Origin of the sequence: Paenibacillus sp. OAS669, assembly GCF_014873645.1 — a bacterium.
In the GTDB taxonomy this organism is placed as follows: Bacteria; Bacillota; Bacilli; order Paenibacillales; family NBRC-103111; genus Paenibacillus_S; species Paenibacillus_S vulneris.
The window spans coordinates 57,672-115,342 of the sequence record NZ_JADBDR010000004.1 but is presented as its reverse complement, the minus strand read 5'-3'; the positions used below and the strand labels follow the sequence as shown (position 1 = coordinate 115,342).

At 46.8% G+C, this 57,671-nt stretch carries 50 protein-coding genes and 2 riboswitches (2 of these 52 cut by a window edge); of the genes, 40 read left to right on the top strand and 10 right to left on the bottom strand.

The window, feature by feature from the left end; all coding sequences use genetic code 11:
* Positions 1-819, bottom strand: the 5' portion of a protein-coding gene (gene cyoE / locus GGC63_RS10990) for a heme o synthase (RefSeq protein ID WP_192702368.1). Its footprint begins 99 nt before the window's first position; only the first 819 of its 918 coding nucleotides appear in the window; it begins with the start codon at positions 817-819; its stop codon lies beyond the left edge, outside the window.
* Between the two features lie 102 nt (positions 820-921).
* Here cyoE and GGC63_RS10985 point away from each other — a divergent pair, with 102 nt between their 5' ends.
* Complete coding sequence (locus GGC63_RS10985; RefSeq protein ID WP_192702367.1) at positions 922-1,548, top strand: TetR/AcrR family transcriptional regulator; 627 nt, start codon at positions 922-924, stop codon at positions 1,546-1,548.
* A 232-nt stretch (positions 1,549-1,780) separates the two neighbouring features.
* On the opposite strand, the gene GGC63_RS10980 is transcribed toward GGC63_RS10985, so the two are convergent.
* Both GGC63_RS10980 and GGC63_RS10975 read right to left on the bottom strand, forming a co-directional pair.
* Positions 1,781-2,827 (bottom strand): DUF5643 domain-containing protein, encoded by a 1,047-nt coding sequence (locus tag GGC63_RS10980; RefSeq protein ID WP_192702366.1) that lies wholly within the window; start codon positions 2,825-2,827, stop codon positions 1,781-1,783.
* Complete coding sequence (locus GGC63_RS10975) at positions 2,820-3,368, bottom strand: sigma-70 family RNA polymerase sigma factor (protein WP_225948144.1); 549 nt, start codon at positions 3,366-3,368, stop codon at positions 2,820-2,822. The genes GGC63_RS10980 and GGC63_RS10975 overlap by 8 nt, the downstream gene beginning before the upstream one ends.
* A gap of 344 nt (positions 3,369-3,712) precedes the next feature.
* Here GGC63_RS10975 and GGC63_RS10970 point away from each other — a divergent pair, with 344 nt between their 5' ends.
* The 12 genes from GGC63_RS10970 (at position 3,713) to GGC63_RS10915 (ending at position 19,253) form a co-directional block, all read left to right on the top strand.
* Positions 3,713-4,822, top strand: a complete 1,110-nt coding sequence (locus GGC63_RS10970) for an alpha/beta hydrolase (RefSeq protein WP_192702364.1) — start codon at positions 3,713-3,715, stop codon at positions 4,820-4,822.
* 188 nt (positions 4,823-5,010) lie between these two features.
* Positions 5,011-6,252 (top strand): hypothetical protein, encoded by a 1,242-nt coding sequence (locus GGC63_RS10965; protein ID WP_192702363.1) that lies wholly within the window; start codon positions 5,011-5,013, stop codon positions 6,250-6,252.
* Positions 6,253-6,507: 255 nt separating this feature from the next.
* Positions 6,508-8,799, top strand: a complete 2,292-nt coding sequence (gene metE / locus GGC63_RS10960) for a 5-methyltetrahydropteroyltriglutamate--homocysteine S-methyltransferase (RefSeq protein ID WP_192702362.1) — start codon at positions 6,508-6,510, stop codon at positions 8,797-8,799.
* Between the two features lie 367 nt (positions 8,800-9,166).
* A riboswitch (cobalamin riboswitch) is annotated at positions 9,167-9,374 on the top strand.
* A 139-nt stretch (positions 9,375-9,513) separates the two neighbouring features.
* The gene (gene nrdI / locus GGC63_RS10955; protein WP_079911539.1) at positions 9,514-9,873 is read left to right on the top strand and encodes a class Ib ribonucleoside-diphosphate reductase assembly flavoprotein NrdI; all 360 of its coding nucleotides are present in this window, start codon (positions 9,514-9,516) and stop codon (positions 9,871-9,873) included.
* Positions 9,860-11,944, top strand: coding sequence for a class 1b ribonucleoside-diphosphate reductase subunit alpha (gene nrdE / locus GGC63_RS10950; protein WP_192702361.1), 2,085 nt, complete (start codon positions 9,860-9,862; stop codon positions 11,942-11,944). The genes nrdI and nrdE overlap by 14 nt, the downstream gene beginning before the upstream one ends.
* Positions 11,945-11,970: 26 nt before the next feature.
* Positions 11,971-12,936: a class 1b ribonucleoside-diphosphate reductase subunit beta gene (nrdF, locus tag GGC63_RS10945; RefSeq protein ID WP_192702360.1), complete on the top strand. Its 966-nt coding sequence runs from the start codon at positions 11,971-11,973 to the stop codon at positions 12,934-12,936.
* A 73-nt stretch (positions 12,937-13,009) separates the two neighbouring features.
* A riboswitch (cobalamin riboswitch) is annotated at positions 13,010-13,203 on the top strand.
* Between the two features lie 145 nt (positions 13,204-13,348).
* Complete coding sequence (locus tag GGC63_RS10940; protein WP_225948120.1) at positions 13,349-14,944, top strand: ABC transporter substrate-binding protein; 1,596 nt, start codon at positions 13,349-13,351, stop codon at positions 14,942-14,944.
* 1 nt (position 14,945) lies between these two features.
* Entirely contained in the window at positions 14,946-15,887 is a 942-nt protein-coding gene (nikB, locus tag GGC63_RS10935; RefSeq protein ID WP_192702359.1) for a nickel ABC transporter permease, read from the top strand.
* Positions 15,884-16,750, top strand: a complete 867-nt coding sequence (locus GGC63_RS10930; RefSeq protein WP_225948119.1) for an ABC transporter permease — start codon at positions 15,884-15,886, stop codon at positions 16,748-16,750. Before nikB ends, GGC63_RS10930 begins: the two co-directional genes overlap by 4 nt.
* Before the next feature lie 20 nt (positions 16,751-16,770).
* Positions 16,771-17,805: an ABC transporter ATP-binding protein gene (locus GGC63_RS10925; protein WP_192702358.1), complete on the top strand. Its 1,035-nt coding sequence runs from the start codon at positions 16,771-16,773 to the stop codon at positions 17,803-17,805.
* A complete protein-coding gene (locus tag GGC63_RS10920; RefSeq protein ID WP_192702357.1) occupies positions 17,753-18,538 on the top strand; it encodes an ABC transporter ATP-binding protein in 786 nt (261 codons plus the stop codon). Before GGC63_RS10925 ends, GGC63_RS10920 begins: the two co-directional genes overlap by 53 nt.
* Positions 18,539-18,551: 13 nt before the next feature.
* The gene (locus GGC63_RS10915) at positions 18,552-19,253 is read left to right on the top strand and encodes a class I SAM-dependent methyltransferase (RefSeq protein WP_192702356.1); all 702 of its coding nucleotides are present in this window, start codon (positions 18,552-18,554) and stop codon (positions 19,251-19,253) included.
* Between the two features lie 86 nt (positions 19,254-19,339).
* Here the strand turns inward: GGC63_RS10915 and GGC63_RS10910 are convergent, their stop codons facing one another.
* Positions 19,340-20,722: an MFS transporter gene (locus GGC63_RS10910; protein ID WP_192702355.1), complete on the bottom strand. Its 1,383-nt coding sequence runs from the start codon at positions 20,720-20,722 to the stop codon at positions 19,340-19,342.
* Positions 20,723-20,837: 115 nt separating this feature from the next.
* Between GGC63_RS10910 and GGC63_RS10905 the strand changes: the two genes are divergently transcribed.
* A complete protein-coding gene (locus GGC63_RS10905; protein ID WP_192702354.1) occupies positions 20,838-21,758 on the top strand; it encodes a LysR family transcriptional regulator in 921 nt (306 codons plus the stop codon).
* 206 nt (positions 21,759-21,964) lie between these two features.
* Here GGC63_RS10905 and GGC63_RS10900 read toward each other — a convergent pair whose 3' ends face one another.
* Positions 21,965-23,137 carry an MFS transporter gene (locus GGC63_RS10900; RefSeq protein ID WP_318781026.1) on the bottom strand — a complete coding sequence of 391 codons (1,173 nt, stop codon included), beginning with the start codon at positions 23,135-23,137 and terminating at the stop codon, positions 21,965-21,967.
* Positions 23,138-23,241: 104 nt separating this feature from the next.
* On the opposite strand from GGC63_RS10900, the gene GGC63_RS10895 reads away from it, so the two are divergent.
* Positions 23,242-24,183, top strand: coding sequence for a helix-turn-helix transcriptional regulator (locus GGC63_RS10895; RefSeq protein ID WP_192702353.1), 942 nt, complete (start codon positions 23,242-23,244; stop codon positions 24,181-24,183).
* Between the two features lie 425 nt (positions 24,184-24,608).
* On the opposite strand, the gene GGC63_RS10890 is transcribed toward GGC63_RS10895, so the two are convergent.
* From GGC63_RS10890 to GGC63_RS10880, 3 genes are read right to left on the bottom strand one after another with little or no spacing between them, the layout of a single operon-like run.
* Complete coding sequence (locus GGC63_RS10890) at positions 24,609-25,226, bottom strand: TetR/AcrR family transcriptional regulator (RefSeq protein WP_192702352.1); 618 nt, start codon at positions 25,224-25,226, stop codon at positions 24,609-24,611.
* Positions 25,216-25,944 carry a DUF308 domain-containing protein gene (locus GGC63_RS10885; protein WP_192702351.1) on the bottom strand — a complete coding sequence of 243 codons (729 nt, stop codon included), beginning with the start codon at positions 25,942-25,944 and terminating at the stop codon, positions 25,216-25,218. The genes GGC63_RS10890 and GGC63_RS10885 overlap by 11 nt, the downstream gene beginning before the upstream one ends.
* Positions 25,945-25,983: 39 nt before the next feature.
* A complete protein-coding gene (locus GGC63_RS10880; protein WP_192702350.1) occupies positions 25,984-26,946 on the bottom strand; it encodes a hypothetical protein in 963 nt (320 codons plus the stop codon).
* Between the two features lie 186 nt (positions 26,947-27,132).
* Between GGC63_RS10880 and GGC63_RS10875 the strand changes: the two genes are divergently transcribed.
* The 11 genes from GGC63_RS10875 to dhaK all read left to right on the top strand — a co-directional run bounded on the left by GGC63_RS10875 (position 27,133) and on the right by dhaK (position 38,901).
* Positions 27,133-28,797 (top strand): thiamine pyrophosphate-binding protein, encoded by a 1,665-nt coding sequence (locus GGC63_RS10875; protein WP_192702349.1) that lies wholly within the window; start codon positions 27,133-27,135, stop codon positions 28,795-28,797.
* A 122-nt stretch (positions 28,798-28,919) separates the two neighbouring features.
* Positions 28,920-29,324, top strand: a complete 405-nt coding sequence (locus GGC63_RS10870) for a hypothetical protein (RefSeq protein WP_192702348.1) — start codon at positions 28,920-28,922, stop codon at positions 29,322-29,324.
* Between the two features lie 110 nt (positions 29,325-29,434).
* Positions 29,435-29,908 carry a GyrI-like domain-containing protein gene (locus tag GGC63_RS10865; protein WP_225948118.1) on the top strand — a complete coding sequence of 158 codons (474 nt, stop codon included), beginning with the start codon at positions 29,435-29,437 and terminating at the stop codon, positions 29,906-29,908.
* Between the two features lie 104 nt (positions 29,909-30,012).
* Positions 30,013-30,375 carry a (2Fe-2S) ferredoxin domain-containing protein gene (locus GGC63_RS10860; RefSeq protein ID WP_192702347.1) on the top strand — a complete coding sequence of 121 codons (363 nt, stop codon included), beginning with the start codon at positions 30,013-30,015 and terminating at the stop codon, positions 30,373-30,375.
* Between the two features lie 369 nt (positions 30,376-30,744).
* Positions 30,745-32,355 (top strand): staphylopine-dependent metal ABC transporter substrate-binding lipoprotein, encoded by a 1,611-nt coding sequence (gene cntA, locus GGC63_RS10855; RefSeq protein WP_192702346.1) that lies wholly within the window; start codon positions 30,745-30,747, stop codon positions 32,353-32,355.
* A 51-nt stretch (positions 32,356-32,406) separates the two neighbouring features.
* The gene (gene opp1B / locus GGC63_RS10850) at positions 32,407-33,339 is read left to right on the top strand and encodes a nickel/cobalt ABC transporter permease (protein ID WP_192702345.1); all 933 of its coding nucleotides are present in this window, start codon (positions 32,407-32,409) and stop codon (positions 33,337-33,339) included.
* Positions 33,340-34,254, top strand: a complete 915-nt coding sequence (cntC, locus tag GGC63_RS10845) for a staphylopine uptake ABC transporter permease subunit CntC (RefSeq protein ID WP_192702344.1) — start codon at positions 33,340-33,342, stop codon at positions 34,252-34,254.
* The gene (gene cntD, locus GGC63_RS10840) at positions 34,241-35,062 is read left to right on the top strand and encodes a staphylopine uptake ABC transporter ATP-binding protein CntD (protein WP_192702343.1); all 822 of its coding nucleotides are present in this window, start codon (positions 34,241-34,243) and stop codon (positions 35,060-35,062) included. The genes cntC and cntD overlap by 14 nt, the downstream gene beginning before the upstream one ends.
* Positions 35,049-35,792, top strand: coding sequence for an ABC transporter ATP-binding protein (locus tag GGC63_RS10835; protein ID WP_192702342.1), 744 nt, complete (start codon positions 35,049-35,051; stop codon positions 35,790-35,792). The genes cntD and GGC63_RS10835 overlap by 14 nt, the downstream gene beginning before the upstream one ends.
* Positions 35,793-35,820: 28 nt before the next feature.
* The gene (gene cntE / locus GGC63_RS10830; protein WP_192702341.1) at positions 35,821-37,011 is read left to right on the top strand and encodes a staphylopine family metallophore export MFS transporter CntE; all 1,191 of its coding nucleotides are present in this window, start codon (positions 35,821-35,823) and stop codon (positions 37,009-37,011) included.
* 129 nt (positions 37,012-37,140) lie between these two features.
* Positions 37,141-38,901, top strand: coding sequence for a dihydroxyacetone kinase subunit DhaK (gene dhaK, locus GGC63_RS10825; protein ID WP_192702340.1), 1,761 nt, complete (start codon positions 37,141-37,143; stop codon positions 38,899-38,901).
* A gap of 182 nt (positions 38,902-39,083) precedes the next feature.
* Here dhaK and GGC63_RS10820 read toward each other — a convergent pair whose 3' ends face one another.
* Together GGC63_RS10820 and GGC63_RS10815 are read right to left on the bottom strand one after the other, a co-directional pair.
* Positions 39,084-40,160 (bottom strand): permease, encoded by a 1,077-nt coding sequence (locus tag GGC63_RS10820; RefSeq protein ID WP_192702339.1) that lies wholly within the window; start codon positions 40,158-40,160, stop codon positions 39,084-39,086.
* 150 nt (positions 40,161-40,310) lie between these two features.
* Positions 40,311-42,392, bottom strand: a complete 2,082-nt coding sequence (locus GGC63_RS10815) for a helix-turn-helix domain-containing protein (RefSeq protein ID WP_192702338.1) — start codon at positions 42,390-42,392, stop codon at positions 40,311-40,313.
* Between the two features lie 260 nt (positions 42,393-42,652).
* On the opposite strand from GGC63_RS10815, the gene GGC63_RS10810 reads away from it, so the two are divergent.
* The 14 genes from GGC63_RS10810 to GGC63_RS10745 all read left to right on the top strand — a co-directional run.
* Positions 42,653-43,891: an MFS transporter gene (locus GGC63_RS10810; RefSeq protein ID WP_192702337.1), complete on the top strand. Its 1,239-nt coding sequence runs from the start codon at positions 42,653-42,655 to the stop codon at positions 43,889-43,891.
* The gene (gene aspA, locus GGC63_RS10805; RefSeq protein ID WP_192702336.1) at positions 43,884-45,308 is read left to right on the top strand and encodes an aspartate ammonia-lyase; all 1,425 of its coding nucleotides are present in this window, start codon (positions 43,884-43,886) and stop codon (positions 45,306-45,308) included. The genes GGC63_RS10810 and aspA overlap by 8 nt, the downstream gene beginning before the upstream one ends.
* Positions 45,309-45,313: 5 nt before the next feature.
* A complete protein-coding gene (locus tag GGC63_RS10800) occupies positions 45,314-46,714 on the top strand; it encodes a M20 family metallopeptidase (RefSeq protein ID WP_192702335.1) in 1,401 nt (466 codons plus the stop codon).
* A 29-nt stretch (positions 46,715-46,743) separates the two neighbouring features.
* Entirely contained in the window at positions 46,744-47,664 is a 921-nt protein-coding gene (locus tag GGC63_RS10795) for a DMT family transporter (protein WP_192702334.1), read from the top strand.
* Positions 47,665-47,687: 23 nt separating this feature from the next.
* On the top strand, positions 47,688-49,085 hold the full coding sequence (locus GGC63_RS10790; RefSeq protein ID WP_192702333.1) for an NAD-dependent malic enzyme: 1,398 nt from the start codon (positions 47,688-47,690) through the stop codon (positions 49,083-49,085).
* Between the two features lie 294 nt (positions 49,086-49,379).
* Positions 49,380-50,765: an amidase gene (locus GGC63_RS10785; protein ID WP_192702332.1), complete on the top strand. Its 1,386-nt coding sequence runs from the start codon at positions 49,380-49,382 to the stop codon at positions 50,763-50,765.
* Between the two features lie 241 nt (positions 50,766-51,006).
* Complete coding sequence (locus GGC63_RS10780) at positions 51,007-51,444, top strand: DUF5946 family protein (RefSeq protein WP_192702331.1); 438 nt, start codon at positions 51,007-51,009, stop codon at positions 51,442-51,444.
* Between the two features lie 36 nt (positions 51,445-51,480).
* Positions 51,481-52,332 carry a MerR family transcriptional regulator gene (locus GGC63_RS10775; RefSeq protein ID WP_192702330.1) on the top strand — a complete coding sequence of 284 codons (852 nt, stop codon included), beginning with the start codon at positions 51,481-51,483 and terminating at the stop codon, positions 52,330-52,332.
* A gap of 112 nt (positions 52,333-52,444) precedes the next feature.
* A complete protein-coding gene (locus GGC63_RS10770) occupies positions 52,445-53,209 on the top strand; it encodes an SDR family oxidoreductase (protein ID WP_192702605.1) in 765 nt (254 codons plus the stop codon).
* Positions 53,210-53,831: 622 nt separating this feature from the next.
* A complete protein-coding gene (locus GGC63_RS10765; RefSeq protein WP_192702329.1) occupies positions 53,832-54,230 on the top strand; it encodes a GyrI-like domain-containing protein in 399 nt (132 codons plus the stop codon).
* A gap of 871 nt (positions 54,231-55,101) precedes the next feature.
* Positions 55,102-55,524 carry a DoxX family protein gene (locus tag GGC63_RS10760; RefSeq protein ID WP_192702328.1) on the top strand — a complete coding sequence of 141 codons (423 nt, stop codon included), beginning with the start codon at positions 55,102-55,104 and terminating at the stop codon, positions 55,522-55,524.
* Between the two features lie 80 nt (positions 55,525-55,604).
* Positions 55,605-55,934 (top strand): ArsR/SmtB family transcription factor, encoded by a 330-nt coding sequence (locus GGC63_RS10755; protein ID WP_192702327.1) that lies wholly within the window; start codon positions 55,605-55,607, stop codon positions 55,932-55,934.
* Positions 55,931-56,353, top strand: coding sequence for an SRPBCC family protein (locus GGC63_RS10750; protein WP_192702326.1), 423 nt, complete (start codon positions 55,931-55,933; stop codon positions 56,351-56,353). The genes GGC63_RS10755 and GGC63_RS10750 overlap by 4 nt, the downstream gene beginning before the upstream one ends.
* A 230-nt stretch (positions 56,354-56,583) precedes the next feature.
* A protein-coding gene (locus GGC63_RS10745) for an ATP-binding cassette domain-containing protein (RefSeq protein WP_192702325.1) crosses the window boundary here: on the top strand, positions 56,584-57,671 show its 5' portion. It continues 1,168 nt past the right edge of the window; 1,088 of the gene's 2,256 nt are visible here — the first part of the coding sequence; the start codon lies at positions 56,584-56,586; the stop codon falls past the right edge of the window.

Genomic DNA, 57,671 nt, shown 5'->3' with positions numbered 1-57,671 from the left:
CTTCTCCGAATCCATCCTCTGGTAACCGAAAATACTTAAACCAAGCCATATAAGACTTAAAAGGAGTGCCACTAACATAAGTCCAATGCTTAAAGAACTAAAAAGAAAACTTATTATAATTAATACAATTAAATAAATGTTAGTTTGCAAATATGTCCTCTTGATTCCTTTTACAACTGGCAACATAGGAACCTTTGCAGCCTTATATTCATTGTGTTTCCTAATAGCTATTGAATAGAAATGTGGCATTTGCCAAATAACTGTGATGACAAACAGTCCGAGGATCGCGGGATGTGTGATGTCTGGATGAATAGCAGCCCATCCAATGAGAGGCGGCATCGCTCCAGATATACCTCCAATTTCTGTATTGTAAACAGTTCTTCTCTTACTCCACATCGTATAGGGGAAAATATAAAAAAATAAACCTGCGAAGCCTAGGATTGCAGCTAAATGAGTTGTTAATGCTAAAGAAATAATTCCGAAAATAGACATGAAGATACCAAGCCATAATACTGTATTAGGATTTATTTCTCCCGTCACGGTTGGTCTGTTTTTGGTTCTCTGCATAATGGAATCAATGTCTCGGTCATACAAATTATTAAAGGCTCCTGCTGCTCCTATTACTAAAATAGAACCTATAAAAGCAAATAGTATCTCAGGCAATTTTTCAATTATACTGATTTTATATGTATACAATGACAATGTTAATCCAGCAAACATTGGAATCAGATTTGATTTTATAATCCCTGTTTTAACTGTTTGAGCCAAAATATTGGTTAAAGACTTACTTTGGCTTATAAGGTTTTCCTTCTCTCCCATTGTTTTCTTCTCCTTTATTTGCGGATACTTAACAGAATTTATATACTAAATGGTATATTAATTCCATATGGTATGGTTGTCAAGAAAAGGAGGAAGAGGAGCTTGCTTAGACGAAGACTATCGCAAAAGGAGCGAAAAGAGGAAACACGGAAATTGCTTTTAGAGTCTGCTGTTCAAATTTTCGCCGAGTTTGGCTTTCATGGGGCTTCTGTTGACAAAATTGCAGAGCATGCTGGATTTAGTAAAGGGGCTTTTTATGCTAATTTTAATTCCAAGGAAGAGCTCTTTCTGGCTCTATTGGAAAAACAAATGCAATTACATGTAGACAAGATCCATCAAGTAATAGACCAACAGCATCCACTTTCACACTTTATAGAAAAATTGGACCAATACCCCATTTATATTAGGGAAGAAAATCGAACGTGGAGTATGCTTAATATGGAATTTCTTCTTTTTGCGATGAGAGATGAGTCAGTCCGATATAAATGGTCGAATATGATAACCCAATCAGTGGAACAAATATCCCAATCTATTGAAAAGTTGATGAAGAAAGAGAATTATGAGTTTGGTCTTTCGTCAGAAGAAATTGCATGGACTATTCTTTCATTAGAAAACGGCATGGCTATATTTAGTTATATTAGTCAAGATAATGTTCCACCTAATTTATTCGGAAAAGCATTAAAAAATATGTTCATGCCCCACAAAAAGGATTGTAGCTATATGGATTAAATAAATCAATCAAATAACTTTTAAGGATCAGTGGAATTGTTCAATTAGACTATACTCAGTTATTAAAAAACTTCAAATGGTAAAAAAGAACAATTCCACACCATGAATTAATCCGAATACCCCAGTACTAGATTAATTGAAGGAAGTCTTGAATATGAAGACTGGGGCACGTAGCCCCAGCGGGGAGCGTATTTATGAATTCGTTTATTAATCACCACAGTCTTTGTGTGGGCTATTTTTGCAATGGAACCTTGAACACATAAGGTTCAAGTGCTTCTCCGCGAGCATAGGTAACTGATTCATCCTTCTTATAAATAACTTCACGCTGCGGGATTATAACGAGTTCCTTTGGTATATCCTTTGGCGTACGCAAGTATTCAATCGAAAATCTGTATTTCCTCCGGTTGTCTTCAACCTCCTCATCTTCATTACCAACAAAGACCATTCCCCTCCCCATCATAAAGCCCTTGTCATCTTCCACTTGTATGATTCTAATTGCAAACGGATCAGTAAACGAGTAATTCACAGGCGCAATAAATTCAAAATCGATTGTGGTGCTTAGGGGTGTCATCAATACCCGTGCTACTTTAATAGAAATTCCGTCTACCTCATGAGAAATCCCAGGTTTAAAGTCTTGGGTCACTTGATCTGTAATTTGACGTGAAACCGGTAATTCAATTGACCAATTTCCTTGGATGTCTCCGATCCGATCTACCTTAATCGTTAATAAAAATTGCTCAGGCAAAGGGACGGCAGAGCCCTCTTCATATCCATAATTGCTGTGATAATAAATAATCCCTCCATACCGACCATCCTTTAGATCGTGAAAATCGCCCCCAGAGTGAAATGACAATCTTTTCCCATCGATAAACAATTGGATGTCGTTTGTGTTCAGCATTGTTCTTGATTCCGCTTCTTTCGTAAACGATTGCACCATGTCGAAAGTAAGTGTACTTTGGTCCACATATAAGTTTTCAACATTAAGTTTTATGCCTTGATGAAGAGACTCTTTAGCAACATGGGTAACTAAACCTTTATCCACGACCTGCTCAAACATTTCTGTCCGTAAAAGGTTAAATACATAAGCAAATACTTTGGATGATAGAGGAGTCATGAAGGTTACACTACAAATTAATAGAATTATACAGCTCACGACAATCCGTTTTTTATAACGCTTCACTACAAGTTCATGGGGCCTCACATCTATCTCCAATATAAGTCTGTGTTGTTTCAATCTGTTCGCACTTTGTTTTAAGAGCTCATCAAACTGGTCACTCATTTCGATCCTCTCCTTCCAGCATAACCTTTAGTTGTTCCTTTGCCCTTCGGAGACGAGATTTGGCCGCTTCATGGCTTATTTTAAGCACAGCGGAAATTTCCTGCAGAGTCATATTCTGATAGTAATGAAGCACAATCATCTCGCGATATTTAACAGATAGCCTCATCACCTTGTCCAGAATTCCAGTGTCGTCCAATGTGGAATACCCATCTCTTGTAGCCTCAGATACTGTGTTTATCCGATCATGCTCCCAAAACACGATTCTTTTCCAAAAGGCTGACCTAAGCACACTTTTACAGCGATTGATTGTACATACTTTAAGCCATTTGCGTAGAGTAGCCTGATCATTTTCGGGATTAATTTTATTATAGGCAATCATAAAAATTTCCTGAACGCAGTCTTGCGCAAGTTGGTAATCATTTAAATATGACATTGCCAAATGAAGCAGTTCGCTTTGATATTCTAATATCAACTGCTCTATTAATATTTCCCTTGCGCAATCTGCGTTTTTTGTATTAACGTTTAGTTTGGAATTAAACATACGACTCACCTACACCTCCTCCGTCATATAATACGTTTTAAGCATGGGAAAAAGGGTCATTAATGGTAATATTTTTCTAGGTCTCCCTCTTTCTTTTATTCTTAGGTATCAGAATAGTATTGAAGGGGTCAAACGCATTGCAAATTCATTAGTAATAAATCTTGAAACTTTACGTATGTGGTGGATTAAGTAATCCGCGGAGGAGAAGAAGAATGGGATAGAATCCCCTAAATAAGTAAAAATAAGCACATTTTCTGGGAATAATAGTAAATATTTTTTCGTCCATAAATAGGAAAAAATATCATAATGGATATGTGTGTAATTTCTTTTTCGGAGGCGAGAATGTGCATATCCATTTAAGAAGTTTCGTTTTGAGAATATTTATAATTTTTTCATTGATTTTCGGAATCTTAGGACTATCATGTTTTGCTATTACTCATACCTTAGCGATGTGGATTAAACAGTTTAAACAGATAAGGCTTGGATACTTAGACTTACTCGTCAAGTATTCTTTGGAAATTGAGTTAGCATCAATTCTGTTTGTTTTACTATCCTTAGTAGGCATTATGGTTATATCAAGTCGGTACAAAGTTCTAAAAATAAATTTAGCCCTTGCTATAGGATCAATTTCAATTATCTTGTTAGGAACATACGCCGTACTCTGTCTATTTATATATTTGAATCTAGACGAAGTATTAAATAGGAATAATGTCATTTTTCAACCTCATAAAGCTGAGAGAGTATTATCAGAGGCCATTCTTCAATCGACTTTATATGGTAATGTGGAGGAATTAAATATAACAACTCCAGATAACGTTATATTAAATGGCTGGCTTCTTAAAAATTCAGTCTCAGAAAAATCACCTTTAATTATTTACTTTGGAGGATCAGCAGAAGAAGTTTCCGATATTTTATTACAAGCTAAGCAATTACGTGGGTGGTCAGTTGCATTAATCAACTATAGGGGATTTGGATTAAGCGAAGGGTCTCCAAATCAAGAAAATGTATTTAATGATTCTACTTATATTTATGATTATTTAATGAAACGGTCAGATATTGATAGTGAAAGAATAGTTTCAATGGGCTATAGTCTTGGGACAGGTGTTGCAATTAATTTATCAAGCAAACGTGCAACAAAAGGAACGGTACTTGTCGCACCATACCACAATCGTTCAGATAAAATTAGGGATTTATTTCATTTGCCATATTTCCCGATGTCAATGATTCTAAAGCAACCCTTTAATTCTATATCGGTTGCTCCTAAGATAATGACTCCCTTACTTTGTCTTGTTGGAGATGAAGACAAGAATATCCCTAACGAAAGCTCAATGAAGCTTGTTAAGAAATGGGGAGGCAAAACGACAACAAAAACATTTAAAGCAGCAGATCATTTCTTTTTGTTTACGAATAATGATGCATGGGTCGAAATAAATAGTTTCTTATTGGACATATAGCGCCAAAATGGAACTTGATTAATAGCTCAATATTAAGACAGTCAAGTATTTAAACTTACTCGACTGTCTTTTTGTTTGTGGTCAATTTTGACTGTTACAATACTTTTATTTTCTACGGTTTAAGGACATGCCCCAATATGTAACTTTATGGTTAGCGGTGCGTCTATAGATTGAAGGAGATGGTCACCGTGAAAAAAAGACTTACGTTGTTATTGGCCGCATGTCTTACCGTTTGGGCTGGCACATTTCATACATCCCACGCGGAGGAGCAGCAGCGGCTTGCTGATTCTACCGATATGCCTTACGTTACGTTGCTTGACGATTTTAAGATCTATCCCACTGAGGAGACAAGGCCAGATGAAGCCATCGGTTCTATCAGTGCTATGCAGTCTGTCCATATGGCGCCTATACCTATTGACCGTTTGCTATACATAATGAACATGGAGAAAATTCCGGTCGAAACCTGGCTCGGCATCGCATGGATCAATCTGAAGGAAGGTTCTTATAAGTATGGTCATTTAACCCACAAGGAACAGACATTGAACCTGCTTGAAGCGAATACGCCCATCTATGACTTGCAAATGAAATCGACGGACATTACGCTCTCCCCTCAAAAGGTGGAAGCCATAGCCTCCATAGATGCGTGCGAACCCTATACCCCCTGTCGGACTAACGGGGATTGGTACAAATGGTATTTGATCCGTACCTCCTGGTCAGGCCAGAAATGGATTCGGCCGGACCATTATGCCGAGAAATACATCGGCAATCCGATTGAGGGCATGGTTCCTATAGCTGAAGAGAACACAGTATATTTATACCCCTTCGAGAGACCACTTAACGACGAGCCAAAGCTTGCACCCCAAGTGTTGAAACCAAAAGCAAAGTATACGGAATACTCACGGATGGCCCCACCATCGGTATGGTACCAGATAGAAACGGCCCAAGGACTCCGTTGGATTCAAGCGGATAAAAGCTATGGACTAGGGGTTGAAGTGACTCCGGTTGACCTTCAGCAGAGTATCCCAGTCCCATTCCATTACTACCAGACACCGTCATTTTATTATGCCAAGTCAATTGAACAATCTCCGCAAACCGTACATGCCATTGGGAAGATCGATCATTGGTACTTTGTCATTGACAATGATGGAAAAGGACAATGGGTCAATCCATCCAAAGAAATTGCCTCACGGATTACGGGTGATTATGACGAGGATGCCAAGCTTGGCGTGAAGCTTAGCGGCGAAAGTCTGGAGCTTAATGAATCATCCATTGCGTTCGATATTCCTTATGCGGATGAGGAGACCATGAACGGTGTCATGAACTTTGCTCCTCAGACGGTTATTGCCTCGAGATCGTGGTTGTCTCCGAACGGGGAGACATGGTACTACATCCATACATGGCAAGGAGCCAAATGGGTACTGCCCAAATGAACTGGGAAAAACAAGCGGTAGATGCAAAGGAACGCTATTGTATAGGCATCGTTCATCTGACGAGTATAAAGAACAAATCCGTTGCTCGTCATCAACTGGGAGCCGCTTATATATATCGAAGCCTTGAAGCAAACGATAGCCCAACTTATGCGGTATAGCCTGCGGCTATAACTAGATATAGTATAATCCAATTACTTTATAGCAACCAATCTGTGGTAAATTTCTTTATAACCAAATTGTAGAGGAGTTTTTCACATGGTAAAAAGCAGCGTATTAGGCTATCCGCGTATTGGTGCTGATAGGGAATGGAAGAAGGCTCTGGAAGCGTTCTGGTCAGGCTGTTTGGAAGAACAAGATTTTCGCAGTCAGCTGCAGAATATTCGTTTGGGTCATTTGCGCAAGCAGCAGGAGAAAGGAATTGACCTCATTCCTGTCAATGACTTCAGCTATTACGATCATATTCTGGACACGGCAGCGATGTTCGGCATTATTCCGAGCCGGTTCTCGTATACAGGCGGAGCCGTTCCTTTGTCCGTATATTACGGGGTAGCCCGCGGGACTGAGGGTGCCGCCGCAAGTGAAATGACCAAATGGTTCAATACGAATTATCATTATATTGTACCTGAGCTTTCAGGAGCGTCACCGGTGCTTACGGAGAATAAGCCTCTTGAAGCTTATCGTGAAGCAAAGGAGAAGCTTGGTATTGAAGGAAAACCGGTTATTGTTGGGCCGTTGACCTTCTTGAAGCTTTCCAAAGGTTACGCCGCATCGGAAACGGAGGCCTGGCTGGATAAGCTGCTGCCGCTCTATGTGCAGTTGCTTCAGGAGCTTGCGGCGGAAGGCGTTCAATGGGTGCAGGTGGATGAACCGATTCTTGTAACCAAGCTATCCGATGAGGACGTACAGCGATTGAAGCATATTTATGAAACTTTTGCCGCAGCAGTACCCGGCTTGAATCTTATGCTGCAAACGTACTTTGAATCAGTAGAACGGTACAGTGATATCGTCAAGCTGCCAGTTAAAGGAATAGGCCTTGATTTCGTTCATGGATACGACGGAAATCTGAAGTCCATTCAAACAATTGGCTTCCCGCAGGACAAGGTTTTGGGTGCGGGAGTCATTGATGGCCGCGGTATTTGGAAGGCCTCGTTAACCGGAAAGCTGGAGTTGTTGAAAGAGCTTGCGAGGGCAGTACCTGCTGACTGCTTGATTGTTCAATCTTCGTGCAGCCTGCTTCACGTACCGGTAACCGTAGAGCGGGAAACGAAGCTCACCTCCGAATTGAAAGGTGCTCTCGCGTTTGCCGATGAAAAATTGAATGAGCTCGTCCTATTGACCAAAGCTTTCTCCTCAAAGGAAGCAGTTCAAGGAGAATTGGAGCAATATGATCGTACGATTCAAGCGCTTCAGCAATCCGCTGATCGAAACCGCAGCGAGATTCAGACCGTCGTTGCAGCTGTCAGCTCTCAAGAACCAGTACGTTCCGCTCCGTTTGCAGAACGCTATGCAGCTCAGCAGGCGAAATGGCAATTGCCGCTATTTCCGACGACAACCATCGGCAGCTTCCCGCAGTCCGCTGAGGTGCGTAAAGCCCGTCAATTATGGCGTAAAGGGGAATGGAACGACAAGCAGTATGCTGAATTTATCCGGGAGCAAATCGATACCTGGATCAAGATCCAGGAAGAAATCGGCATCGACGTGCTTGTACACGGTGAGTTTGAGAGAACCGACATGGTGGAGTTTTTTGGTGAAAAGCTCGCGGGATTTGCATTTACCCAAAATGGATGGGTACAATCCTACGGTTCCCGCTGCGTCAAGCCGCCGGTGATCTACGGAGATGTAGCGTTCATTGGTGAAATGACCGTTGAAGAAACCAAGTACGCCCAGTCCAAGACGAGCCATCCTGTAAAAGGAATGCTGACAGGACCTATCACCATCATGAACTGGTCGTTTGTCCGTGAGGATATCCCGCGCGAGCAGATTGCCTACCAATTGGCTTATGCTCTCAGACAAGAAGTAGAAGCGTTGGAGAAGGCAGGCATTGGCATGATTCAGGTGGATGAGCCGGCAGTACGCGAGGGTTTACCGCTTAAAGAGTCGGAGCAGGCAGATTATCTTGCATGGGCTGTCAAAGCTTTTCGCATTGCCACCTGCACAGTTCAAAAAACAACGCAGATCCATACCCATATGTGCTACTGTGAGTTCCATGACATGATAGATTCCATTGAAGCGATGGACGCGGACGTTATTTCCATCGAGACATCCCGCAGCCACGGCGAATTAATCCACAGCTTCGAGTTGAACACTTACAAGCTGGGAATCGGCTTGGGTGTGTATGACATTCATAGTCCGCGTATTCCGAGCGTAGAGGAAATGACAGGAATGATAGAACGTGCATTGCGTGTGTTAGATCCCAAATTGTTCTGGATCAATCCGGATTGCGGTCTGAAGACACGCGGTCTTGAAGAAACGGTTGCTTCTCTGCGCAATATGGTGGAGGCGACTAAGACGGCTCGTGCCAAATACGAGCAGTCCGTGACAAACTAAGTGGCAGGGTATACTCCATAATAAGACAGAGACAGACGTTACGGTGAATAGAAAGGCAATTCTATTGGATCTGTTCAAGCCGATGGTGAAAAGCGGTATTCGTTTCGCGGAATGTGAAAGATATAGCAGTTCAATTTTCTTTGTACCCAGGACTAAATAACTAATTTTTCGGATGATTAGGACCTGCGCAGCATGCGCCGGGTCTTTTTTGTCATCGACAAAAGGCTTGCTGCAGCAAGTCTCAGCGGCATTTTATATGCATGAAAATGACTGTCAGCTATAGGCTGAAGTCTATAAAAATACTAAAACAAGGGCCATCCTATCCATTGACAAATACCATATATTGATATAGATTATTTATTGCCAACTATATATTGTTGTGACAGGTGCTTTTCGTTCAATAGAACGAGAAAGCTTAATAGGGAAGTCCGGTGAGAAGCCGGCGCGGTCCCGCCACTGTAAGAGAGGAGGATCGGTCTTGTATGCCACTGGCTTAGGAACCAAACAAGCTGGGAAGGCGGATCGATCATGATGATTCTCTAGCCAGGAGACCTGCCTGATCATTGACACGGCCTGCGGAGAACAGGAAGGTGTCCGTTACGTCTTTAATGAAGTATGTACATTTGCATGCTCGTTTCAGCGCATTCGGCCCTGTTAGCCGAACGCGCTTTTTTATGCCTGCTCCGCGAGGGACTAAGGAAGGGGAAGAAATGCATGTTGATCGCTTATGACTCCAAGACGGGAAATGTTCGCCGTTTTGTCGAAAAGCTGAATATGCGAGTGGTTCAAATAGAGGAAATGATGACGGTGAACGAACCGTTCGTTCTAATCACCTATACTACGGGCTTCGGTCAAGTGCCTCAGAAAGTGATGTCCTTTCTTCAAAAGAATCATGCGAATCTCATGGGAGTTTCAGCTAGCGGTAATCGGAATTGGGGAGAAGGCTTTGCCCGAAGCGCCGATCTTATCGCGAAATTATATAAAGTACCGGTAGTAAGCAAGTTTGAGCTTTCAGGAACGAAGCAGGATGTAGAGCGGTTTAAACAGGAGGTGCGTTTGGTTGCTGCATATTGAATTGAACAATTTGTTGCTGCAAAGAGATACGGACGGCTTTTTTCAATTGGAAAAGGATAAGGAAGCCGTAAAGGCGTTTATGGAGGAAGTACATAGCAAAAGCGTACAATTCGCGGATACGAGTGCGAAAGTGCGCTATATGATCGATAACGACTATTACGAGGATGTATATCAGCAGTATTCACCGGCTGACGTTGAGGAAATTTACGAAATCGCACATAACTATCGCTTCGAATTTCCTTCCTACATGGCGGCATCCAAGTTTTATACGGATTACGCAGTGAAGAGCAATGACCGCACGATGTACTTGGAGCATTACCCGGATAGAGTGGCGATTGTAGCGCTGCATCTGGCTCGTGGAGATATGAATACGGCTAGAACGCTGACTACGGCCATGATGGACCAACGAGTGCAGCCGGCGACTCCGACATTTCTGAATGCAGGCAAGAGCCGTCGTGGGGAAATGGTTTCGTGCTTTTTGCTGGAAATGGACGATTCCCTGAATTCGATTAACTATGTTCTCGGCACTTGCATGCAGCTTTCCAAAATCGGCGGAGGAGTGGCGGTCAATTTATCCAAATTACGCGGCCGCGGAGAACCGATTAAGGATGTAGAAGGTGCGGCAAAAGGCATTATGCCGGTGCTCAAATTGATGGAGGATGCCTTCTCCTATGCCGATCAAATGGGGCAGCGCAGAGGGTCGGGAGCTGCTTATTACAACATTTTCGGATGGGATATTATGGAACTGCTGGACAGCAAGAAGATCAATGCCGATGAAAAAACACGCCTCAAGACTTTATCGATCGGTTTGATCATCCCTAACAAGTTCTATCAGCTGGCGGAAGAAAACAAGCCTCTGCACGTGTTTGCTCCTTATTCCGTTTATAAAGCGTATGGAACCCATTTGGATGATATGGATCTTGATGCTATGTATGATGAATTACTGGCTAATGATCGTGTGCGTAAGAAAGTCGTGATGAGCGCACGCGATATGATGATCAAGATCTCCATGATTCAGCTGGAATCAGGCTATCCTTACATTATGAACAAAACCAATGCCAATCGCGTACACCCACTGAAGCAGCTGGGCGCGATAAAAATGTCGAACCTCTGCACGGAAATTTTCCAGCTGCAGGAGACATCGGAAATCAACGATTACGGCCAGCCGGATAGAATCCGCCGCGATATCAGCTGCAACCTTGCTTCCTTGAACATTGCCAACGTGATGGAGCTGAATAAAGTGAAGGAATCCGTTAAGGAAGGGATTACCGCACTGACAGCGGTCAGCGATATGACGACCGTCGCCAATGCCCCTGGCGTTGCCAAAGCGAATCAAGAGATGCATTCGGTCGGACTTGGAGCAATGAACCTTCACGGCTACTTGGCCAAAAATAAAATTGCTTATGAAAGCGAAGAAGCCAAAGATTTCGTTCGTGCTTTCTTTATGATGATGAACTATTACTCGTTGGAAAGAAGCATGGAGATTGCCAAAGAGCGCGGCGTTACGTTTGCAGGCTTCGAGCAATCCGACTATGCGAACGGCACTTACTTCGACCGCTATTTGGAAACGGACTACAGACCCGTTACAAGTAAGGTACAAGAGCTGTTCAAGGATATGCCAATCCCGTCTCCCGAAGATTGGGCGAGCCTGAAGTCCGCTGTACAAGCTTACGGATTATATCATGCTTACCGGCTTGCGATTGCGCCGACACAGAGCATTTCCTATATCCAGAATGCAACGTCAAGCGTAATGCCGATTGTCGAGCAAATCGAAACGCGCACTTATGCCAACTCGACTACCTACTATCCGATGCCGTATTTGAGCAGAGATAACTACTTCTTCTATAAATCGGCTTATCAGATGGATCAGTTCAAGGTATTGGATTTGATTGCCGAAATTCAAACGCATGTGGACCAGGGAATATCCACGGTCCTGCACGTCAACAGCGATGTGACTACGAGACAGCTGGCTCGATACTATATTTACGCAGCTAAAAAAGGACTGAAATCTCTTTATTACACTCGGACGAACCATCTTTCCGTTGAAGAGTGCATCAGTTGTTCCGTATAAGATAAGCTGGAAAGGGAGTTGCAGCAATGAGTGTTTGGAAAGCCGTGAATTGGAACCGTCCAGATGACGATTTTACGGATACATTCTGGAAGCAAAATATTATGCAATTTTGGACGGATGAGGAGATTCCGCTATCCGATGATAAAATGTCCTGGCTGACATTAAACGATGCGGAGCGGGACCTGTACATGAAGGTACTTGGCGGTTTAACGCTGCTCGATACGGTACAAGGCGGCGTCGGAATGCCCAAAATTCTCGAGCTCGTCGAAGGGCTGCAGCGTAAAGCGGTCCTCGGCTTTATGGGGATGATGGAGCAAATCCATGCCAAATCGTATAGCAGTATTTTTACCACATTGGCATCGACGGAAGAGATCGATAGCATTTTTCAATGGATTGAAAACAACCGTTTCCTGCAAGTCAAGGCGGAGACGATATCCCAATATTATAACAACATTCATTCACGCAAAGATTTGTACTTGGCGATGGCAGCCTCCGTACTGCTCGAGAGTTATTTGTTCTATAGCGGCTTCTTTTATCCGCTGTACCTGGCCGGACAAGGGAAAATGACGAGCAGCGGGGAGATCATTAACCTGATTCTGCGTGATGAGAGCATCCATGGGTTGTATGTCGGCATGCTGGCTCAAGAGGTGTATGCCCAATTGGATCAGGACGAGCAGCAAGCCGCTTATGAGACATTGCAAGGACTTCTTCGCTACTTGCACAGCAACGAAGAGCAATATACAGAGGAACTGTATACCGCAGTAGGGCTGACGGGCGAAGTGAAAGCCTTCTTGTGTTATAACGCAAACAAAGCCATGATGAACCTGGGGCTGGAGCCTTTGTTCCCGGAAGAGGATATCAATCCTATTGTCCTTAACGGGATTAATACTCGTACGAAGCAGCATGATTTCTTTTCCAAGAAAGGTAACGGCTATATTCGGACGGTTAACGTGGAAACTTTGACGGACGATGATTTTCTGTTTGGCGACTGATGCTTTATGATGGATGCTTTATGCTTGCCCAAAATGGAATTTTCCTATATGATCAGATAGGTTTCATACAAATTGCATATAAGGGGAACAAGGTGCTTTAGCAGATGCTAAAGCTTAATAGGGAAGTTCGGTGCAACACCGACGCGGTCCCGCCACTGTAATGGAGGAGTCACAGCAACGGTGCCACTGGTCTAGCCATAGACCGGGAAGGCTGCTGATGATGAGGAATCCAGAGCCAGGAGACCTGCCTGTTCTGACAGCACTGCTTTTACCTACGGCTGATAGGGAAGTGTTAAAGACGGCTTGTCGTTTGTTCCTCAACAACCGGGGCATCTTTACCTTTCTAGCTTCACGTCTGGGTAAAGATGTCTTTTTTGTATTTCATTTTAGAAAGAGAGAGGAATTTATAATCATGCATCCTTCATTTTTACGGAGCAAAATGGCACTTCAGCTTGTCCTGTTGACGCTTTGCGTACTACTTGTGATGGCCGGGTGTAGTCCGGCTGCACAGCGTCAGGCTAATTCATCTGCTTCCTCCGGCAGCGTACATCCGGAAGAGGTCGTGCTGGCCGCTCCCCGCGATCTGGCTCCGGGTCCTCAGGATTCCTATTACACAAGTACAATTCTTTATGTTTGGGAGCCGTTAATTACAGCCTCCGAGGATGGACAGCCTGCCCCCAAGCTGGCAAAGTCTTGGAAGATGTCCGAGGACGGCAAGGAATGGACCTTTCAGCTGCGGGAGAATGTTCAATTTCATGATGGGGAGAAGCTGAATGCCGATGCGGTCATCGCTAACTTTAACCGCTACAAGCAAGTAAGTCCCAAGAGCTCGCCGTTCTATACTCTGGATATCAAAAGCTCTTATCCGGGGTTAAAGGATGTCGTCAAGATCGACGATATGTCCTTCAAGCTCGTCTTCGAGAATCCGCAACCGACTTTACTGTATTCGATGGTGAATTTCTCAAGCCCGATCTACAGCCCTGAAAATTTCAATGAAAAAGGCGATTTTAACGGCCTTCCTCAAGGAACAGGCCCTTTCAAGCTGATCGAACATAAGAAGGACCAATTTGCATTGTTGGAAGCTTTCGACGGCTATTATGGTCAGAAGGCTGCCAGCCAACGGATACGTGTTCGCGTCATACCGGATCCTGATACCAGACTTGCCGCTTTGAAATCAGGAGAGATTATGGGGGTTATGGACCTCGGTGCTATTCCTCCGACTCTAGCCAAAGAACTGTTGAAGGATTCGCAATTCGAGCTTTCGGCTACAAAATCAACCATCTCTCATTATCTTCATCCGAATGGAAAAAAAGCGCCTTTTGACAACCCCAAAATGCGTCAAGCCGTTAGCATGATGATAGACCGTCAGCAATTAGTGAAGGAGCTTTACTTGGGTTATCCTGCGGCAACGGTTAATTTTCTGAACAATACCTCGCCGTTTTATAAGGATATCCCATTGGACTATCGGCCAGAAGAGGCCAAGAAATTGGCAGCTGAAGTACTGGGCAATCAAAGAAGAAGCATCGAGTTGATCGTGCCAACTTACGGCTTGGACCGTTATCCTTATAAGGCGCAAGCAGAGCTATTCCAATCCGTGCTGAAGGAATTGCAGCTGGATGTGAATATCCGCATTCTGGATGGGGCCGCCTTTAAAGATGCCCAGGCCAAAGGAGATTATGACCTGGCATTGGCTACGCAAGGTCTTCCGAACGGAGACCCGTATACGTTATTCACCAACTATTTATCCAGCACAGGCTCCAGCAATAAAAGCTACAGCCTTGGCTACAAAAACGACAGAGTGGACCAACTGCTGAATCAAGCAAAAGCCACCCTGAGCATGGACGAGCGCAAAGGCATTTATAATGAGCTTCAAACGATAGCGGCATCCGATTTGCCGACAATTCCTTTGTTCAACGATGCGAGCTTGATTGCTTACAACAAGAAAATTACCGGTTATAAGGCAACGATTTACGGAACTACGCTTCCCGAGCTCAAATGGGCATCGTAACATGATGTATTTCATTAGACGGATAGCAGCAGCCATTCCGGTCATTATGGGTATTTCTTTTATAGCTTTTGCACTAAGTGTGGCTTCGCCCGGAGATCCTGCGGTCGAAGCTTTAAGCATGAATGGGATTAAGGAGCCGACAGAGCAAGAAATTGAGGCGAAAAGGGCAGAGCTTGGATTGAATGATCCCATGTTCGTCCAATATGCACATTGGCTGTGGAAAGCGAGTCACGGGGATCTTGGAACTTCTTATATGACGAAAGAATCCGTAAGCGGGGAGCTACTGCGCCGGCTTCCTGTAACATTGAGTGTTTCAGGGATGGCCTTGGTCATTGCAGTTGGCACAGGAATTCCACTGGGAATGCTCATGGCCATGAAGAAAAACACATCTTTTGACCACACGGCGCGAATATTGGCTTTATCCCTGGTTTCAATCCCCGGCTTCTGGCTGGCCATTTTGATGATCACCGTATTCTCCGAAAAGCTTCACTGGCTGCCTACCAGCGGCTATGGAACCTTTAAACATCTTATTATGCCCGCCATCGTATTGGCAGCCGGAACGAGTGCAGTACTTATGCGCTTAACCAGAGCGGCACTGCTTGAGGTATGGAATCAGGCATATATGGTAACAGCGAAAGCCAAAGGTCTGCACGACACACGCATATTGATCATTCATGCTTTGCGAAATGCCATGATTCCGCTTATTACCGTCATCGGATCCTACTTCGGAGCTATTCTTGGCGGATCGGTCATAGTGGAAGTGATTTTTGCCATACCGGGTATTGGAAGGTTTGCTATGGATGGAATATTTCGCAGGGACTATCCCGTTATTCAAGGGTATGTTGTATTTACAGGCCTTGTCTATGTAGCTTTTAATCTGTTAGTCGATATGTCTTACCTTGTCATTCATCCGCAAATGAGATTGGGAGGGAAGCTTCAATGAAGCTGAAGTTTACCTCTATCAGGCTACCAGGCCACAGGGTGATGCTGAAGGGGGCTGCCGGATTCGCTTGCTTAGTGCTTTTATTGATCCTCTTATGCAGCTTCCTGGCGCCGTGGATCGCACCGTATGACCCCAATCAGGTGAATATGTCAGAACGGCTGGCACCACTTTCTCCCGAGCATATCCTCGGGACGGACACATTGGGCAGAGATGTGTTCAGCAGACTCCTTTATGGAGGAAGGGTATCCATACTGCTTGCCATCGCGGTAACGGCTGTCACCATGGCGTTGGGACTTATCATTGGAACGATAGGGGGCTATTGGGGAGGATGGATCGATGATCTCATCCAAGGCATCGTGAGTATTTTTCAAGGCTTGCCGGGGCTTGCTTTCATGCTGGCTATAGCAGGGACCCTAGGGCCGGGGATTAAGAGCCTGTTTATTGCCCTTATCGTAACCTCGTGGCCGGATTTCTCCCGGGTGGTCCGTGGGGAAGTCATGAAGATTCGCGAGGAGTCTTATGTCGAAGGCATTCGTGCCTTAGGAGCTGGACATCATTATATCATCGTCCGTCACATCATTCCTAATATGATAGGACCGTTACTCGTATTATTTACGATTCGGATTGGCCGGGTTATCTTATCCATCGCTTCGCTAAGCTTTCTCGGTCTGGGGCTCCAGCCTCCCGCAGCCGATTGGGGCGTTATGGTGAATGATGCAAGGCCGTACTTTCGAAGCTATGCCCACCTCATGCTGGCACCAGGACTCTGTATTGCAGTTGTCTCATTATGCATCAATTGGATAGGGGATCATCTTAGAGACAGGCTCGATACCAAATCGTCTCAGGAAAGATCGTTACTTTAAATGGAAGGAAGTGGTGAATCATGGCCCCGCTACTTCAAATTCAGAATGTGACAGCATCCTTTCGGACGAAAGAAGGGATGGTTCATGCCGTGAAGGGGGTTTCCCTTGATCTGCATCAAGGACAAATCTGGGGATTGATCGGTGAAACCGGCAGCGGGAAATCGGTTATGGGCCTTAGCATTCCCGGTCTTCTTCCCGATACCGCACAAGTAACAGGATCCATTATGTTTAAAGGACAGGATGTACTGAAGCTGGAGCCAAAAAGCTTGCGCAAATGGAGAGGCAGTGAGATCGCGCTGATCCCGCAAAATCCGGCAACCTCCTTGAATCCCGTTCTGACGATCGGGTATCAGCTGAAAGAATCCATGGTCAGATACCGGACAGATAAAAGACGAAAACAGCTCCATACAGATGCTGTACAGCTCTTGTCGCGTTTGCAAATGCCGGAACCGGAGCGTAAAATGGGAAGCTACCCTTTTCAGCTTAGCGGCGGAATGAAGCAGCGGGTTCTTGCCGCCATCGGCATGTGCGGTCATCCATCGCTTATTATTGCGGATGAACCTACCAAAGGCTTGGACGCCATGGTCAGATATCAGACAGTGGAAGTGATGAGGACAGTCGCTCAACAAACGGGTGCGGGAATGCTCGTCATCACGCATGATCTGCATGTAGCGGAATCGTTATGCGATAGGATCGGCGTCATGTATGCAGGCCAAATAGTAGAGCAGGGCGACGCTAAGGAGCTATTCCGCAATCCGAAGCACCCCTATACCCAAGGGCTCCTCGGATCGATTCCCGGCCGGGGGATGGTGCCTATTCCAGGTACAAGCATGGGAGTCTCTGAGACGAGCACTGGCTGTTCGTTTTATAGCCGATGCAAGCATAGACAACAAGAGTGCAGCATGGAAATGCCTGAATTGTATTCGTTGTCCACAGTCACAACCCCGGGCAGCTGTACGGGCACTGAACAAGCAGAAGCAAGTAAAGCGAGGTGTTTTCTCTATGATCCGAGTCGCCAACCTGAACAAAACCTTTCAAACCGGCTGGCTACATAAATTCAGTTATAGGGCGGTTCAAAATATCTCGTTGAACATAGAGTCTGGCGAGACCTTGGGCTTAATAGGAGAGAGCGGCTGCGGCAAATCAACGTTATCCCGACTCATACTAAAGCTTCTTCCTTGCGATCCTGGGGGAAGCATTGTTTTTAATGGCGTCGATATTACGTATTACACGATGAAGCAAATGCAGCCGCTTCGCAGGCAAATGCAGATCTTATTCCAGCATCCGGACTCCGCATTAAATCCGCGTCAAACGATAATTCAAAGCATGCTGGAGCCGATTACGTTGCATCGCTTGATGGATAAAGAAGAGGGCTTGGCTAAGGTCCTTGAGCTGATGGAGTTAGTTGGACTTCATCGTGATCTTCTGTACAGGTATCCCCATCAAATCAGCGGAGGACAGATCCAGCGGGTCGTTATTGCCAGAGCCCTGACCCTGGAGCCCAAGCTCTTAGTCCTGGATGAGCCCACTTCGATGCTGGATGTCTCCGTTCAAGCGCAGGTCGTAGAACTGCTGCAGCATATTCAAAAGCAGTATCAAATGTCTTACCTGTTTATCTCCCATGACTTGGACCTCGTTCGCCATACTTGCAGTCGAATTGCGGTGATGCATCAGGGATGCATAGTAGAGCTCGGGGATAGCGCCGCTATATGGGAGCAGCCCGAGCATCCTTACACTCAACAGTTAACAGAGGCGTTTAGAGCCTTTTCTTCCTATTCCATCATGTAAAGGAGATCAGCGAATGAATCATATTAATACGACTATTTCAGCAATGCCATCTGAATATTGGATTCAAGCCTGGGAGCAGGCGGCAGCCAAAGACTGCAGGGTGGGAATTGACGCGGAGGAAGAGAGCTATTGGGTCGAAAACGCACCCGCCTATGATGAGCGGAATCCGTTAGCTCCCTATACGCAGCCGATCATGAATACCATTTATGAGTACCTTGCGCCGGATGACCATCTCCTTGAGATCGGGCCGGGAACAGGCGGGTTCACGCAATTGCTTGCTCCTAATGTCGGTGAGATCACCCTGATTGAACCGTCGAAGGCAATGTACAAGGAGCTATGCAGCAGCTGGCCGACGAGAATCGGTTCCTTTCCAGAAGCGATTATCAGCAAATGGGAGGAGGCACCTGAGCATAAGGCAGACATCGTATTTGGTGCGAATGCCTTTTACCGGATTCGGGACATGAAGGCAAGTCTGTTGAAAATGCACGAAACTGCACGCCGGCACGTCTTTCTTATCCAGTCTATCGGCAGGCCCTTTGCAGGTCCGCTTCAAGTCAAGGAGATGGAAAAGGAACGCGCGGATGCATTATCTGATATTTTGCATGAGTTGAATATTTCACATTCATATGAACGTTTTCCGATAAAGCGAAAGAATGGAATGATCCACGACGTTGCTTTAATCCATTGGAGATCTGATCAAAACCGCCAGAAATAAGGCGGTTTTTGTTTTTTAGCATAATATATTGACATCCGCGGTCGCTGAATGCGAAAAATTCGATTTGTCGATGCGGGGTTATCTCACTAATCTGCTGCTTGCTCAGATCCCCGGCGGCGCAGGCTCATGAATACCAACGACAACGCAACTATCGTGAGGATGATCCCCAGCAATCGAAATCCCTCGAAGCTGAACTTCCCTCCCATCACGATACCTATCAACAATGAGGAGAGAATGGTTCCGAAATATCTCGAAGTATTAAACAATCCTGAGGCTACACCGATGATTGGTTTTGGCGAGCTTTGAAACAAGGCTGCTTGCATGCCGACATTGTTCAACCCGTTACTAATTCCGAAAGCAGCTAATGCCAGACATACGCTAATAACCGGCGAAGCTTGATTCAAGGTCACAATCCATATGGACCCCAAAGTCATTAATATAGCGGACACTAGTAAGGCCGGTCGAGGACCTGATTTATCGATCCATCGTCCTGCCAACGGTGAAACAACGAGCGAGCATAAGCCTAAACTTAGCATCAGAATCCCGGTATGGAATTCGCTGACATGCCGAACCAGCTGCAAGTAGGAGGGAAGCCCGAAGAAGATCGAGTAAAACAGAACGTTAACGAGCATGAATTCGACGTTGACCCAAGTTATCGCTGGATACTTGGCGAATGTGCGCAAAGGAATGAAAGGCGATGACGTTGTTAACTCATGTCGCACAAAAACTAAAAGCAGCACAAGACCTATCAATCCGACAGCGACATTGAATAACGAAACATGTCCTGTGGAATTTGCTGATAATAATCCAACGAGCAGGGCAACCAGACCCGCTGCGAAAAGCAAGATACCCGGTACATCCATCATACTCATCCATTTCCGAAAGGACATGCTGCTTTCAACCTGTGCCGAAGCTCTGTCCTCGGGAATCGTCCTCCATGCCAAAAAAAAGCTCGCCGCCGCAAACGGAATATTGACGAAAAAGATTGCATGCCAATCCCACCAGTGAATCAAGACCCCTCCAATAAACGGTCCAATGGCTGCTGCTCCGGAGAGGAATATGGACAATACGGATAGCGCAGTCGCTTGCTTCTCCGTAATATGAATTCGTACAATAGCCATTCCCACGGCTACCATCATGCTGGTTCCGACGGATTGCACAATACGGAATACGATGATCCACCCAAAATTCGGAGATATGGGAGCTGCTAAGGAGGCGGCGAAGGCAATCAGTAGCCCGGTAAGAAATATCTTCTTGCGCCCGAATAAGTCACTAGCTTTTCCCATGACGGGTTGGGCAATGGCACTCGCAATGTAGAAAGAAAATATGATCCAGGAAACCGTAGTAAAGTCGAGCTGAAACACATTTTGCAGCCTTGGAATAGCAACCGAAACCATGGAAGAATTTAAGGGGTTCATCAGGATCCCAAGTCCTACAGAAATCATTAACCACCAACTGCGGGCATTCATTATTAAGCTCCCCCTAAAATGTTTTAATGCTATCGTACATGAAATCAGTTATTTACTCCAACGCATTTTATGTTATGATTTCATTGACTTGAGGGAATGAATGGAGGGCAAGAAAATGGAACTCCTTCAATTGCAATATTTTATTACAGTAGCCCGATTGGAGCATGTGACCGAGGCTGCACGAAGTCTGCACGTTACGCAATCATCACTGAGTAAAACGATTCAACGCCTGGAGGAGCATCTTGGAGCTCCGCTATTTGATCGAACAGGAAGGAATCTGCGTCTCAATGAATTCGGAAGCCGCTTCCTTCGCCGTGCGGAAAGGGCTTTGTTTGAATTGGAGCAGGGGAGACAGGAGATTGGCGATTTGTCCAGCCCGGAGCACGGCACGCTCAAATTGGCGGTAACCACTGCGGGCACGCTGCCCCAGATCCTGCGAGAGTTTCGGAAAAGGCGGCCTCATATCCAATTTCATGTTCAAATGCTGACCACACAGGAAATGGTTACCCTTCTTCATCGAGGAGAGGTTGATTTATGTCTATCCTCTCCTCCAATACAAGAAGATGATATTGAATGTCAAATGGTGTACAACGATCCCATACTCATTGCTGTTCCAAAGGGGCATCGGCTGGCAGAACGAAGCAGCGTTTCTTTGAAAGAGTTAAAGGATGAATGGTTTGTCGGTGTAAAGGAGGGCCACGGTACTCGCGATTTAGTGGACTCTGTATGCCAATCGGTTGGATTCGAACCCAAATATGTATATGAAGGGAATGAGCCTGCGAGGCTGAGCACTCTTGTGGAAGCCGGAATTGGTATTGCCTTCATGCCAAGCACAGTAAGGAATTCGCGGGAGGACATCCACTATCTCCAAGTGGAGGATTGCGGATTGGTAAGGGAAATTGCTTTATTATGGCACAAGGGGCGGTATATTTCACGTGCCGCTCAGGAATTTCGTGAGGTCGTTGTAGAGTATTTCGATGCGATATCCAAACAGACTACAGGAACACCTATAGAGGCGAAACCAACTCAGGGATAGAGAAAGGTGCCTCTTTAAGTCTCCTACAAAGTGGGGTCATGGGTTAAATTTGGTGTTAAACTTCAAGTTGAAGATGGTCGCAAGGGCATTTCGTGGACTTGAACTTTACGATATTTAAAATTATAGCGACAGGAGGGATAAAGTTGCTGCCATGTAAGACTACCGACAACAACTTTATCCCGCCCCCGATTTTTAAACAATTACGGTTACTGTACAGCCCTCTCCGCATTCCTCCAAAATAAACCGCCGATCATGAACGTTCCAAGGGATAGAATAAGGCATACGGCTGCGAAGATACCGATAGACGAATATCCGCCATACTGGACGTAGAGGATGCCGGCCACCCAAGACCCGAGCGTGTTCGCTCCATTCATGGTCGAGTTGGCGAGGCTCGAGATCGTACCCCGAATCGAGGCGTTAAGTGAGGTGAGAGCCTCCATCACAATTGGGAAAATAACTCCAAGCGTCGCAAAGATGACTAGAAATACGCTTGCTACTACCGGCACGTTTGTTAAATGGGGTGCCGCCGTGTACAGGATCACGAGCAAGAGCATGCCCGTGATAACGGTCCTTACATGGCCCAGCTTTCGAGTTACCGCCGAACTAACCAAGCTGCCCGCCAACGTGCCGAGGCCAAGAAACATCATTACGGTCCCGATCTGTCCTACTGGCAGTGAGAACCGATCGGCCATCCATTTTCCAACGAAGGCGAATGCAGTCCCGCTGCCCAAATGAAGGAGCAGGTAGGCGAGGAAGCCGCTTCTCGCCTTACTGCTTGTGATTAGAGGGACATATCGGGCGAGAATGGAGGTACTGCCATGGCGCGCACTTGGCTTCATAGCAGGCAGCAAGAAGAAAGCGGCAGCAGCCAGCAGCAGTGAAGCGATCCCAATCGTCCAAAACGGCACCGACCAGTGGGTCATCGCCAGCCAGCTTCCGATCGGTACTCCTAGAGCCTGAGAAGCGGCCAGCCCCGAGAATGCTACCCCCATCGTTTTCGATATGCTGGACGCCGGCATCAACACAGGGATGGAAGCCCACACTTGCGGGGCTGTGAAGGCTGCACTGACGCCTGCCAGGAAGCGAAACAGGCACATCATCCAGAAGCTGTCAGCAAAGCCGCACAGAATCGTTGTGAGGGAGAATCCAAGCAGGCCGCTTAACAAGACGGTTCGACGGTTCCAGCCGTCGGACAAGGGTCCGGCGATCAAGGCAAATATGGCCGAGCCTAGAGTATAAGAGCCAATCATCCAGCCGGCGACTACCGTAGAGACGGAGAATTCCTTCTGCAGCGTCGGAAGCAAGGGAGAGATCAGGAACGTGTCGGTTCCGATCATGAACATAATTAAAAAGAATAACAATGTAAACTTGCGCATCATCTATCACTCCTAAAGATTTATGTTGTATGCTGTGTTCATCTTAAGGCATAATAGTGACAATACATGTCATAAACTTTTTTGATTTGAAAAAAAGGATGGTTAGGATGCCCAAATCCAAAAGATTGATGGAATTGATGCTAACCGTGAACCGAAAGCGGAGATTCAAGGTTCAGGAGCTGGCCGACGAATTCGGCGTGTCGAAGCGTACGATTTTGAGGGATTTGCAGGAGTTGAGCGAGCTTGGAGTCCCGCTCTATTCGGAAGTAGGGCCGCATGGAGGTTATCAAGTGGTAAGGGAGAGGGTACTGCCGCCGATCGCCTTTACGGAAGGGGAGGCGGTAGCCATGTTTTTTGCCGTATACGCCCTGCGCCATTATTCCTCGCTTCCATTCGAAGCGGAATCGGCTTCGGCATTAAGTAAGTTCTACCACTATATGCCAGGGGATGTCAGAGACCGTATCGACAGCATGAAGGACCGTGTAGACTTCATTACGCCGACAAGGCGAGGTGAGGCTCCTTGCTTGGCAAGTCTTCTAGACGCTGCGATTCATCGGAAGGTGCTGCTTGTTGTGTACAAGTCGAAGGAAGAGGGCGAGAGCAGCCGCCGGATCCAACCGGTTTGTATTTATGCAAACAACGGCTTTTGGTACTGTACGGCATACTGCTTTCTCCGGCAAGGCTTCCGTGTATTTCGATGTGATCGGATCAGCGAAGCAGTCCACGACGAAACCACGGAGCCGCTCGATCTAGGTGAAGTCCGGTTAAGCCGGAGGGAGTATGCCCAGCCTAGAGAGCCGATCCGCTTGTATGCGGAGTTAAGCCGTGCAGGTGTCCAGCGCTGCGAAGGTGAGCTTTGGGCCGCTCCCATGCTTCGTGTGCTGGAGGATGGAAGCGGGGTGCTCGATTCGCAGGTATCCCGCGGCGATATTGGCTTTTACACAGAATTCTTCATTGCGCTTGGGAATGAGGCTGTTCTGAAGGAGCCTGCAGAATTAAAGGATGCTATAAGGGCGAAGCTTACAGAACTGCTTGCCCGATACCAATGAACGAATAGGCCCTCAGATAATGAATGAAACTTAAAAAATAAACCAATGGAATGTATAACTAGCAAATATAAATAAAATGATCCACCCCCACAAAAACAATAAACGGACCGCTCGGGGGATTAGTAAATATTCAGAGTACAATTTTATAAAAAAAGCTTTCAATTCTACTCTCCACCTTTCGAGCTAGATTCAAAGTATTCGAAATTCACATGTATCCTTCAATATATCGTTGACCATTTATAGTAACTGCAAGCTACGTCTGAGCCTCGATGCGGCCGCCATAGTCTAAGATGCTGCCGTTTTGCCAAACGGCGAAGTCACTTTTATTGTATATGGCAGCCGCGGCCTGTTCGGGGGTTCCCACGCTAAACGCTATTGGCCTCATGTGGAGTTTGAAAGTGATGTTGGTTTAAGACTATCTGTCTTCATCTCATGACCGCACGGTTGAACAGATTCACGAGCTCGGTACTGTAGGATTGCGGATCGATAGTGCCGATCAGCTTCTTATTAAATATATATTCGTCAATGGAGCCACGAATTGCGCTTGCCGTCACCATAACATTGAACTCGCCAAAATCCTTTGTCTCCTGACCATCAAGTAGTATCTGTTGCAGTTCTCTATCCAAAGGATTCTCTTCATCGTCGTCCAGCTTATAATAGGGTATGTTATCGAGCGTCCGGGCATGGAATATAATCTCAATCAGAGCAATATTGTATTTTGGCTTTTCTATATGATAAGCAATACTTGCTTCGATATAGGCGCGGAGCTTATCGCTAGGAGTCGATAATGCTTGCGTACGTTCCAGAACATAGGAAGACATATCGGAGAGAAGCTTCATCAGAGTGTAGTCCATCAAATCGTTTTTGTCTCGAAAATGGTAAGAAATTAATGCGGTGCTAATCCCAGCTTTTTTTGCTATCTGGGCCATGCTGGCGTGGATATAACCGATCTCATCCAGCGTCATAATGACCGCATCAAAGATTTGCTCGCGCCTGGCCTCGGAAATGAAAGATTTTTTTTCGTCCTTTTTTTTATTGGTCATCGTACCTCACCTCGTGGGTCTTGCCTAGGTTTCTCCAGTATTGAAACTTCCCTCTATCTTTTACCATTATACCAAGTTTACTAGCTTCGCATTGCATTTCTTTAGCAGATTCCATGTCTTTCTTTTGCAATGCTTGATTACGAGCCCTTAGTAGAGCGTTCAAGGCTGGCGATAAATCTGGCGTATGATCCACCCAAAGACGATATTCTGCCTCATATGGGTCCCCATCAAACGACCATGAATAACGGTGCTTGACGAATGCATCTGCTATTTTGGCAGGCGTCGATTCATAACGTTCTCGTGCTAGTTCTTGACCGGCATTTCCAAGAAGGACAAGCTCCTTGCCGTCAATAAACATCGAAGCGATATCAGATCTGGAATAGCGGTGAGTCGAATCCGCAATGTTCAAAATTACTTCTTCATCAGAAACAGTGATGATAAGGCTGTCTTTTAACGCCTCAGCAGAAAGCCACATACCTGCAATAAAACCTAAAATAGTTGTTATTGCGGTAAGCCAGATCTCTTGAATTGAAGCGAGCAGCTTCAAAGGACCCTGAAAGGGAAACCAAGGCAATCCCGCAGCCCAATCAGCGATTGATGGTAAGAAATATCCCACAATAAGGCCTGCAGCAGGTGGAGCAATCAGCAGAAAAATGCGTTCAAACGGCGTTAATCCAATAACCGTAATACGCTTGTTGCTCTGTTGAGATTTGAACAAGAGTTTCTTACCCCCTTTTTTTAAGAAGCATTTTTGAATTTAGTGGATTGGATTGTGTATTCTTTTTACCATTACAGTCAGTAGTGCAATGGCCATCAGAGCAAAGATCACATTACCGATCCAGGCCCAAGTGTTATCCGGCCATAAAAGTAAAGTCATGGCAAAGCCGCCCCATGCATAGGTGAGCAAAGCACCCGTAATTATTGCGAAGTGGTGTTGAATGCTCCAATCCCGATGACTTGACCAACGGCTTATGAGTATCCACGAAAGTAATAGAATGCAAACACCCCATATTACACCGCCCCAATTTTCCGGTTTGGAGAAAAATAGGCTGGAAGCCGCAAATGACCCAATTCCCAGGTGAAGTGGCTTTATTAAAGCTTTCGACTCATAAGCTGTTCTTTTGTTTTTCTTGAGAAAAACACCGATCAAGATAATTAGGAATGCACCCATGGCAGCACCTGCCAGCTGTAACACTGAAGCGATAAACCTCTGCTCCATGTAGGTAAAGGAAAATACAATTGCACAACCAAACAAATACAAAATACCGATGCTGAACAGACCTTTATTTCCTAACCAAGGTGTTACTCTTCTTGAAGGAGTCAACATCTCTATAATTGCGATAGGCACGCCCATGCTCCAAATTACATGGCCTCCGACATAAGATAGTAAGTCATAGGCGCTGATCCCAACTAAGGGAATAGGGGCAGCAATTCTGTTCAATTGAGTATCGAAATATGTGATGTTAAAAAGGGATTGATCAATTAGACAAGCTTGAATAATAGCATATGCTGCGCCAAAAAAGAGCATTGTAGGCCAGCCGCGGCCTAATCGGCGAGCCGTTTCCCGAATTAGTAATGCGCCTCCGCCATACATTGGCAAAAGCAGTACCAAAGCGGCTGCCATGTTTTGAATTGGACTGGTCCCAAGTAAAAATTCTCCTACCCATGGAGCTAACAAAAGTAAACCAAGCACAGGAGCAAATCGCCGAATTCTGGACAAAACCAATCCTCCTTCAAATAAATACTGATTAATCGTACAAAATATTGATCAATTGATCAAATTATAGCTTTTTGAACGAATTCTGTAAATACTCCGTTGTCTTGTCCATCTAAGCATTGAATGGGGGTGTGCAGGTTGGGAAAACCTACAAAGCGATTGCAATTACAATCGTGAAGGGGTGATTCCATGTCTCTATCCGTCTTGGATCCTGCAAATCAAAATAAGACCCTGTCTGCCAACGTGCTGACAGTTGCTCAATATATACTAGAGCAGCTTGCCGTATGGGGCGTAAAACGAATCTTCGGGGTTATCGGTGATGCAAATTTGTATTTATTGGATGCTCTGGCCAAGCAGAGCAAGATCCAATACATTGCTTGCAAGCACGAGGGAAGTGCGGCTCTGATGGCATCCGCAGAAGCCAAGCTGACGGGAAGAGTGGCTGTGTGTCTGGCCACCAGCGGCCCCGGCATAGCCAACCTGATCAATGGTCTTGCAGACGCCGCAATGGATCATGCAGGTGTACTGGTGCTGACAGGACAGGTCGATGAACCGCACATAGGTACGCATACCAAGCAATACATCAATCAACAGCAGCTCATAAGTCCAATTGCTGAGAAATCCGAGCTGCTTGCCCATCCCGATGCACTGCCGGAAATTTTGCAGGAATGTTTGGTAAGAGCGAAGATGTTTGGAGCAGTAACCCATCTATCTATTCCTAAGGATCTGTATACCTTGAAGGTTCAAGGGAAGGTAAAGGGCTATCCCGAACACCTGCATCAAGAGCTTCTGACACCTGAAGGGAAGATCAAGGAAGCTGCTGACATGCTACAAGGGGCTCAGCGTCCTCTTTTCCTGCTTGGCCGTGGTGCACAGGACTCCGCGGCTCAAATCCAACAGCTTGCCGAGACAGTTCAAGCGGCCGTTGTCACCACCTACACAGCGCGCTCCTTTTTTCCAAATAATCATGAGCTCTACTCCGGAGGGCTGGGACAGGCAGGCAGTGAAGCATCGACTATACTTCTGGATGAAAGTGATTTGATCGTCATATTAGGCGGAACCTGGTGGCCGGAGGGCTATACTCCCATGCAGCCGCGTATTCTGCAGATTGACAAGTCACCTGTCCAGATGGGAATCGGTCATGAAATAGCGATGGGGCTTGTAGGAGATCTAAAACAAATCGTGCCCAAACTGCTGCAGATGGCTTTACCAACCGGCGCTGCGCGTGACGCATGGAAGCTGCGGATAAAGGAAGTAACGGAAAGCTGGAAAGCAACAATCGTTCGAGAGACGCAGCAAGAGACTGCTCCGATGGCTCCGCAGCGTGTGATTCATACCCTTTCCAACCTGGCAGCTCCAAATGCGATCATTGCTGTAGATACCGGCGATCATACGCTCTGGTTGAACCGGGTGTTTCAAGCGAAGCAGCAAGAGTTCCTCATTTCCGGTCGATGGCGTACATTAGGCTTCGGACTTCCCGCGGCCATTGCAGCTCAGTTAGAGTATCCGGACCGGCAGGTTATTGCGGTTGTGGGGGATGGCGGAGTCGTACAGACGTTAATGGAGTTCCAAACCGCGGTTCAGCTGGGGCTGCCAATCGTTGTTTTGATCATGAATAATGGTTCCTATGCGATGGAAAAGAACAGGATGGAGACAGCGGGACTCCAGACGCTGGGCAGCGTGCTGGTTAACCCTGATTTTGCGAAGATTGCCGAGGCATGCGGCGGTATGGGACGGCGAGTGCAGTCTCCTCAGCAGTTAGAGCAGGAGCTGCGTTCCGCATTGGAGCAGCGTAAGCCTTGCATTCTCGATGTTCAGATTCAAGCAGCGGTAGTCCCTCATACAAAGCTTTGATATAGAAAACCAGGAGAGGAATGTACTCATCTTCTACTGGTTTTTTATTTTATCCCGTAGCCGAAAGATTCGAAACGAATTTTACCTTTTGAACGTCCTTATATGTAAAGGGGTGGCGTACTATGAAGAGAATAGGTTTAATAACCGTAATGATCCTTCTTTCATTTTCTGTTATCGCTGCAGGATGCGGAAAAAAGGAACATCTATCGGTCAAAAAGCTATCTGAATTTTATAACGGTGACATTTCCAAAGTGGATTCCATTGAGATCACAGACGGATCAAACGGTAAACGCAAATCCTTTACGGACAGGGAACAAGTACAGGCATGGATAGATAGCGTTCGTCATATAGAGTTGATTCCTGACCCGAATCAAGAAGATCGCAGCGGCTTCCTATATGCGGTGTCATTATTTGAAAATAAAGAACTGAAGCTTGGATTTACGCCCAATAGCATTGGCGGTCATTATTATATTCACAACGATGAAATGAAAGCACAAATAGAGCAGCTGTTCAGATCAAAGAATTAACCTGACTCGAAAGGGATCAGTTTCCCAATGAAGCATGATGCTTGTGGCAGGGAGCTAGCCGTTTATGGTCTGATTCCATTTTGATAGATGATTAGAGGAGATGATTTGCATTGATCCTTGCACCGAGATTGGTTGAATTTCCGGAACGAAAGATTATCGGCATAGGTACCATCGGGCAGCCTGCCGACCCTAAAGAGGTCTGGCCCGCCTTATTCAACAGGTTAGACGAGATAGATGAAAGGATGAATCCATCTGAAACCATTGGGGTAATCAAGCGTAATGAACATGGCTATCTTGCCGGAGTTGAAGCTGCAACAGCAAGTAGGGTGCCTGCAGGAATGTCTTCGTATATAATTCCTGCCGGTCAATATGCAGCGGCAACTCACCAAGGACCTTTAAGTAAAATAAACGAAACGTTTGAAAAACTCATGAATTGGCTCGGTAAAAATCATTATGAACAATTTGATATTGTTTGTTACGAGGTATACGACGACCGATTTAAGGGTGAAGATAGCGGAAGTGAAATCAAGATGTTTATTCAAATTAAAACGGTAAGCGGATATAAAGGGCCGCTGGAAAAATAAGATTGAAGACATCACGGCTTGTGACTATAATAGTAATAATTACATTTATAGCGTGCGATGTCATCCGCCATGGCTGTAAATGGTCACTGGAAAGGAGCCAGTCCATGACGACATGGAATTTGCAAGAAACCCGATGCCATCTGCTCATTTGCAATGGAGGCAGCTGTATGAGGCGGCAGGCCGATGAAGTAACACAAGCCATCCGGGATGAAATTAAAGTGCTCGGGGCGGTTAAACAGATACATACAACACGTACCCGCTGTAATGGCCGATGCGAGGACGCCTGTGTCGTGATTGCCTATCCAGACGGAGTCTGGTATAAGGACATTACTCCGGAGCTTGGAAGGCTACTTGTTCGTATGCACCTTTCGGGAGAACGGCTGGAGGAGAATATCGTGTACTCGTACGACCAAAGCTTCATCGCTTCCGGCCGTTCCGTTACAGGAACCGATAAGCTATCGTGCTAGTATATGGAATGGCCCCTCATTTCGACAACGAAGCATTTATATCACCAATCTTACGTATCAATACAGCAACATTAGGATTAACTTTCAAGATAATGGATAGAATGGAAACAGCGGCAGCCTAGGAGATTATTTCAGGGCTGTCGTTTTTTTATAAGCAAAAGCGTTTACGTTTACCAAGCTGCAAACCGTAAGAAACGCATTTCACGTATATGCTCCTTTTAGTGCCGCCGTTTTTTTTGTAGCCGTACTAATCGGAAAGTGGAACGACAGAAAACAAAAAAAGATTGACATCAATTATAGTAATAATTACTATTAATCAGTAGTTATATATAGTAATAATTACTATTTAAGGGAAGGTGTCAAAAAAACATGAACAGAACAATTACAACCGGACTGTTAGCAGCGGTATTAGCCATCGTATTGCTGATAACCGGATGCAGTGGCAGCAAGAACGATGCTGCAAGTAAAACGAATGGAGCCAGGGAGCTCATATATGCGACGGCGAAAGACATTAACGATATGAATCCTCATTTGTATCCCGGTTCAATGGCGGCACAGGGAATGGTGTACGAATCGTTAGTTGAAAACACCAAAGACGGCATTAAGCCGCTGTTGGCGGAATCCTGGGACATCTCCGACGAAGGGAAGGTTTACACCTTTCATTTGCGGAAAAACGTTTCCTTCCACGACGGAGCACCATTTAACGCTGAAGCGGTCAAACAAAATATCGATGCGGTACAGCGCAATGCGAGCAAGCACGCATGGATCAATCTATCCTCAAAGATAAAGGATGTTAACGTAATTGATGAATATACGGTTAGACTAACGCTGACGGAGCCGTACTACCCAACCTTATTGGAGCTGTCGATGACCCGCCCCTATGTATTCGTGTCGCCTAATGATTTTCTCAATGGGGAAACGAAGAACGGGGTCAGGGGATACAGCGGGACCGGGCCCTATAAAATGGTAGAACATGTGACCGATCAATATGCCCGATTTGAAGCAAACGAAAGTTACTGGGGCGGTGCACCCGAGGTGAAACGGATTACAGCTAAAGTGTTGCCGGCCGGCGAGACGACCCTGCTGGCACTGCAAAAAGGCGAGGTTAATTTTGTCTTCACCGATGATCGCGGCGCTGACAGCATCGATGTAGAAATGATAAATCGGCTGACAAAATCAGGTACATACCAGGTTGTTCGCAGCGAGCCGATGAATACGAAGATGATCGCAGCCAACAGCAGCAAGTCGGACAGTCCAATCAACGAGAAGGCAGTGCGTGAAGCGATCTGGCATTCCATTGACCGCAAGTCGGTTAGTCAAAGGATCTTCAACGGGACGGAAACGGCGGCGGAAACACTTTTTTCCTCCAATGTGAACTACGCCAATATAGGATTAAAGAAGCGGGACTACGATCCGCAAGCCGCCAAGCGTCTACTGGAGCAGTCAGGCTGGATAGCGGAGAAAGACGGCGAGATCCGGATGAAGGGCGGCCGCCCGTTAACGATGAAGCTGTATTACGATGTTAACTCCTCTTCACAGAAGGCGCAGGCTGAGCTGATTCAAAATGAGGTTCTTAAGATCGGAATGAAGCTGGAATTGGCGGGCGAACAATCGAGCTCCATTGCAAATCGGAGATCGAAGGGTGACTACGATCTGTTATTCAACCAAACTTGGGGTCTTGCCTATGACCCGCAAAGCACCATTACCGCCTTTGCCGCCGAATCTTCCTATCGTTATACGACAAGTGGAATCCCCCAAGCAAAAGAGCTGTATCGCAAAATTGATGAAGTGATGGTATCAGCGGATGAAAAAACGCGGCAAGCTCTGTATGCTGACATTTTGACGATTGTCCACGATGAAGCTGTCTTTATTCCGCTGACGAACGGGACCGTTACCGTTGTGGCTCCGGCATCTCTAAAGGGCATTTCGTTCAAGCAGACCCAATTCGAGCTTCCATTTGAACGAATGCATTTCGAGTAAGGCAGGTGTAAAAAACAATTTTATCGGTGGAGAGGTGTGAGGGAAGCGGTTATGGGGAGTTACATCGTCAAACGCATACTTATTGCGCTGCCGCTGCTTGTTGTTATTTCATTTATAACCTTTGTGTTGAACCATTTATCACCGACGGACCCGGTCGAGGTTATCCTGCGTGCTCAGGATGTGCCGGTTGTAACCGAAGAACTGATCGCAGAGACGCGAATCTCGCTGGGGATGGATAAGCCGCTGCTCATCCGGTATATGGATTGGTTAACATCCTGCCTGCTGCTCGATTTCGGAAGGTCTTATGTGACGGGAAAGCCGGTTTGGTCGCTGCTCGGTCCTGCATTGCTTAATACGTTCAAGCTAACACTGGTTTCGTCGGCATTCATTATAATTGTATCGATAGGACTGGGTATCGTCTGCGCTAAGAGAGAAGGAAATGTACTTGATCTTTCGGTTCGGGGCATCTCCTTTATTCTAGCCTCAATGCCGCCATACTGGCTTGCAGCGTTAATGGTTTGGTATTTCTCCGTCAAGCTGGACTGGTTTCCAACGAGCGGAATGGATTCATACAGCAGCTACGTGCTGCCGGTTACTATTATTGTTGTCGGCTACGCGGGTATATATTTTCGGGTGATCCGCAATTCCATGCTGAGTAATCTTCATGAAGATTACGTGCTGTATGCCAGAGCCTGCGGCTTACCGGAGAGAAGCATTACGCTGCACATATTGCGTAATTCCATGCAGGTCGCAGTCTCCGTGTTCGGCCTCGCGATTCCCATCTTATTGGGCAGCACGGTTGTAGTGGAGAACATCTTTGCATGGCCTGGTCTGGGTACATTGACTGTCAAATCGATACTCAGCAGGGATTTTCCAATTATACAGGCGTATGTCCTAGTGCTGGCTGTCGCTTTCGTATTGTTTAATACCATGTCCGACATCATCAACGCGATACTCAATCCTAAGTTAAGGAAGGAGCTTTAGATGAAGCTGTTATTGCAACTGATGAAGGATAAACTAGGCGCCGCATCGCTGGCCGTCGTTGCAGCCATATTGTTAATCGGCATATGCGCGCCGCTCATTGCGCCGCATGATCCGAATGAAGTACATATGGAACTTCGTTTTGCAGGATCATCCTGGACCTATTGGTTAGGCAACGACCATCTCGGCCGTTGTGTTTTATCCCGGCTTATTTATGGCATTCGTCCCAGTGTATTGTGGGTACTTGCAGCGCTTGCCGCGTCTGGATGTATGGGAGCCATACTTGGCTTTATGGCCGGATACTTTAAGGGCAGATGGGATGCACTGCTAATGCGGATTTGTGACTGCATGCTTTCTTTCCCGGGATACGTGATGACGCTGGCGATCATCGGTATGCTGGGGACGGGACTCGGAAATATATTGATCGCGTTTGTTCTGATGAAATGGGCATGGTTCGCCCGCGTCATTCGTACTGCCGTCCTGCAGTATTCAGACGCTGATTATGTGAGATTCGCCAAAACGCTTGGCTCCGGTCATTTCGGCATTATGACAAAGCATATTTTACCGGTGGCGCTGCCTGAAATTGCGGTCATTTTCAGCAGCACCTTTGGGTCCATGATTTTGCAAATATCCGGCCTGTCTTTTCTCGGTCTGGGCATTCAGGCGCCGCACGCCGAGTGGGGCATGATGCTGAATGAAGCGAGACCGGTCATGTTCTCCCGGCCGGAGCTGATGCTGGCTCCCGGCTTTGCGATCATAATAGTAGTATCCGCAGTCAATTTTCTATCTGACTCGCTTCAAACCGCATTGGATCCGAAATTGATGACCGCTAGTACGAGGACGCAGGCGCACGCAGGCGTAATCCTGCCAAAGCAGCGTGGGAAGGAGGCTTCCAATACAGGTCATGAATGTGCTTGAAGTCGACCAATTGAAAATATGGGACAGCCTGACGGGCAGCGTCCTTGTTCCAGGCAGCTCCTTCTGCCTTAGACAAGGAGAATGTCTTGCTATTGTGGGAGAAAGCGGCAGCGGAAAATCGCTGACCTGCCGGGCGGTGATGCGTCTTAATGCAACGAGGCTGCACCAATCCGGCAGTATTATTCTGAAAGGAGTTAATCTGTCGGAGCTTTCCGAGAAAGACATGCGCAAGGTGAGAGGAAAGCAGCTCTGTATGATAATGCAAAACGGCATGCGCGCATTCGATCCGTCCCGGCCTGTAGGTGCCCATCTGCGGGAGACGCTCAGTGTGCACTATGATTGGAAAAAGGAAGAGGCGGCAGAAAAATTAATGCAAGCGCTGGAAAGCGTTGGTCTCAACGACCCTGCGGCAGTGATGAGCCGTTATCCGCATGAATTGTCCGGCGGCATGCTGCAGCGGATCATGATTGCTCTCGCCATCGTTCTGGAGCCTGACATTATCATTGCTGATGAGCCAACGACAGCGCTGGATGCCGTTACGCAATATGAAGTTGTGGAACAGTTCCTGCAATTGCGAAGACGCATTGGAAGCTCGATGATTTTTGTAACTCATGATCTCGGCGTTGTCCAACGAATTGCTGATGAGATATTGGTCATGAAAGACGGAGAAATAGTAGAGCGAGGGGCGACGGGGGATATACTCACTCAAGCCCGGCATCCGTATACTCGTTATCTCGTGTCAACCAAAATGGCGTTGAATCACAATTTCATGAAGTTGATGGGAGGCAACCACGTTGCTAAAGGTTGAGGGCGTTTGCAAAACCTACAAAAAAGGCTTCTGGCTTGGCAAAGCACGGCAGCAAGTGCTGCATAACATCAGCTTTGAATGGAAGCAGGGGGAATGCCTTGGCATTATAGGCGAAAGCGGAAGCGGCAAATCGACGTTGGGACGCCTATTGCTGGGTATCGAAAAGCCGGATCGGGGAACCGTTACATTCAATGGCAAACCAATATCAGACCGCAGTACAAGAAGGGGAGGAATCAGCGCAGTTTTCCAAGACTATACCTACTCCATCAATCCGTTCTATACGGTGAAACAAGCGATGCTTGAGCCCTTGAGGCTGGCGAAGACGGAGCCGAAGATGCGCGATAGTACAATCGAACTCCTGCTGAGGCAAGTCGGCTTGGATGCATCCTATCTTACGAAATATCCCCATGAGCTATCAGGCGGGCAAGCTCAGCGGGTATGTATCGCGAGAGCGATTTCCACCCAACCTGCATGCATTGTACTGGATGAAGCAATCAGCTCGCTAGACGGGTCGAATCAAATGCAAGTACTTGAATTGCTGAAAAGCTTAAGATCGATTTATGACATGGGCTATATTTTTATCACTCACGATATCCAGGCGGCTGCCTATCTATGTGACAGGATCATGATAGTTAGAAGCGGTCGAATAGAAGAGCTTATCGAGGCGAAGTACTTGAATAGCGTCAACTCACCTTACACTAGGGAGCTGCTGAGGAAAGTCATGCTATAACGCTACTATTGGGGGAGGAGCGGAAGGAATGAAGGGAGCCTTATCCTGGCCGTTTATACGGCTGTATTTGCTCACGCTATTTTATTTTAGCGGCAATTCAATTATTAATGTCATTATTCCTTTGAGAGGCGAAGCTCTTGGCGCATCCAATACTGCGATAGGCATTATTATGGGGGCCTATCTGTTTACCACTATGATTTTCCGCCCTTGGGCCGGCGGGCTGATTCAGCGCTACGGACCAGTTAAGCTGCTGCGTCTCATCTTGATCGTCAATGCAGTCGCCCTTGTAACGTATGCATTTACCGGACTTGGTGGCTATTTCATCGCGCGAGTACTGCAGGGAGGATGCACCGCTTTTTTCTCGATGGCCCTGCAGCTCGGCATTATTGATGCGCTCCCAGACAAGGAACGTTCACAAGGCATATCCATGTATTCCCTTTGCTCCTATCTACCCGGTGTAATCGGCCCTTTGCTTGCCATTGGCATTTGGCAGTCAGGGGATACGAATGTATTCGCATCCGTCATGATCGCTATTGCCGTGCTGTCTGGGGTGGCGGGCTTTACAGCGACATTGGACAATCCGTCCGTCAAGACTGCAGGAAATTCGGATGTGCCGAATCAGGGAACAGAGATGCTGCAATCCTTTACTCAATTGGTGAAGAATCGGCTATTGTTCAAAAGCAGTGTCCTGATGTTAAGTGCTTCCCTGATCTTCGGCACAGTAACCACCTTTATTCCGTTATATGCCGAGCAGACTACCGGCGGAAGTGCGGCTTTTTATCTCATGCTGCAGGCAGCTGTAGTCGTTTCGGCACGCTATACGCTGAGGAAAAAAATCCCTTCTGACGGTAAATGGCATTCATTCTTTATCACGGCTACCATGCTGCTGGTCGCAGCGGCTTCGCTTAGCGTCAGTCTAGCTGCTTCAGGCGGGGCTGTTCTGTTTTATGCAGGCGCGATTTTGATGGGTATCGCCCAAGCTCTGCTTTATCCGACACTGACGACTTACTTGAGCTTTGTATTACCGAAGGAGAGCCGGAATGTATTGATGGGCTTGTTTATCGCAATGGCCGATCTGGGTGTGGCACTTGGCGGCATTGTGATGGGGCCAGTGGCAGACCTGTCCAGCTACTCCATGATGTATATGCTCTGCGCGGTACTTGGTGCGGCGATGATATGGGTTGCTTGCGAGCGGCGGTCTAGTAAGCACGGAACATGACATTTACGTAAACGAAGTCAAACTGGTTGTACATCATATTTGATGTTACAATGAATCCGATCCATATTTTCACTACTGCCTTACATACTTTCAGATAGAGTCGATAATCTATGAAAAGGATGGGATTCTATGAAGAAAATCATGAATCGGCCGGAAACGCTCGTGAGAGAAATGTTAAACGGCTTCGTTATGGCACATCCGGGCTTGGAGTATAACAGCAAATATACATTTATCAAGAAAGAGACGATTCATCCGAACAAAGTCACCCTGATCAGCGGCGGGGGAAGCGGTCATGAACCGGCACATGCCGGATTCGTGGGCAAGGGCATGCTGGATGTCGCCGTATGCGGCGATGTTTTCGCTTCACCGTCCCAGATTCAGGTGTATCAGGCGATCAAAGCGTCGGCAAGCAGCAAAGGCACGCTGCTCATTATCAAAAATTACAGCGGCGATATGATGAATTTTAACAATGCGGCTCATCTGGCTTCCGAAGACGGCATCCAGGTCGACTATGTGAAGGTGGACGACGATATTGCAGTTGAGGACAGTCTGTACACTGTCGGAAGAAGAGGTGTGGCCGGAACCGTGCTGGTTCATAAAATCGCAGGAGCGGCGGCGGAAGAAGGCATGTCCCTGGAGCAGGTGAAGGCAGCGGCCCAGAACGCCATCGACAATGTCAAAAGCTTAGGTTTTGCGCTTACCTCCTGCACCGTACCGGCCAAAGGGAGTCCAACCTTCGCGCTTGACGAGCAAGAAATGGAATATGGCGTCGGCATTCATGGGGAACCCGGTAATCGGCGGGAAAAGCTTCTCCCGGCGGACGAGCTTGCGGCACGCATGGTGGCAGAGCTGCTGCATAGCTTGGAAATCAGCGGCTATAACGGCGATGAGGTGGCTGTACTGGTCAATGGGTTCGGCGGTACCCCGCTGCAGGAGCTGTATCTGCTTAACAACGCGGTGATGAGGGAGCTGGAATCACGAAAGGTGAAGGTTTATAGGGTGTTCGTCGGCAATTACATGACGAGCATCGATATGGCGGGGGCTTCACTGAGCATCATGAAGCTGGACGCTCAGCTAAAGCGGCTATTGGCTGAAGAGTGTGATACCCCTGCCTTGGTCGTAAGAGGACCCATTGAACCGGTGCAGTTCAGCAGTTTATCTAATGAGGCAGAGCACCACAGTCCCCCAGGTTTCGGCATGGTAACCAGTGAGGAGCATGCGGTGGTGCGGGATGGGAAGCTGTCCCTTAACAACCTGATTTATTTGATCGATAAGATGAGCGAGATTGTTATTAAGAACGAGGTACCGTTCTGTGAACTGGATTCCCATGCCGGCGACGGCGACTTTGGGATGAGCGTGGCCAAGGGCTTCAGGCAGCTGAAATCGGAATGGGACGAAGTCATTTCCCAAGCGAACGATATAGGTGCTTTCCTGGATGCATGCTCTCTTATTATTATGGAGCACTGCGGCGGAGCATCCGGACCGATCTGGGGATCGGGATTCCGTGCGGCAGGTAAATATGCGAAAGGCAAGAAGGAACTGACAGTACCGGAAATAGCCGGGATGATGAACGCGGCAGTACAAGGAATCCAGGCTACGGGAGAACGTTCCTTTGGCCGGGGGGCGGTAGTCGGTGATAAGACTCTTATTGATGCTCTTGTTCCTTATGCTCAAGCGTGGTCGAAGGCGGCCGATGACGGAACCGATTTGATAACGGCAGGAATAAAGGCGGCCGAGGCGGCAGTAGAAGGCGCCAGGAAGACCGAATCCATCGCAGCTCGTATGGGAAGGGCGGGGACGGTAGGCAATCGAAGCATCGGCTATCCGGATGCGGGGGCCTATGCGCTTGGCGTGATATTTAGCGGACTCGCCGGCTCGCTCAAAGCGTAAGCTGCTGCCCGCCGTCACAAGTTAGGGCTTTGGCTTCGGGGCTGAATCAGCTGCTTTGTTGGCAGTATTATAGTGGTAACAAAAATGCCGCATGTTCAATGACAGAACATGCGGCATTTTATATGCGCTTGCCAACAATTGTCGCGGCAGGCAAGAGAGCATTTGGCTATCAGAGGTCCTCTTTACAGCAGCAGCATGCCTGCAATACCGCAGGCGATCCCGAGAAGAACGACTGCGCAGCCGACGAAGACCAGGACCCGGGTTGGAAATGATTTGGAAATCATCAGAAGCGAAGGCAGGCTGACCGCCGGCAGCGTTAGCAGCAGTGCCGAAGCGGGACCTGCTCCTAACCCGAAAGACATCATGGTCTGAACGATGGGAATTTCCCCCGCTGTCGGAATGACGAAGAGCGTGCCTGCGACGGCGAATCCGATAATGGCCAGCAGGCCGCCTCCCGCTTCACCGGCTACCGGGAACAGCCAGGCTCTGACGGCACCGAGCAGCAGCACGGCTATAACATAAGCCGGAACAATATGCAGGATCATGTGCCATGCACTGCGAAGCCAACGGGTGAGCAGGGAGCCGGAGGGCTCTTTGCTCTGCTCTTGAGCAAGCCGGTTTATTTCCTCCGGCGGATTGGAGCTGTCAGCGAACCGGTTGGCAAAATGGCTGACGCCAAAGGTCAGGAGCAATCCGAATACTAGGCGAAGCAGCGTAAATTTCCACGAGAGTACAAAGGTCATGAATACAAGCGTTGCCGGGTTCAGTGTCGGATTTCCGAGCCAGAAGGCGAGGCTTGCTCCGACCGAAGTATTCTTCCTGCGTAAGCCGACGGCCAACGGCGCCGCGCAGCAGGTGCACATCATACCTGGCAGAGATGCCATGCCCGCCAGAGCGGTGCTTTTAAAATTGCTTTTCCCCAGCATGCGAAGCAGCCAGCCGGAAGGAATTAACACCTGCAGCAAGGAGCCGAGCACTATACCCAAGACGGCGGCCTTCCATACGGAGGCATAATAAGCTTTGGCATACTCCCACGCGCTGGTCCATGAAGGATCGGGAGCTATGGGTTTGGTGCCTGAGATGATAGATGCTCCTATCGTATGCTTGACGGCGGCATCTAACGCTTTATGATAATACGGAAGCCATTTGACGTAAGTTAATCCAGCCACAGCTATGGCTATGAAGATCGCGATATAAAGGGCGAGTCTCGCTTTGCTATGTGCCGGTTCGTGATCAGATGCACTACTATACTGGGACATATATTCCTCCAAGTGAATTTGAATAATGGATTGATTAACGAGAAGTTTCGGATTCCATTATATCATGAGTGCGAAGAAGGAAAAGCTCATTTCGACATCGCCGCTTGCCCTGTCTGATCCTGCATGCCTAATGAACACTGCTGGTTACTTCTATACAAATGTATTTTTCAAATGGCAGGCAAGCTGAATCTTTAGCATATCTTCAGGATCGTCCAGACTAAGATCAAGCAATTCTTCAATCCTTTTCATCCGCTGATAAAAGGAGTTGACATGTATATGAAGCTTCCTGGCGGTTTCAACCGCAGATTGATTCAAAGAAATGTACAGCATCAAGGTTTTTTCCAATTCCTTGCTTTGATTTTTGTCTGTTCTTAGCGGCGCAAAGATCTCATTAATATATTTCTCGATTTCTTGAATGGGCTGATTAAGAAAAAAACGGTTAATCCCGATTTCTTCATAGCGCATCAGGCCGTAATTATTTTTGCTCCTCGCAAAGGCTACCGTCTTATTCGCTTCATTGTAGCTCTTACTAATATCCTCCAAGTCTTGGTAGGCTGAACCGATTCCTCCGCGTAATAAAAGTTGGTCCGTTTTCTCCCACTCTTTAATGACGTTTGAGATCAGATGAATGGTTTTGTCAACTTCAGCCGGATCATGAACGGATACCAGGAATTTCACTTTATTATAATCCCCATAAATTAACTTATTAACTTGGACAAGCTCTTTATTCAGCCGTGAAATGAAACGTTGGATCTTAGCTTCTACCTCGTAGGGCTCAGTCAGTTCGGGAATTTCACATATCACGATAAATGAATAGGAAGAGAAGGTAAGGTTGAACTGTCTTCCTATTGCAATAATCTGCTCATGATTTTGCATGTTCAAGATTTGATTGAAAAAGTCATCCGCTTTTTTGTACTGCAGCTCGGTCACGGATATTTTTTTGACGATTTCAAGCGCCAGAACGGAGCCGCTCTGTTCCACTGTAATAATATCCATCGGAGAAAGAGGATGAGAAACGGTTACGAGAATGCAGCCCAGCAGCACTTTGCCGACAGTGATTGGGTATAAGAAATAATCCTGGTTCATTAATTTTATAGTCAATGGCGTGAGCTGCTGCTGGTTCGCAAATAACTCGGAAATCATATCAAAGCTGACCGGCACTTTGCTCTCATGCTCTTTATAAATTGCATTATCCAGGAAATCAATATAGGCAACCGGCATACCCAAGATCAGATTGATCTCGTGAATCATTTTCTGTATCCCTTTATTTTTAAGAGATAGCTGTGTTAACGTATCGTGAACATTGATTCTCTTTTGCAACAAAAGATTGTTGTCTTCTAACTTCTTACTCAGCGCCGTCACTTGCTGCAAGCGCAAATGGGTTTCCTCATACAGCTTTGCATTATGAATGGCAATGGCAACCTGGGAGGCAAAGCCTTGTAATAGCTTGATATCCCGATGGGTAAAGTTTCTTTTCTTGTGAAATTGCAGCAGCGTTAAGGTTCCTATTCGTGTATCGCCCGAGGAAACGGGAACAATGATAAGGGCGTTGGCCTTGTCGCTTGTTTGTACAAAATTAGCATTTTGCGAGGAAATGTTGGTATAATCCGCCTCCATTTCTTGTCTGGAATGATAAATTCGCGGAATCCCGTCGGAGAATACTTTCCCTGAAATAGCCTCGCCGCTCCTCGTTTTATATTGGGCAATGGAATCATCGAAGCCAATGGCAGCCAGAGGATTCAGCAGGGAGCTTTGGCTGTCATACAATCGAAAAATCCCCGCATCGCCCGCGGATATAACCGTCAGAGCGCTTCGGATGATTTGTTGGAGAAGCTTATTCAGATCCAGCGTAGAAGTCAACGCTCCGATCCCTTCAATCATTTTGTCCAATTCCAGGTCCTTCGTTGTTAAGAGCATTTGATGATGAAAATCCCGACAAAGGAGATACAGCTGCTGTAGTTCGAGCTCGTCCAGCCGTGTGTCGCTATTTGAGAAATAAACAACCATTTGGAGCTCATCATCAAATGTGATATTCATGTAAGAAATATCAGATTGATAGGTAAACTGATACTGCTGCTCTTTACTAACAGGAAATGGATGCGTTTGCATCTCGAGATCTTTGTCGCCCGATAGTACCAAATCCAATGCGTTGTGCTGTCCATACCAAACTTGATATGTGATTCGGCCAAGCTTATGAAAGATGAATGACTCCAGTGATGTAAGGTATTTCATGACAGTTTGCTCCTTATATAGTGTAAACCTACATTATTCATCTTATTTATCGTTAATAAGCTACATAGCTATTATTTTACTATAGTATAAAATATTTATTAAGCGTTGAATATATCGATTTTCCTTAGATTTTTCTACGCTTGTGTCATGAAAAGTAACAAGGGGGATAAGGAGGCTGACGAAACGAAGGAAGCTATTGTTAAGAAAGCATGATAATGGCAATGAGAAGCTTTGCACAATTCAAAAATGGAGTGATAAGGATGAGGCAGGATATTACCAATAAGAAGAAATACGCCATTCTGCTTGTTTTATTTTTTGCTTGGATTGTAGGTTATTTTGATAAGGTTTCCATTAATGTTGCCATCATTCCGATTACAAAGGACCTTCAGCTAACGCCTGATAAAGCGGGTCTCATCCTAAGCAGCTTTTTCCTGAGCTATGCCCTTATGCAGCTTGTGGGCGGTTATCTGGCCGATAAATTCGGCGCGACCAAAGTATTGTCCGGGGCCATATTCACCTGGTCGATTTTCACTGGAATCACGGGGTTTGCAAACTCTTTCGCAAGTTTAATTGCTTCCCGTATTATGGTTGGAGCTGGAGAAGGTTCTTTTCCTACAGCAAGCTCCGTGGCAATAGCGAATACATTTCCAAAGGAACAGCGGGCACGGGCCAAGTCTGTCGTACAATCCGGCAGCTCGGTTGGCATTGCCATAGGATCTATTGTCGTTGCAACGATGACAGCGTCACTTGGCTGGAGGATCATGTTTTATGCGCTTGCCGTCATAGGGTTTTTAATCGCGATTCTGGTCTGGTTCGTTCTCAGATCCTCTGAGAATAGAGCAGGGACAGAGCAAGAGCAGTCTGAAAAGCAAGTGAATAAAGTTCCGGTCAAAACCATCTTAAAAACCTCCATGGTTTGGAAGCTGCTCATCGTTTACTTTTTTGCCAATGTCGTATTCTGGGGGCTGCAAAGCTGGCTGCCTTCCTACTGGGTCAAAGTAAAGGGCTTGAGCATGGTCTCAATGGGCGTCTACTCTTCAATCCCGGCGATTCTAGGCTTTGTTTCTTTTCTAGTCAGCGGTTGGGTGCTGGACAAGTATATGCTTGGAAAAGAGAAGTTCATTATCATTGGCGGGGCCTTGCTATCAGCCGTTTTCATCTACTTGATGTTTAATGCCAGCTCGGTGCCTCTCGCTTTCACTTATTTGACATTAACGAATGTATTCCTGAATCCAGTTAGCATTACGGTATTTATATTGCCGCTAAAGCATATGGCCAAAGACTCTGTCGGTACGGCGACGGGAATCATTAACGCAGGCGCTCAGGTGGGTTCCATTTTATCGCCAACCATCATGGGCTATCTGATAGGTTCAACAGGCAACAACTACAATGTTGCTTTCATGTTTCTTGTTATTTCCTGCATTGTGATGCTCTTGGCCGGGTTCACAATCAACACGAAAAAAAGTATGCAATTGAACAAGGAGACGCCGCATGTTTAATGAACAGGTGAGAATGGAAAAGGATTTTCTCGGCGAGAAGGCCGTGCCGCTGCACGCTTATTATGGAATACAAACCATGAGAGCGGTTGAAAATTTTCCGATTACCGGCTATACGCTTCACAAAGAGCTGATTGTAGCTATGGCTATGGTCAAAAAGGCGGCCGCCATCGCAAATATGGAGATGAAACAGCTGAATCCTCGTCTGGGGAACGCGATTGTGGAAGCTGCGTCAGAAATCATTTCGGGCAAATGGCATGATGAATTTATAGTAGATCCGATTCAGGGAGGCGCCGGCACCTCCATTAATATGAACACCAATGAAGTCATTGCCAATCGGGCGATCGAAATCCTGGGCGGGTCCAAAGGAGATTACTTCACTTTAAGCCCTAATACGCATGTAAACATGTCTCAATCTACCAACGATACGTTTCCGACAGCGCTTCATCTTGCCGTGTTGTCCTTGATCGAGAAGCTTCTAGTTACCATGAAAGAACTTCACGGAACGTTTTTATCAAAAGCACGCCAGTTTGACGCCGTCATCAAGATGGGGCGAACCCACTTGCAGGATGCGGTTCCGATTCGGCTCGGGCAGGAATTCGAAGCGTACAGCCGAATGCTCGGAAGAGATATAAAGCGTATTCAACGGACCCGTGAGGATTTGTACGAGGTAAACTTGGGTGCCACAGCCGTCGGTACAGGCCTCAATGCAGATCCTCACTATATTCGCAAGGCCGTCGAGGCATTGGCCGAAATTAGCGGGTTTCCGCTTGTAAATGCCGAGCATTTGCCGGATGCTACCCAAAACACGGATGTGTACACAGAAGTCTCCTCCGCTTTAAAAGTATGCATGATGAACATGTCCAAAATAGCCAATGATTTGCGGTTGATGGCATCCGGACCGAGAGCAGGCTTGGGAGAAATTATACTGCCAGCTAGGCAGCCAGGCTCGTCCATCATGCCCGGCAAGGTCAATCCTGTCATGTGCGAGGTCGTGAATCAGGTTGCTTTTCAAGTCATCGGCAACGATCTGACGATTTCGCTGGCATCGGAAGCCGGGCAATTGGAGCTGAATGTGATGGAGCCGGTATTAATGTTCAATCTGCTGCAATCGTTAAGCATGATGAACCAGGTATTCCAAGTATTCCGTACGCATTGCCTGGAAGGAATCGAAGCCAATGAACAAGTATGTAAGGAGTATGTGGACAAAAGTGTAGGCGTATTGACCGCACTAAATCCCCATCTTGGCTACGAAACGGCAGCGCGTATTGCACGGGAAGCCATCCTCACAGGAAAATCCGTACGCGAGCTTTGCCTGCTTCACAACGTACTCACGGAAGAAGAATTGGAGCTCATTTTGGACCCTTACCAAATGACGGAACCGGGAATAGCCGGAAAAATATTACTTGATATGGAGTGAACTGCATGAATTTCCATGAACAGATCTCGGAGATCATTGAACAGAAGAAACAGAAGCTTATTGAGGTTAGCGACAGCATATGGGGATTTTGCGAAACCCGATACGAAGAACATCAGTCTGCGGAGATGATGGCCAAAGCTCTGGAAGAAGAGGGATTCACGGTTGAGCGAAGCGCTGGGGGAATTCAGACCGCTGTAGTCGGTACGTATGGCTCAGGCAAACCAGTTGTCGCTATTTTAGGAGAATTCGACGCACTGTCAGGATTGAGCCAACAAGCGAATGCAGCGGTTAAACAGCCCATACAGGAAGGCGGGAACGGCCATGGCTGCGGACATAATCTGTTGGGCACAGGTTCGCTTGCGGCAGCGATTGCAGTACGTCATTACATGGAGCAGCAAGGACTAAAAGGAACAGTACGCTACTACGGCTGTCCTGCGGAAGAAGGCGGTGGCGGCAAAGCGTTCATGGCTCGCGCCGGTCTATTCCAGGATGTCGATGTGGCCTTCACCTGGCACCCATGGGATGAGAACCTTGCCTATAACGCAAGAATGCTTGCTACATGCCAAGTGTATTTTAAATTCAAGGGCATCAGCTCTCATGCATCGGCAAGCCCGGAATTAGGCCGCAGCGCATTGGATGCTGTCGAATTGATGAATGTAGGGGCAAACTTCCTGAGGGAGCATATCATTCAGGACGCAAGACTTCATTATGCCATTACCAATACCGGCGGTTATGCCCCAAACGTGGTTCAGTCAGAAGCGGAGGTCCTATATAAAATTCGCGCACCCAAAATGGATCAAGTTCGCGAGATTCTCACGCGAGTTATCGATATCGCCCGCGGAGCTGCTCTAATGACCGGTACGCAGATGGAAATGCAGTTCGATGCGGCTTCGGCGGATTTAATTCCTAACATCACGCTAGGTTCGATGATGCACAAGCAGTTTGTGCAAATCGGAGGCGAGAGCTATTCCGAAGAAGAAATCAGCTTTGCCAAATCGATTCAGGCGAGCTTTTCGGAGGTAGAGATGAAGCCCGTACACAAAGCCAATGGAAAGGTGCTATCGGTCGATGTGAATCCTTATAATCCGGAGCCTGGTTTCCTTGCCGGCTCTACAGACGTTGGTGATGTCAGCTGGATTGTTCCAACAGGTCAAGTCTACGTAACGACCTGCGCATACGGTACACCGCCACACAGCTGGCAGATGGTTGCACAGGGCACTTCGTCCATTGCTCACAAGGGAATGCTTCTGGCCGGTAAAGTCATCGCTTCCTCCGCCATTGAGACTATGCTTCATCCGGAAATTATAGAGCAAGCGAAGGCAGAGCATCAAGAACAGCTGGCAGGCGAGACTTACCAGTCCATGATTCCGGCTGAAGCCGTACCGGCTCCGATCCGGCGCGCATAATACGTTTTATCAAGGAAGGAATATTCGTTTTGAAGCAGCTATCACCGATTCGGCAGACTGGATTGATCGCAGCACTTGTTATCCTATGGGGCGTGTCGTTTCCTATTAATAAAATGATGCTGCAATACACACCGCCCCTGCTGTTTGCAGGCATGCGAACGTTGGCAGGGGCTATTCTTCTCATGCTGCTAATGCTTCCTAAGCGTAAGCAAATCCAATGGAAGCAGCACAAGCATGTTTATATCCTATCTTCCTTACTTAACGTTGTCTTATTTTTTGGACTGCAGACCTACGGATTGAAAATGATGTCTTCAGGACTTTTCTCGGTGCTTGTTTATTTGCAGCCTGTTCTGGTTGCTTTATTTGCCTGGATTTGGCTCGGGGAGCATATGTCAGTTTTGAAGGGAATTGGGCTTACATTTGGCATTCTAGGTGTTGCGGCAATAAGTACTAGAGGAGAGGCCGGGCATATTTCCACTATTGGAGTGATGTTGGGAATAGGCACTTCGATCAGCTGGGCATTGGGTACCGTTTATGTAAAGAAGGTCAGCTCTGTTGTCCATTTCATGTGGTTAGCCGCATTGCAATGTTTGATTGGCGGCATCATTCTAATCATCGCGGGTTCATTGGCAGAGCCATGGAGTGAAATTCAATGGAACCCGATATTTTGGTCCGGGCTCGGATTTAGCAGCATCTTTGGGGTAACAGGCTCCTGGATTCTGTACTTTACCCTTGTCAATTCCGGCGAAGCCAGTGTGGTGACTTCGTATACATTTCTAGTACCCATTGTATCGGTTTTGACAGGGATGCTGTTTTTACATGAATCCTTTACCTTGTATTTATTGCTAGGATTGATTTTTATCGGGATCAGTATCGGCATGGTCAATCTTAAACCCAAATCGTCCCCGTTAAAATCAGGGAAACGTAAGATTCTTAACAAATTAGACTGAGTCATATGAACAGGAGTAAAGTCATGGCCTATAACAATATCGTGGTCCGGTTAGAATTAACAGGTGTATCCTTCGGAGATGTGGCAACGGCAATTGGCAGAGCCGGCGGAGATATCGTGTCCATTGATGTCATTCGTTCAGGCGAAGCGTCATCCATCCGGGACATCACTTTTGAGGTGCGGGATTCACAGGAAACACAAGTTATCGATTCGTTAAAAGCGATAGAAGGGATCCGAATCATTAATGTTTCGGATCGTACCTTCCTTACCCATATCGGCGGTAAAATCTCAGTGGAGTCCAAAATCCCCGTGAAAAATAGGGACGATTTATCCAGAGTATATACGCCGGGCGTTGCCCGAATATGCTCTGCTATTCATGAGGATGAGTCCAAAGCGTACTCGTTAACCATAAAAAGAAATACGGTAGCCGTGGTCACAGACGGGACAGCCGTTCTTGGTTTAGGGGACATAGGGCCTTATGCGGCGGCACCTGTAATGGAAGGCAAAGCGATGCTGTTCAAACAGTTTGGCGGGGTGGATGCTTTTCCCATTTGCTTGAATACAACGGACACGGAGGAAATTATCCGTACGATAAAGGCAATCAGCCCTATATTTGGCGGGATCAACCTTGAGGATATCGGTTCTCCAAGATGCTTTGAAATTGAAGCAAAACTGGCGGAGCAGCTAGATATTCCTGTATTTCACGATGACCAGCACGGTACGGCCGTTGTTGTCGTAGCGGGTTTAATTAATGCACTGAAGGTTGTCGGGAAAAGAATGGACCAAGTACGAGTGGTTGTGAACGGTATTGGAGCGGCTGGCGTCTCCATCTGCAAAATGCTGCTGGGTGCCGGAGTTAAGCGTCTTGTACCTATCGATGCCGAAGGGGCTATTGTACGAGGAGGCCGCTACTCGCAGGCAATGTGGCAATGGCTTGCAGATCAGCCTGAGGTGGAGAATCAGGAAGGGAGCTTGAAGGAGCTGATTGCCGACGCGGATGTATTTATCGGAGTATCCAGAGGCGGCTTGCTCTCAGCAGCTGATATTAAGCGCATGGCGCCCCAAAGCATTGTGTTCGCTATGGCCAATCCTAATCCAGAGATTACTCCGGAGGAAGCTCTGCCTTATGTGAAGGTTTATGCAACAGGCCGCAGCGACTATCCTAACCAGATCAATAATGTCCTTGTGTTTCCAGGTATTTTTAGAGGAGCGCTTGATTGTCAAGCAAGTACAATTAACGAACCGATGAAGCTTGCAGCGGCAAGGGCTATCGCAGCTGTCGTGTCGAAATCAGAGTTAAACGAGCAGTATATCATTCCAAGCATCTTCAACGAGCAAGTCGTTACGAAGGTAAGGCATGCCGTTATCGAAGCGGCGATTATTACGGGAGTTGCACGGCGGACCCCGCCTGAATTTAGATAATATCGTAAAAGGGAATTCCATTCTCCTTTATAGGAGAATGGATTCATGAAACAGTTGCCGGCCATGCATTAGCAATAAACAGTTGGAAGATGAAGGAGCTGACCTTTGGGGTTAGCTCTTTTTTTGATCTTTAACTTCTTAATCGGCAGCGGAAGTCTATTTTTCGGCCATCGTATTTCTTCCCCATACGGAAACTATCACTTTTGCATAATATAGCACATTGAAGCAAGGTATACAGTTGCTAGATTCCTAGGAACCAGTCTTGCTTTAAGTATGAGCAAAGGAGAGGGAAGCATGGCACGTAAATCGATTCAGGAGCTTCAGAATGGTTATGCGAATCATCAGTTTACGCCTCTAGAAATAACCAGGCATTATTTGAAGCGCATCAAACGAAAAGAGGCGGCACTTAACGCCTTTATTACCGTATCGAAGGAAAGAGCGGTCAAGGAAGCCAAAATTGTCGAAGCTATAGAGCAGGCTGGGGATCAGACGGGGATTTTGTACGGAATTCCGCTTTCGTACAAGGACAATATCGATACCAAGGGAATCCGTACTACCTACGGCTCCTCCATCGATGCGAACAACGTTCCGGACAAAGACGCAGCCGTAGTCCGCAAGCTGCTTCAAGAGAATGCAATTACTCTGGGGAAAAATAACTTGCACGAGTACGCCCTCGGCATTACCTCAAACAACCTTCATTACGGGCCGGTTCATAATCCATGGAATCTGGAGTACACACCGGGCGGCTCTAGCGGGGGATCGGCTGCTGCCGTAGCTGCAGATCTGAGTGTGGCGTCGATCGGGACCGATACCGGCGGGTCTGTACGTATCCCGGCCGCGTCGTGCGGCGTTGTCGGACTTAAACCTACCTATAACAAAATTCCGACACAAGGGGTATTTTACGTTTCCTGGACGCTCGACCATGTCGGTCCGTTAACTGCCAATATGACGGATTTGGCCATCATGATGGAGGCGCTGACGAATCAGAGCTACCTGCCTTATCTGAAGCAGGATATACGCGGGTTGCGCGTCGGTGTCCCAACGAGCTTTTTCAACGAGCATATCGAAGCGGAGACGTATCAGCTGTATCTCGCCGCCTTACATGCGCTGGAGCAGCTCGGCGCGGTCTTGATCGAAGTGGACGTTTCGTTCATCCATGACTATCAGCAAAAAATATTGAACATCGCTGCCTCCGAAGCGGGGTATGTTCATCGCGAGCGTATGGAATGCTGCCTGTCCCAGTACGGAGCGGATGCAAGAGCGCTGCTGGAATCTTCGCTAACGATCACCTCCCGACAATATATTGATGCTTTGAAGGCAAAGGAGGATTATATGAAGCAATTCGGACAGCTGTTCCGTGAACAGATCCAGGTGCTTGCAACTCCGACGATTCCGATTGCAGCGAGAAAAATCGGGGTCGAACAGGTACAATTCGGCTCGTATACCGAGAGCCTCTTTGACGCGATGACCCGCTATACCGAAATATTCAATGCCGTAGAAACTCCTGCGCTTTCCATCCCATGCGGCATAACGAGCGAAGGGCTGCCTGTCGGTTTGCAGCTGGTAGCCGCCTGGGGAAGGGAAGACCGGCTGATTCGCGCGGGTTATGCATACGAACAAAACCAACTGGCTGACTTCTACCGAATTCGGGACGAAATTTGCGCGGGTTATCATGCTTGACAAGTCGAACGGAGCAGGGCTATCTAGCCTTCCAAAAGGGGAACCGGCGGTTCCTCTTTTTTGCATGCAGCGAATAACACACCATATCCTTCAGGTACTGGAGTGACTATCAAGATTAGCAAAATGGTCAGTCATTGACGAAGTACGGTGAAATACAGCTATAATTCATTTACATGCTGAACCGAAACCATATCAACTCCTTTGCGTCTATCATTTATTGAATTGAATGGAGGAAAATGCGATGTCGACCTGTACTGTATGCGGTGCTGTCCTTCTCGAGGGAAAGACGTGTGAAACGATATTTAACGAATTTATGGCACTTGAATTCATGGACCCCGGTTACGGGCGGGTCCACTTTCTCACTTTCGCCTGCTACATGGTTCAACATGAGCGCTACAGTGATGCTGCGTATGTCTGGATACAATCAGCATTACGGAACTATCTGGAGAAAACCTATACTATAGAATGGATTCTTCAGGATGCCGCCCAAGGACCAGGAAGCACCAAGGATATCCTGCGGAACCAGGCTGATCGGACTCTGCCCAAGGTAGAGTGGACCATGACCATTGCTGACGTGGCTGCGCAGATGAATGACGCAGAAAGCTATTGCAAGCTTATTGAGAGATGGGCACATATCACACTGAAAGAAATGGGACCGCTTATTTTGAATAAAGGATAGATAAAGGGATCAACAGTTGAAAAAGGAGGATATGGGATGTTCAAGATCGGGGAGTTCTCCAAGCTCGCGGGCGTGACGGTGAAGACGCTGCGACACTACGACCAGTTGGGACTATTAAAGCCCATACATATAGATGAGGAATCGAAGTACCGTTACTATACAGCCGAACAGCTGCTAACTGTCCGCCGCATTGCGAGTTTTAAAGAGCAAGGTCTGACCCTTGAGCAAATGCGGCCCCTCATGGCCGATTCAGCCGCACTGACTGATGCGGAATCTATGCTGAAGGAGAAACGGGAAGAACTGAAGCGTCTAATACAAGCCATGGAGCGGCAGGTCGTAGAGATTGACGAGCGGCTCGTGCAGCTTGATCGAATATCAGAAACGACGGAGCTGGTCAAGGAAGAGGAAGAGGGATTCGCATTGCACCGTGTAGAGCCGATTCTCGCGGCTTCCATACGTGAGCAGGTTCCGAAAGACCATTTGTGCTTACTGCTCGATGAACTGAAGCAATACGTCCGAGGGCACGGGGAGCAAGCGGATCATAAGGTGATGATTATTTGGCACCGACGAGCTGACGGCAGCAGCTCACTTTCAGATATAGAGGTTGCTATCCCTATATCAAAGCCTATCCCGTACGGCCGTAGGGTCAAGGTTGGCATTTTGCCAGGCTTAGAGACGGCTGCTTCACTCAAGCATCTCTGTGATCCGTACCTTGACGATTGCAGAGCGGAAGAAGAGCTGCAAGGTTGGATAAAAGCCGAAGGCTATCGGCGGCTTGAGGCGGAACCGACCCGGGAGGTCTTCTTGACGTCGGATAAGGATATCTATGGCCGTTTACGTCTTACAGAGGCTATTGTGCCTGTGGAGCCTTTGCCGTCCGACGTGTGAATCCCTTTTTCGATTAGAAAAAAAATGATTTTACAAATCGACTTGACTCTACCCTTTAGGGGAGGGTTTAGAATGGCCTTAACCATTCAATAAGGAGTGATTTGTAATGAGTATGAAGCGTTTGGAGAACCGTATCGCAGTCGTCACAGGAGCAAGCAGGGGGATAGGAAGAGCCATAGCGATCCGGCTTGCTTCCGAGGGGGCGTTAGTTGCCGTGCATTACGGCAGACGGCGGGAGGCTGCAGACGAAACGGTCTATACAATCGAAGCGGCAGGTGGCAAAGCCTTCGCAGTCGGTGCCGAGTTGGACTCCCTGGATGGAGTTTACCAGCTGTTGAAGGGTATGGACGAGGAACTTATTCGCCGAACCGGCAGCAATCAGTTCGATATTCTTGTTAATAATGCGGGCATTGGCACTTCTTCGTCGTTTCAAGATACGAACGAGGCGGATTTCGATCAAGTGTTCGAGGTTAACGTTAAAGCCCCGTTCTTCCTCGTTCAGAAGTCGCTGGACCGTCTGCGAGATGGCGGGCGTATCATTAATATCTCATCTGGGGTTACACGTATTGCTTATCCTCATCTCATGGCCTATAACTTAACCAAAGGCGCGATCAATACGTTCACCCTGCATTTGGCTCAGTTGTTGGGACCGCGGGGAATCACCGTGAATGCAGTTATGCCCGGTATCGTCGACACGGATGTGAATGCGTCATGGCTCCACACTCCGGACGGTCGCAAGCATGCCGAAGAGATGTCGGTACTCGGCCGCGTTGGCGAGCCTTCGGACATCGCTGATATTGTCGCGTTCGCGGCATCACCGGATGGACGTTGGGTAACCGGGCAGATGCTTGACGCCACCGGCGGCTCACATTTGTGAATGGGGCGTTTTTGGAACATTACGAATGCTGTCAACATAAAGCGAATCCTTCTATTGATCGAAACTGTGACTCACGGAGTGCTGTCATCGCGGAACGAAGTGTTTGTCAAGCAAATCGCGAGCTAATCAAGTATATATGTAATGATGAGAACGTAAGCGTCCCCGGCCGATGACCGCTGTCATCCCGGGGACGTTCGTATGGAATGGAACCAATTACGGCTTCGGCACCACCAGATCCTCGGCGATTCGGACGGAGCATATCCTTAATGTTTTGTTTGCTGCTTCATGCCCACACCTGTCTACAGAAAAGAATGAAAGGTGCGTTCTTATTGGGTCAGGTTCGCATTGCCGCTGTTTTCATTAGATTTTGTTACTCTAATTTATAGCGCATATGATTGCAATTTCCTTATTAGCAACATTAAAGTTTAACAGAGCCATTTATTATTAAGTTTTGTTAAACAATAATCTAGATTGATACTCTTCCAAATTCTTGATATACTAAAATAGGAACAAACATTCGTAAATGATACTTGAATTGGCAGAAACTTACCACAGTTTGCGTCTGTTTAAATTTAATGTGTAATTATTGGCCCAAAAAGGGTAGCCGGAGGAAAGAAAACTTATGAAATTAACAATTATTAATGATGTGCGAACTAATAATTTTAATGATTATCTTTTATTGCAAAAGATTACAGGACTGTGGAAAGAGGCTTCTAATAGTCTGACTAATCGAGACATTATTATCTATGGTGTCTATCATGATTACGAGAGTGACTATAAAGGGGACTATACATTAAGTGTTGCTTTTGAAGATAGCAAAAGCGAATCTTCACTTGAAATACCAGATAGCGCTGAATATGAAATCTTTAATGTGGATTCAGCAGAAGAACAGGGAGTTATAAACACTTGGAGGAAGATATGGGAACGTGAGAATTCTGGTACCTTGAAAAGAGCGTACACATATGATTTTGAGAAATATTATCCCAATGGGGAAATTGAGATTTACATAGCAATTAAGTAAATCAAGCAGGCGAAATTTGCACTTATATGATGGGGAAACCCAATAGGATGGAGATTCTAAGCCAGTTTCGCTCTAGCAAAACTTGAGATGCGGAAGGAACCACGCGTACATATACCGAATACACCCAATAAGCCTTGCAGGTCGGGTGGTGCTCGGACAGAAGGATCCTGGAAGAGTAGAACATCACCTACCAAACAATATTCAAACACTCACTAAGTGGGTGTTTTTTTGTTTTATTAGCTTCTTTTATTGATTTAAGGATTCCCAACCGGAATTCATTTTGTCGGTCAAACGAAATATTTCCCGAATATTAGGGTAGGTGCCTAAATTAAATTACATAAATTAAAAGCGCGCCCCTTAGGAAATAATAAGTCCATAGATAAGACCAATAACAAAATAAAGCGTTCTACAGCCGGAAGGCCATTTAACATGCTCAGCTTGCGGACTAGCTATACAAGGTAAGAAATTGAAAAAAACGTCAGCAGGAGCTATGTAAAATTTTGAAATCTGCTCCCTCGATTATGACGGAAAGCGCCATGGAGATGGCAGTGCGCTTGTCACATCCGGCGAACCGTGGTTTACGGATCGAACACTGTGCCAGAGCTCCCGAGGCTTATCAGCAGACTCTTCGCGTATTCTATCAAAAAGCTTGATAGTACCAATGAAACCCGATTCTTCAGAAGCGCTTTTTTCTGGGGATTGGGTTATTTTTTTGTTATAAAAATCCTCATTTATAAACGCTATTGACACGACACCAAATGGTGTCATATAATTAAAGTGTTACTAAATGGTGTCCAATTGGCAGTTTGTCATTTGAAAAGCTTGAAGCCTGAACCCGTTTCAATTGAAAATCATTAGGAGGAGGATACAAATGAGTAATGTTATCGGTGCGCAAACAACGGTGAGAGTAGAAACCCAGCCCCGAGGAAAAATAATTGCTTACTGGTCAGTCACCTTATTGCTAGCTGCAGCTGTTATGTTAAGCGGTATCGGACAATTGATGCAATATGGAGGTAACATCGAGCTAGTGACGAGTCTTGGTTACCCTTTATACATTTTGACCATTCTTGGGGTCTGGAAAGTGCTTGGAGCCATCGGTCTTGTCGTGCCAGGTTTTCCTCGGCTTAAAGAATGGGTTCATGCAGGCATCTTCTTTCTCATGACGGGTGCGGCTTTATCTCATGTATTTGCTAGCGACTATGGTGATTACGGGTTTCATATTATCCTCCCGCTTTCATATGCTGCCTTAAATATTGCCTCGTGGGCTCTGCGTCCGAAGAGCCGAATACTTTAATGGGAGGTGAAGTAAAACGGCTATCCCTTTGTATCTACCATTGATTACTACACAGAAAATACGATTTTGGAGGGGGTGCTATGAGCGATAACAACCATTCGCGGGATGTGTTTGACGCGATTGCAGATCCAACCAGGCGCCAGCTCATTCGATTAATTGCAGAGGCCGGGGAGATCCCGCTTCACGAATTAACGTTGCATTTTCAAATGGGTCGTACCGCGGTATCCAAGCATTTGACCATCCTGAAAGAAGCCGGGTTGGTACATGACCGAAAAGTCGGCAGAGAAACACGATTTAGGCTTAATGCCGCTCCACTCAGAGAAATTCAAGATTGGGTCGCTTTTTACAGCAGGTTCTGGAGTATGAATATGCTTCGTTTAAACCAACTATTAGAGGAGGAAGAGGAATGAGTTTAGCATTAGCGTTAGATTTTCAATACACGACAACGATCGAGAAGCTTTGGTCCGCTTTAACCGATTCAAGCAAGCTTGCCAAATGGGTGGTCAACATCCACTCAGGTCAGGCAATGGAAAATGATTTTAAACCTATCGTAGGACACCGTTTTCAGTTTCGCACTCAGCCAACCGAATGGTGGAATGGAATTATTGACGGCGAAGTGCTTATCGTGGAAGCGCCGAACCGTTTGTCCTATACTTGGGCCAGCGGAGGGGAAAAACACACGGTCACCTGGACACTACAGGATTTAGGGAACGGAAAGATAAACCTTCATCTCGATCAAACCGGATTCGCCAATGTTCAAGGACTTGAAGGCGCCAAGTATGGCTGGGGAAAATGGTGCGGCGAGCTTGAAAAGGTTTTGGAGCAATAAACCCTGATCATCATAAACCGGCTGCATGAGAAAATGCAGACCGGTTTATGTCTGCTTCGGACAATTGTCGTTTTGAGCAAAATAGTGAATCCATTGAAGATAAAGAACGTGAGGGGGTGTGCAGCTTAATCATCCAGTTGTAAAAAATGGACAGACCTTAAGTATCTGTACACGATGAATGATACAATGTGAATAGAAGTAGAAGTGAACATATTGGAAGGGCGTGAATCATGAGCATAGCTGATCAGGAGTACATCATAATCTCAGGAGCGAGGGAAAACAATCTCAAGAATGTGTCCTTACGCATTCCCAAGCGGAAGATTACCATTTTTACCGGGGTTTCTGGTTCCGGTAAGTCATCGATCGTATTCGATACTATTGCCGCCGAATCCCAAAGACTGCTGAATGAAAACTTCAGCATGTTCGTCCGCAACTTTTTGCCGCGTTTTCCGCAACCGGATGCAGACGCGATTGAGAACCTGAGCATGGCTGTTATCGTGGATCAGAAGCGGTTGGGGGGCGGCTCTCATTCCACGATGGGCACAATAACCGATATCTCTCCTATTCTCCGTCTGCTCTTCTCCCGAGTCGGTCAGCCCTATGTTGGACAAGCGCATATGTTCTCGTTTAACGATCCGCAAGGCATGTGTCCCGTGTGCAACGGGATTGGCCGCAGCTTGCGCATCGATATGAGCAAGGCCGTTGACATGTCAAAGTCATTGAATGAAGGAGCGATCTTGCTCCCCGGTTATTCGGTGGATAGCTTGGATTTGACGATGCTTGTGCAATCAGGGCCCTTCGAACCCGACAAAAAGCTGAGTGATTATCCGGAGGAGGAGCTGGACCAACTGCTGTACGGCAAGGCAAAGAAAGTGGCGACACAGTTCGGTGGTAAGACGATGAACATTACGGTGGAAGGCTGCATCGAGAAGTTTACTAATAAGTATATCAAACGTGATGTAAAGACGATGTCCGAGCGGACACAACAAACGGTTACGCCGTTCATCACCGAGGGCATCTGCCCCAGCTGCCACGGTGCGAGACTCAGTCAGGCCGCACTCAATTGCAGAATCAATGGATACAATATTGCGGAGCTGTCCTCCATGGAGGTCGGGGATCTGATCCGCGTCATAAAGGAGATTGACGACGCGATCGCCGCTCCAATCGTCAAGTCGCTATCAGAGATGCTGCAGCATCTGGTTGATATCGGACTTGATTACTTAACGCTGGACCGTGAGACAGATACATTGTCCGGCGGCGAGTCGCAGCGCGTCAAGATGGTGAAGCATTTGAGCGGCAGTCTGGTGGATGTCACTTA

Excerpts from the sequence above, each read along its gene's own strand:
- GGC63_RS10815 (WP_192702338.1), bottom strand. The coding sequence starts at position 42,392 with ATGAAATACCTTACATCACTGGAGTCATTCATCTTTCATAAGCTTGGC.
- GGC63_RS10975 (WP_225948144.1), bottom strand. The coding sequence starts at position 3,368 with ATGTTTAATTCCAAACTAAACGTTAATACAAAAAACGCAGATTGCGCA.
- GGC63_RS10940 (WP_225948120.1), top strand. The coding sequence starts at position 13,349 with ATGCATCCTTCATTTTTACGGAGCAAAATGGCACTTCAGCTTGTCCTG.
- aspA (WP_192702336.1), top strand. The coding sequence starts at position 43,884 with ATGTTTAATGAACAGGTGAGAATGGAAAAGGATTTTCTCGGCGAGAAG.
- GGC63_RS10875 (WP_192702349.1), top strand. The coding sequence starts at position 27,133 with ATGTCTCTATCCGTCTTGGATCCTGCAAATCAAAATAAGACCCTGTCT.
- GGC63_RS10860 (WP_192702347.1), top strand. The coding sequence starts at position 30,013 with ATGACGACATGGAATTTGCAAGAAACCCGATGCCATCTGCTCATTTGC.
- GGC63_RS10750 (WP_192702326.1), top strand. The coding sequence starts at position 55,931 with ATGAGTTTAGCATTAGCGTTAGATTTTCAATACACGACAACGATCGAG.
- GGC63_RS10915 (WP_192702356.1), top strand. The coding sequence starts at position 18,552 with ATGAATCATATTAATACGACTATTTCAGCAATGCCATCTGAATATTGG.
- GGC63_RS10810 (WP_192702337.1), top strand. The coding sequence starts at position 42,653 with ATGAGGCAGGATATTACCAATAAGAAGAAATACGCCATTCTGCTTGTT.
- cntC (WP_192702344.1), top strand. The coding sequence starts at position 33,340 with ATGAAGCTGTTATTGCAACTGATGAAGGATAAACTAGGCGCCGCATCG.
- GGC63_RS10980 (WP_192702366.1), bottom strand. The coding sequence starts at position 2,827 with ATGAGTGACCAGTTTGATGAGCTCTTAAAACAAAGTGCGAACAGATTG.
- GGC63_RS10755 (WP_192702327.1), top strand. The coding sequence starts at position 55,605 with ATGAGCGATAACAACCATTCGCGGGATGTGTTTGACGCGATTGCAGAT.
- GGC63_RS10900 (WP_318781026.1), bottom strand. The coding sequence starts at position 23,137 with ATGATGCGCAAGTTTACATTGTTATTCTTTTTAATTATGTTCATGATC.
- GGC63_RS10765 (WP_192702329.1), top strand. The coding sequence starts at position 53,832 with ATGAAATTAACAATTATTAATGATGTGCGAACTAATAATTTTAATGAT.
- metE (WP_192702362.1), top strand. The coding sequence starts at position 6,508 with ATGGTAAAAAGCAGCGTATTAGGCTATCCGCGTATTGGTGCTGATAGG.
- GGC63_RS10800 (WP_192702335.1), top strand. The coding sequence starts at position 45,314 with ATGAATTTCCATGAACAGATCTCGGAGATCATTGAACAGAAGAAACAG.
- GGC63_RS10790 (WP_192702333.1), top strand. The coding sequence starts at position 47,688 with ATGGCCTATAACAATATCGTGGTCCGGTTAGAATTAACAGGTGTATCC.
- GGC63_RS10910 (WP_192702355.1), bottom strand. The coding sequence starts at position 20,722 with ATGAATGCCCGCAGTTGGTGGTTAATGATTTCTGTAGGACTTGGGATC.
- cntA (WP_192702346.1), top strand. The coding sequence starts at position 30,745 with ATGAACAGAACAATTACAACCGGACTGTTAGCAGCGGTATTAGCCATC.
- GGC63_RS10760 (WP_192702328.1), top strand. The coding sequence starts at position 55,102 with ATGAGTAATGTTATCGGTGCGCAAACAACGGTGAGAGTAGAAACCCAG.
- GGC63_RS10775 (WP_192702330.1), top strand. The coding sequence starts at position 51,481 with ATGTTCAAGATCGGGGAGTTCTCCAAGCTCGCGGGCGTGACGGTGAAG.
- nikB (WP_192702359.1), top strand. The coding sequence starts at position 14,946 with ATGATGTATTTCATTAGACGGATAGCAGCAGCCATTCCGGTCATTATG.
- GGC63_RS10930 (WP_225948119.1), top strand. The coding sequence starts at position 15,884 with ATGAAGCTGAAGTTTACCTCTATCAGGCTACCAGGCCACAGGGTGATG.
- GGC63_RS10870 (WP_192702348.1), top strand. The coding sequence starts at position 28,920 with ATGAAGAGAATAGGTTTAATAACCGTAATGATCCTTCTTTCATTTTCT.
- GGC63_RS10770 (WP_192702605.1), top strand. The coding sequence starts at position 52,445 with ATGAAGCGTTTGGAGAACCGTATCGCAGTCGTCACAGGAGCAAGCAGG.
- GGC63_RS10905 (WP_192702354.1), top strand. The coding sequence starts at position 20,838 with ATGGAACTCCTTCAATTGCAATATTTTATTACAGTAGCCCGATTGGAG.
- GGC63_RS10895 (WP_192702353.1), top strand. The coding sequence starts at position 23,242 with ATGCCCAAATCCAAAAGATTGATGGAATTGATGCTAACCGTGAACCGA.
- GGC63_RS10780 (WP_192702331.1), top strand. The coding sequence starts at position 51,007 with ATGTCGACCTGTACTGTATGCGGTGCTGTCCTTCTCGAGGGAAAGACG.
- nrdI (WP_079911539.1), top strand. The coding sequence starts at position 9,514 with ATGTTGATCGCTTATGACTCCAAGACGGGAAATGTTCGCCGTTTTGTC.
- opp1B (WP_192702345.1), top strand. The coding sequence starts at position 32,407 with ATGGGGAGTTACATCGTCAAACGCATACTTATTGCGCTGCCGCTGCTT.
- GGC63_RS10925 (WP_192702358.1), top strand. The coding sequence starts at position 16,771 with ATGGCCCCGCTACTTCAAATTCAGAATGTGACAGCATCCTTTCGGACG.
- dhaK (WP_192702340.1), top strand. The coding sequence starts at position 37,141 with ATGAAGAAAATCATGAATCGGCCGGAAACGCTCGTGAGAGAAATGTTA.
- cntD (WP_192702343.1), top strand. The coding sequence starts at position 34,241 with ATGAATGTGCTTGAAGTCGACCAATTGAAAATATGGGACAGCCTGACG.
- nrdF (WP_192702360.1), top strand. The coding sequence starts at position 11,971 with ATGAGTGTTTGGAAAGCCGTGAATTGGAACCGTCCAGATGACGATTTT.
- cntE (WP_192702341.1), top strand. The coding sequence starts at position 35,821 with ATGAAGGGAGCCTTATCCTGGCCGTTTATACGGCTGTATTTGCTCACG.
- GGC63_RS10785 (WP_192702332.1), top strand. The coding sequence starts at position 49,380 with ATGGCACGTAAATCGATTCAGGAGCTTCAGAATGGTTATGCGAATCAT.
- GGC63_RS10920 (WP_192702357.1), top strand. The coding sequence starts at position 17,753 with ATGATCCGAGTCGCCAACCTGAACAAAACCTTTCAAACCGGCTGGCTA.
- GGC63_RS10820 (WP_192702339.1), bottom strand. The coding sequence starts at position 40,160 with ATGTCCCAGTATAGTAGTGCATCTGATCACGAACCGGCACATAGCAAA.
- GGC63_RS10890 (WP_192702352.1), bottom strand. The coding sequence starts at position 25,226 with ATGACCAATAAAAAAAAGGACGAAAAAAAATCTTTCATTTCCGAGGCC.